Origin of the sequence: Terrisporobacter petrolearius, assembly GCF_020748185.1 — a bacterium.
GTDB classification, from domain to species: domain Bacteria; phylum Bacillota; class Clostridia; order Peptostreptococcales; family Peptostreptococcaceae; genus Terrisporobacter; species Terrisporobacter petrolearius.
This window is the reverse complement of sequence record NZ_JAHZMO010000027.1, coordinates 1-43668: the sequence shown is the minus strand read 5'-3', so window position 1 is coordinate 43668 and position 43668 is coordinate 1. Positions and strand designations below refer to the sequence as shown.

Below are 43668 nucleotides of genomic sequence, written 5' to 3'. Positions count from 1 at the left end.
AAGGTGTACTTGACATGCAATTAAATTGGAATTACATTCAAATTAAGGCATGGATACATAATTTTCATATCCATGCCTTAATAAACTTATCATAGAAAGCTATTTACAGAAAAAACTTCACAGTCTCAAAAAAGTAGATAAGTTTGCAAAACACAAACTTATCTACTTTTTATTCCTCATCTTCTAACATACATAATAATTTTTCATTTATTATGTTCATATCTACTTGGGTAATATTTTCAATAGCTTTTCTTTTTAATCCTCTTAGACTAATTTGCACCTTTTTATGAAAGCTACTTTCTTTTTCATTATCTTTTATTATATTAAAAAAATCTGGTAAGGAATATATTTTAAATTTTTCTACTTCTCTTTCCTTTGCCATATTTTCTAATAGTGCAATAATAATATCTTGATAATTATCTTCTTTCTTTAAATTTAAGTATTTTGATAAATTAGGCAATATAAATTCAAATAGCATTCTTTTAGGAGGAATATCTTTCAGACCCATACTTATTCCTATATCTATAATCAATTCATCAGGTAATTCTAAAAGTTTGCTAAAAATTAAATCATTATCTATTGGTTCTATATAATATTCCCTTCCTTTTAACTTTCTTATAGCTTTAATGGCATCATAGTAACCCAGTTTAATATTTCTATGAGCTAAATCTTTTGTAAAAATAAAAGTTCCACCTAAATCCATAGACGGCTGAATTTCAACTACATTTGCACCTTCATCAATATGTTTTAATTTTCTACTAGAATTTAATCTTATGGCTATTATTTTGTCATAATTTTTTTTTGATAAAAGATTTACAGGGCAATTATCATAAAGCCCTCCATCTAGGTATGCTTTTCCATCTAAAGGTTCCATTTTTAGACCTGGATATCTGGCACTTGCCATTATGAAATCTTTTATTTTTCCATTTGGAATATCTTCTTTAAAGACTTCTATTGGGCTTAAAGGTCCCAATTCCACTGTAACAAGACCAAAGTCCATATTGCTATTTCTTAGTTTTTCCTCATCAATTAATTCATCTACAACTTTTCTTAAATTGTCTGTATCAATGCCTCTATTAGTGATTATTCTTTTTGCTTCACTAGAAAAATAGGTTATGGTTTTTATATTAAGATTTCGATTTATTACATTGGCCATATACCTATCCTCTATATCAAACAGTTGTTGTGGCGTAACATTACTCCACATTTCAAAACATTTTTCAAAATCCCCTTGAGCGACCATTGCTGCATTAAAGGCTCCAATAGAAGTTCCTACTATTCCATCTATCTGATACCCCTCTTCTAATAATGCCCTAATCGCTCCAACATGGAATGCACCCCTTGCACCTCCACCTTCTAATGCTACTCCTAACATACGCTCTCATCTCCCCAATTAAGAGTATTTTACTTCTTTATTTATATTATATCAACTTGTTAGATTTGTAAGTAATTTAAAATAAAAAAAGAAGCTATTAAATAGCTTCTTTTTTATTTTCTAAATCAAATAATATTAATTTATTTTCTTTTAATGTTTCTTTAACATTTATAACTCTTTGGTTTGATGATCCTCTTAGTGTAAGAGATATATTTTTTCTTTCTTCTTCAAACTTGCCATCTACTAAAACATCTGCATATTTTAAAATTTCTTTTTGAAATTCATTAAAGTTTTCAACAGTATAGCCTGTCCATAAATATATTTTCTTTTCAGGATATTTATTTTTAAATTTCTTACATACATAAATAACCCCATCAATATTTTCAGGACAAAGAGGTTCCCCTCCTAATATGGATAAATCTCTCTTTATATTATGTTTATCAATGTTATCCATAATATAACTTAGTTTCTCCTCTGTAAATTCTTCACCATCTGTAAAACTCCAAGTTTCACTATTAAAACAGCCTTTGCACTTGTGAGGGCATCCTTGAGTCCAAAGAGACATAGTAATTCCAAATCCATTTGCTATATCATTATCTTTAATTCTATTTATTCTCATATTATTATGCTCCTTTTAGTATCTGCATTTTATAAATTTAAAAGTTAACCTTATTTGTTCTTCTTTTCATAAGGCATCATACAGCACATAGACCCTTCTGGACATGGTCCAAATTGACAACTTGCGCCAAGAGTTTTTCCAAGTAAAGGACTTACTTTTTCTACTTCTGCTACCATAGTCCATGCTAATTCATTTATTTCTTCTTGTGCTCTTCTGCAACATCTATGATGACAGAAGTTTATTAAGCTTCTTAAGTTCATTGTGCAGATTATTTTTGTTTCACAAGCATTTGGGAATATATATCTAGCGTTTTCAATTGATTTCTTCTCTAAAGTTGAACATAGCTTCTTATATGATGTTCTTAATGTGTCTACAAACTTTTCACAAGATTTATTTTCGTTTTTCCATACTTCAAATTCATCTTTATCTATATTACATTTTTTTAATTGAATATCTACTAATTTACCATACTGATCTGTATTATAAACATAATCATATATTAATTTATCAACTATATCATCATATAGCCTTTGGCTATCTTCCATATGATTTTTATAGCTTTGCTCAAGTATAGGGTTGTTTTTTATATCTTGTGGGATTACATATTCAAACTGAGTTTCTTTAACATATCTTTGAGATTGTTGACTATAAGATGCGATTCTATGTCTAACTAATTGATGTGTTAAACTTCTTGAAACTCCTTCTATTGCAAAAGTAAAGCTAGTATGTTCTAACACACTACCATGACCAATAGAAGTAATCATATTTACAAATCTTTCAATACTTTCAGGTGTTTGCTTTTCCATTAAATTATCAATATTTGACGGTGAATAACAAAGTTTTCCTGCTGTAGCTACAACAAGTTCAGGATTCATTGTATGAGATATAAGTTTTACTTTTAATTTTGTTTCCATTATTTACTCTCCCCTTTTTCAGCAATTTCTATTGTTTGTTCAATTAATTCTATAACAGTCATTTGACCTACTCCATTTGGTACAGGAGTCAAATGACATTGTTTTTCATTTACTATAAGGTCGTAATCTTCTTTAGACACATCACCACACATTTTGCCTTCTTCATTAAAGTTAATTGATACATCTATTATTGTAGTATTATTAGAAAAATCTTGTGCACTTAAGAAGTTAGCTCTTCCTACTGCTGTAACAACTATATCTGACGATGCAATTTTTTCCTTTAAATTTTTAGTTTTACTGTGAGCTATAGTCACTGTGGCATTTTCTTGTAAAAACAACTGCGATAATGGCTTTCCAACTATGTTAGAACGATTTATTATAAGAACATCCTTACCTTCCATATCTATTTTAAATTCTTTTAATAAAGTCATTATACCTCTAGGAGTGCATGCCACATTCCCCTCCAAATTAAGAGATAATTTACCCATATTTCCTATTGTAAATCCATCTACATCTTTTTCACATTCTATAAGATTTGTAAGATAATCTTCATTTAAATGTTTTGATATAGGTAATTGTAATAAAACTCCTGTAACATCTTTATCTTTATTTAAATCTATAATAATCTTTTCTACTTCATCTTGACTAATATTTTCATCTAAGTGAATTATTTTTGAACTTATTCCAACGTCTTCACATTTTTTAACTTTATTTGACACATACTTTCCACTGGCGAAGTCTTCTCCTACTCTAATGATTACTAGAGAAGGTTTTTTACTTAATTTATTTACTCTCTCTTTTAATTGTGCTACTTTTTTTGTTACTAATTGTCTCGCATCTAGTAATGTCATTTTCTTTCCATCCTTTTACTATTTTTATGTATAATAGAAAAGGTGCATATGCACCTTTTCGTTTATAAATGTAAGACTCTTTCTCCGATTTCTTGCGTACGGCCTTTACCCCACATATTTGAACCTATATAACCACAGGTTCTTCTCATAACTTGCATCTCATCTTTATTTCTATTTCCACAGTTTGGACAATACCACTCTAAATTTTCATCTAATTTTATTTCTCCAGTATAATCACATACGAAGCAAACATCCGGCTTAGTATTTATTTCAGCGTATTGTATATTATGATATATATAGTTGATTATTTGTTCTACAGCTGGTAAGTTTCTACTCATATCTGGAACTTCTACATAACTTATACATCCACCTGAACTTATATCATGGAATTGACTTTCAAATTTTAATTTAGAAAATGCATCTATTTCTTCAGAAACATGAACATGATATGAATTTGTATAATACATTCTATCAGTTACGTTTTTTATTTCTCCAAATTTTTGTTTGTCTATTCTACAGAATCTTGAAGTTAAACTTTCTCCTGGAGTTCCATAAAGACCAAATCCAAGGCCTGTTTCTTTTTTCCACTCACTACATTTATCGTTTAAATAATTCATTACTTCAAGGGCAAATTTTTCGCCTTCTTCAGTTGTGTGAGATATATCAAGCATCGCTTGCGTCATTTCATATATACCAACATATCCTAAGGAAAGCGTTGAATATCCTCCTTCTAATAAAGAATCTATTTTTTCACCTTTTTCTAGTCTAGATATTCCACCATGCTGCCAGTGTATTGGTGATATATCAGATGTTGTACCCTTTAATAAATTATGTCTAATCATTAGTGCTTCTTTACAAAGATCTAATCTTTCGTCTAATATACTCCAAAACTTTTCCATATTTTTTTCTGCCGTTAATGCAACTTGTACTAAGTTTAAAGATATAACCCCTTGGTTGAATCTTCCGTACCATTTATAATTTCCGTTTTCATCTCTCCAGTTACTTAGGTGTGATCTACAACCCATTGGAGGGAATGTTTCTCCATCATAATTTTTTCTCATCATTTTTGCACTTTGATAATCTGGTACTAATCTTTTTGTATTACATTTTGCAGCAAGCTTTGTTATATAGTCATATTTACCACCTTCTAGACAGTTATGTTCATCCAGTAAATAAACTAATTTTGGGAACTCTTCACCTATTACTTGACCTTTATAGTTTTTCATTCCCTCTAATCTTTGTACTATCATTTCTTCGCAAATTAACGCCATTTCTCTTTCATACTCATGACCTTCTTCTATCTCCAAGTATATTGTACAAAATGGTGATTGACCATTACTTGTATGAAGAGTTGATAACTGATATCTAATAGTTTGAATACCAGATTTTAATTCTTCCATCATTCTCTCTTCAGCTAATTCTTTAGCCATATCAGGAGAGTATTTTTGTTTATATTTATTTAAATATTTATTGTATGATACCCTTAAAAATGGTGCTATATGTTTTATAGTTATTGTATTTCCTCCATATTGAGCACTTGCTATTTGAGCTATAATTTGAGTAACTATAGTACATGCCGTTCCAAAAGATTTTGGAGATTCTACTAATTTGTTGTTAATAACAGTTCCATTTGTTAACATATCCTCCAAGTTGATTAACATACAGTTGTGTATTGGTTGCATGGCATAGTCCATATCATGATAGTGAAGAACACCTTCATCATGGGCATGAACTATATGAGCAGGTATTAGTTTTCTTCTAGACATATCTTTTGATACTTCTCCTGCTACTAAATCTCTTTGAGTAGATGCTAATATACCATTTTTATTTGAATTTTCATTTAAAACATCTTCATTACTTCTATCTAATAAACCTAGGATGCTATCGTCTGTTGTATTTATTGTCCTTTTAAATGATTGTACCGCTCTATATCCTTCATATGCCTTAGCTGTTAGCTTTTGTTTATAATCAATTAGCTTTGTATATACCATTTCTTCTATTTTGTATACTGTAGCATTGGCATCACGTTCCATACAAATAGTTTCTATATCTTCAGCTATTTCTTTTGCAATCTCTGGTATATAAACTCCACTACCATATTTCATCGCTTTTAATATAGCATTTTCAATCTTATCTTTATCAAATTTGACAACTTTTCCGTCTCTTTTGATTATATTTAACTCTTTTTTCATAAGCATCTCCTTTTGTACATAGTGATATCTATTTTTATCTACATAGATTAATGTTTTAATTTTTTTATGTAAACCTATTGACTTTTATAGAAGTTTTATACCCAGTGTTCCTAAGATAAAACACTATATATAGTAACCACCTTGTATATTCTATACCACATGTGGTGCTTAATCAAGTGATTTATTTTTAATTTTTCAACTTTATTTTTGTCAATACTATATAATTTTTTTATTTATATTCTCAAATGTAGCCATTCAAGCACATTGATTTTTTTTTATATTTTTTTCCATAAATTTACAAAATTTCATAAATTCGTATTGATTTAAAATCAAACAATACTAATAATATTTTTTCATAAAAAAAGAAATATAAAATGAATTTTCCCATTTTACATTTCTTTTAATTAACTTTATTTAAATAATATTTCTATTTTTTCTATACTTGCTTCTAATTTTATGCATTGTACTTTCGCTTTTTCAAACATATATTTAGAAGCTTTTGTCGAGTCTGTTTCAGCATATTTATCATCTAAATAATATACTTTCTTTATACCAGATTGAATAATATTTCTAGCACAATCATGACAAGGGAATAGATTAACATAAATGCTACATCCTTCTAAAGATTTTCCCCTGGCATTTAGTATTGCATTTTGTTCTGCATGAACTACATATGGATATTTTGTTTCAAGAAACTCTCCTTCTCTTTTCCATGGAAAATCTTCATCACTACAACCATTAACGAATCCATTATATCCAATTGATACTATTCTATTGTTTTTGTCTACTATACAAGCACCTACTTGTGTTGATGGATCTTTACTTCTCATTCCTGATAATAAGGATATTCCCATAAAATATTCATCCCATGATATATAGTCTGTTCTCTTCATTATTTCCTCCTTTATATAAAATCCGATTAATTTTGTATTATTTATTTTTATAATATAACACTTAAACCCTATTATTCAAATATTTTTTCTTATTTTAGCATAAAGTACAAAAATATTATTAATGATTTTTTGGCTTTCCAAAAAGTAATCAGTCGATTTTCTTACTTCGTTGATTTTACAATAACAATCATATACACTAAAAATAGGATGCTTTATTTTCAAACAAATAAATTATCTACATATTTAGGGGAGGGAAAATAAAATTGAAAAAATTAGTTGTTAAGGACAAATCTTTATGTCAAGCTTGTTTAGGTTGTGAACTAGCTTGTTCTGAAGCCTTTTATAAAAAAGAAGGTTTCTCTTGTATATCTATAGGGGTTAATAAAAAAAATGTATTAGATGTAAAAGCTTGTAACCAATGTGGCGTTTGTGCTAAAAAATGTCCAGAAGAAGCAATATCTAAAAATGCTAAAGGTATTTATACAATAAACAAGAAAAAATGTACAGGATGTTTAACTTGTGTAGAAGTCTGTCCAAAAGGAATTATTGTTAAATCAGAAGAAAAAACAGCTCCATCTAAATGTATGGCTTGCGGAATATGCGTTAAAGCATGTCCTCAAGAAATACTTGAAATTGTTGAGATTGCTGATTAATTTAATTTTTATTGTAAATATTAAAGATGTAACTTATACTAGTTACATCTTTTTATTTTACAATTATATTTAAACTACTGTATAAATATAATTGTATAAACTTCCATACCTTAATTCATCGTTCAATATCTGAAAAATTTGATCTCTATAATATAAACTTAGAAGCCCTTCAATTATTTGGACATAAATTTTAACTTCATTTAATTCTCTTATCATTGCATCTGATATTCCCTCTTTAAAACCTGCTGGTGAAATAAACTTTTCTTCTTCTGGCTGTATTTTTATTCCTGTAATTTGAAGGTACATATCTTTAAATATTAGATTATGACGTAATTCGTCATCTCTAATTGATTCTATTATTCCTTGTATCTTTTTTGTTTCCTTATTCGGTAATTGACTTACTGGAATATTATAGATTAGCATCGTAAAAATATAGAATCTTTCTTTTGTGATCCTATGGACTTTTCAATTAACTTTATAGAGTTTTGTAATTGATTTGGATCTGGATGTATCCATTCATAAGCATAACTCATAGCTATTTTCCCCTTAAAGTATTTTAATATATATACTTAAAAGTAGAAATTTGTTACTTTATCCATATTAATACTTTTATTTTTATTAATTTTAAATTTTTCATTACTGGCAAATAATTGGATTTATTGTTTTTTCTTCTTACCATATTATTTTGTATTTTTAGCATACTATTAGTGAGAAGTATCTTAAGGAGGTATTTTATGACTACTAAAAATGTATATAGAAATAAACCTCAATTTGAAACTAATCCAACATTAAACAAGAATTTAACTCCTAATGTTCCTGAGTTTCATTCTAATGCAATGGATAATCAAGGTTTGGTCCCATTATCCAATTGTTCTGATGGATGTTATTGTGGTCATGAAAAAGCACACAAAGAAAATTCTGATCACGAATGTTGTCATAGAAAACATGCTGAAGGTCACAAGGATAAAAAATGTAACTGTGATCATAAATAGCTAAATATTACTTCCCTTCAATACTTTGCTTCAAAAGTTAAATTTAAGAAGTCTATATTTATAATAATAAATTTAGACTTCTTTCTTCTCGTTTACTAATTTATTATATGTGATATACTCATTTATATGAGGTGATTGTATGATTAATAATAAAAAAGAAAAAATTAGGCAAGAATTAATTAAATTAGCTGACGATAAATATAGAAGTTTTCATAGCAATTTATGTCCTGGTGTGGAAAATATTTTAGGCGTTAGACTTCCACTACTTAGAAAAATAGCTAAAAATCTATCTAAGGAAGAAGATTATTATAATTATTTAAATAATAATGATACAAAATATTATGAAGAAATAATGATTGAAGGGTTAATAATCGGATATTTAAAAACCGATAATGAAAATAGATTTAATTATATAAAAAATTTCATACCTAAAATAGATAATTGGGCAATTTGTGATAGTTTTTGTAATAATTTAAAATTTACAAAGAAAAATATAAATGAAGTTTGGAATTTTATTTTACCTTATACTTCATCAGAAAATGAGTTTGATATTAGATTTGCCGTTGTTATGATTCTTAACTTTTACATAATTGAAGATTATATTGATGATGTATTAAATACTTTAAATAATATTCACCACGATGGATATTATGTTAAAATGGCAGTAGCTTGGGCTGTATCATATGCATATATTGATTTTCCAGAAAAAACCTTAGCATTTTTAAAAAATAATAACTTAGATAATTTTACATACAACAAATCTTTGCAAAAAATCATTGAATCCACACGTGTAAGTAAGGAAGATAAAGATTTAATGAGAAGCCTTAAAAAAAATAATGTTAAGTAAAAATAAAAATGCTTGAAATAAATTTTATCTCAAGCATTTTGTTATTAATCATTATATACACTTTTAAGTAATTTAATTTCTTTTGCATATCCATCTAATTCATTTGGTGTTTCAAGTAAAAATGGTAAATGTTTAAGTTTCGGGTGATTTATTATTCTAGTTATTGCTTCTAAACCTATATTTCCTTCACCTATTTTAGCATGTCTATCTTTATGACTTCCGCGAACATTTAAACTATCATTTAAGTGAATTGCTTTTAATCTATCTAAACCTAAAACTCTATCAAATTCTTCTAATACACCATCTAAATCATTGACTATGTCGTAGCCAGCATCGAATACATGACAAGTATCCATACATACACCTATTTTATCGCCTAATTCAACCTTATCTATTATTGCTTTTAATTCTTCAAAGTTTCTTCCTATTTCTGTCCCTTTTCCAGCCATCGTTTCAAGTAATACTGTAGTAGAATGCTTAGGTGTTAAAGTTTGATTTATCATATCTGCAATATATTGAACTCCAACTTCTACACCCTGTTTCACATGACTTCCTGGATGAAAGTTATATAAATTTCCTGGCACCATTTCTAATCTTCTCAAATCATCTGCAAAAGTTTGTATCGCAAATTCTCTTTTACTTTCATCTGCTGCACAAGCATTTAAAGTATATGGTGCATGAGCTAATAATTTGGCAAATTTATTTTCTTTAGCTATTTCTAAAAAAGCTTGTATATCTTTTTCATCTAAGTCTTTAGCCTTTCCTCCTCTCGGATTGCGAGTAAAAAACTGAAAAGTATTTGCATTTATACTTAGAGCTTCGTCTCCCATATTTTTAAATCCTTTTGATACTGATAAATGACATCCTATATTTAACATTTTATTCTCCTTTATTTTACGTCTAAATTTTCTATATTAAGTAATTTTTCTTTCACATTAAGTCCACCAGCATATCCAACTAATTTTCCATTAGAGCCAATCACTCTATGGCATGGAATGATTATTGGTATATGATTTTTATTATTTGCCATTCCTATTGCCCTACATGCTTTTTCATTTCCAACAGCAATAGCAATGTCTTTATAACTTTTAGTTTCTCCATAAGGTATTTTTAAAAGTTCATCCCATACTTTCTTTTGAAATTCTGTTCCTCTAGTCTCTAGTGGCAAATCAAAGTCTCTTCTATTTCCTTCAAAATACTCTTTTAATTGCTTAAAACATTCTTTTATTAAATCTGTTTCCTCTATATTATCATTAGTATCTACTTTTGAAAAAAATATATCTGTTATTGCTTTATTATTTTCTCTAATTCCTATAATACCTATCTCTGTTTCATAAAAAAATATATTATTCATTATCCTTTAATATAAGACTTTTAATAATCTTATATCTCCTCTCTATAAAACTTTGTACTACTTATATTATAGATATTATTTTTACTTTATTATCATTTAATATTAAAATTTTTCTATTATTTTTATTAGTACCCTTTTAATAAAATTTGAAACTTAATATAAAACGTTAAAAATTAAAATCCTACCCATAAAAATAGCTTCTTCTTAATTAAAACAGGCAGTTCATAACTAAGTTATAACCTGCCTGTTTATTTTAAATATTATTCTTCTATGTTAAGCTTTATAGATAATTCATCTAACTGAATATCATCTGCAACACCTGGCGCATTTGTCATTGGGCATATAGCATTTTGATTTTTAGGGAATGCTATTACTTCTCTAATATTGTCAGCTCCAGTAAGTAACATTATTAATCTATCAAATCCAAATGCTAATCCAGCATGTGGTGGTACACCGTACTTAAATGCTTCTAATAAGTATCCAAATTTATCATTAGCTTCTTCATCACTAATTCCTATAGCATCAAACATTTTCTTTTGGATATCACTGTTAGATATTCTAACACTTCCTCCGCCTATTTCATATCCATTTAACACTATATCATAAGCTTTAGCTCTTAAACTAGTTTTGTTATTACCAGTTAAACCTTCAACATCTTCATCTAATGGAGATGTGAATGGATGATGCATTGCTATCATTCTTCCAGTTTCTTCGTCTTTTTCGAATAATGGGAATTCTGTTACCCATAATAAATTGTATTTATTTTTATCCATTAAATCAAGTTTTCTAGCAACTTCTAGTCTAACTTGTCCTAATGCATCGTAAACTACAGCATTTTTGTCAGCTACAAATAGTAATAAGTCTCCAGCTTCTGCTCCCATTCTTTCTAATATAGCTTTCATTTCGTCTTCAGAGAAGAATTTAGCTATTGGAGATTCTATTCCAACTTCAGTTAATTTTATCCAAGCAAGTCCTTTAGCTTTGTAAGTTTTAGCATGCTCTTCTAATTTTTTCATTCCTTTTTTAGAGAACGCTTCTGCGCCTCCTTTTACATTTATACCTCTAACACTACCTTTTTCATCAGAAGCAGCACCTGCAAATACTCCAAATCCACAGTCTTTAACTATATCAGATATATTTACAAATTCTAATCCAAATCTAGTGTCAGGTTTGTCAGATCCAAATCTCTCCATAGCTTCTTTGTAAGTTATTCTTGGAAGTGGTAACTCTACATCAACATTTAAAGTATCTTTAAATATTTCTTGAAGCATTTTTTCCATTATTCCCATTACATCTTCTTCATCAACAAATGACATTTCACAGTCTATTTGAGTGAATTCTGGCTGTCTATCAGCTCTTAAATCTTCATCTCTGAAACATTTTACTATTTGGAAGTATCTATCCATACCACTTACCATTAATAATTGTTTAAATAATTGTGGTGATTGTGGTAAAGCATAGAATTTACCTGGGTTAACTCTACTTGGTACTAAATAATCCCTAGCTCCTTCTGGAGATGGCTTTATTAAGAAAGGAGTTTCTATTTCTATAAAGTTATTGTCTGTTAAATAGTTTCTTACTGTTCTAGCAACTTTACTTCTAAGTATTAAGTTTTGTTGCATAGAAGACTTTCTTAAATCTAAGAATCTATATTTTAATCTTAAATCTTCAGAAACATTGTCATTATCTTTTATATATATTGGTGGAGTTTCTGATTTACTTAAAACTCTAAGTTCAGTTGCTTCTATTTCTATATCTCCTGTTGGCATGTTAGGATTTTTAGATTGTCTTTCTCTAACTATACCCTTAACAGCAACAACATATTCTGAACCTAATTTTTCAGCTTTGTTAAATGCTTCTTCACTTACATTTGTATCAAATATTATTTGACCTATTCCTCTAACATCTCTTAAATCAACGAATACTAATCCACCTAAGTTTCTCTTCTTTTGTACCCATCCATTTAAAACTACTTCTTCACCCACGTTAGCAATTCTTAAATCACCACAATAATGAGTTCTTTTTAATCCTTTTAAGTTCTCCATATTTCCTCCTTCGTCATTTACGCACTAAAAGGTGAAAGAATAAAAAATTCTACCACCTTATGTTTATGTCAATTATAATTATAATCTATTTTTTAACTCATTTACTAACTCACTAAGTTTTACAGTAGTTTGCTCTGATGTTTCCATATTTTTAAGAGTAGCTGCATCATTAGCTAACTCGTCATCACCTATAACTATTGTATATTTAGCATTTATTTTGTCTGAGTATTTAAATTGAGCTTTTAAACTTTTTCCTAAGTGATCTATATCAGCACTTATGTGATTATCTCTTAATGCCTTTATTAGACTAAAACTTTTAGTCTTAGCTGCATCACCGATTGTAGCTATGTATATATCTGTAGCTTTTGGATTTTTTATTTCTATGTTATTATTTTCTAAAGTTAATAATAGTCTTTCTGCTCCAAGCCCAAATCCTATACCACTTATGCCTTTTGGCCCTCCTAGTTGCTCAACAAGGCCGTCATATCTTCCTCCACCACAAACTGTACTTTGTGAACCTATATCATTTGATATTATTTCAAAAGCAGTTTTCTTGTAGTAGTCGAGACCTCTAACTATAGTTTTATCAACTACAAATTTTATATCCATTTCTCTTAAATATTCTTGTAATTTAGCAAAGTGTTCCTTACAATCATCACAAATGTGGTCTACCATAAAAGGTATATCTTTTATGTTGTCTTTACATGTAGGATTTTTACAGTCTATAACTCTCATTGGATTTTTGTCTTTTCGATCTAAACAAGTTTCACATAATACGTCAGATTTAGCATCTAGATATGCTTTTAAAGTTTTGTTATATCCTTCTCTACAAACAGGGCATCCTACTGAGTTTATATTTACTGATAAATCTTTAAGTCCTAATTCATTAAAGAATTGCACTGCTAAAGATATTACTTCTGCATCTATTGATGGTTCATCACTTCCTAGTGCTTCTATTCCAAATTGGTGGAATTGTCTTTGTCTACCTGCTTGTGGTCTTTCGTATCTAAAGCATGGAGTTATGTAAAATAATTTTGTTGGTTGTGTATCAGCATATAATTTATTTTCAATAAATGATCTTATTGTACCAGCAGTTCCTTCAGGTTTTAAACTTATTTGTCTATCCCCCTTATCTGTAAAAGTATACATTTCTTTTTGAACTATATCTGTTGTATCTCCAACACTTCTCGTGAAAACCTCTGTATGTTCAAATATAGGAGTTCTCATTTCTTCGTATCCGTATAATGCACAAATCTCTCTAAATTTTTGCTCTACGTAATGCCATTTATAAACTTCCTTTGGTAATATATCTTTTGTTCCTCTTGGCGCTTTACTTAGCATTTTTCTCTACCTCCTCATACTTTCTTTTTATCATTTCGTCAACTCTGTCTATATATTGTTCAACATTTTTGACGTTTTCTACCCTTTCAATCCTATCTTCATCTGGATATACAAATTTAGTTATAGAACCAGCCCCTAGTGCATAATTACTTTGTTTTTCCTCCATAATTTGCATATTATAAATACATTCATAACCTTCTTTAGAATAACCTATGTTTTCTAAGTTACCTAGCATGTGTTTTTGTCTGTACATATAATAAGGATTTAATCCCATATCTCTTGCATATTCCATAGCTAAATTAATCATTTTTACCATTTCCTCGTACTGAGCAAGTTCATAGTCTTCAAGATTTTCCTTTAGCTTTGATGTTCTCTTTACTGCTAAGGTATGAACAGTTAGACTTTCTGGAGATAGTTCTTTTATTTTATCTAAAGTATTTCTAACCATATCTAAATTTTCATCTACTAGACCTAGTATTATATCCATATTTATGTTATCAAATCCTATTTCCCTAGCTAAGCTAAAACAATCTATTATTTCTTGTACGCTATGATTTCTACCTATTTTTTGTAAGGTTTCATCATTCATACTTTGTGGATTTATACTAATTCTATCAACATTATTTTTCTTTAAAACCTCTAACATTTCTCTATTTATTGTATCAGGTCTTCCTGCCTCTACTGTAAACTCTTTAATTCCACTTAAATCAAATTTTTCAAATAAACCTTTGATTAAAATGTCCATCTCCTTAGGAGTTAAAGTAGTAGGGGTTCCTCCACCAATATATAGTGTCTCAATCCTTTTATTTTGTTCTTTTAATAACCTAGCTACACCTTGGACTTCTTCAAGTAATTTAGCTACATACATAGGCTTTAAACTACCAAATTGCTTAAGAGAATTAGCTGGGAATGAACAATAATAACATCTTGTGGGGCAAAACGGAATACTCACATATAAAGATACTTTATTTTCATCAATTGGGTAAATAAATTTTCTTTCTCTTTTGGCAATATCAAGAGCTAAGTTAATTTTTTCATTACTTATAAAATAGTCTAACATTAATTTTTCTTTTATTTGATTATCACTATAATTATCATCAAGTAACGAGTGAACTATTTTAACAGGCCTTATACCTGTAAGTATTCCCCATGGTGGAGTAATGTTAAACTTTTTTTCTAAAATCTTAAACATACTCCTTTTTATAGTTTCCTTTATAACCTTCTTATTTTCCCTTTCACATAGTCCCTCTAAGTTTCTATGCTCTACATGTTCTAGAATAATTTGATAATTTTCACAATACACTGTTTTTGAAAAAACATTGTTATTATGGAAAAATACCGTATTCTCCACAACCATCATGCAATCTTTGCTGTCAATAAATCTAAATTCAGAAGTAAATAATTTAATTAATTCACTTACTTCATATTTAAAGTCATGATCTTTTAATACAACACCTATCATTTTCTAGCTCCTTCTGAAATCCTTGAAGTGTTAATTTATCTCATAAAAGGATTTGTCATTTTTTCTATTTTTAAATTAGAATTTGGTCCATGACCTGGATAAATAGTAATATCATCATCATGTTTTTCTAATTTTTTAAGTGACTTTTCCATTTTTTTATAGTCTCCACCATAAAAATCTGTTCTTCCTATACTGCCTGCAAATAAAGTATCTCCTGTAAGCATATGTTTATCAATTTTTATACACATACTTCCTGGAGTATGACCAGGTGTATGAATAAACTTTAATTTCATATCCCCAACTTTTAATGTGTCATTATCTTTAACATATATGTCAGCATCTAGTTCTACTGTATTTGATGGAAGAGAAGCACTTAAGTTTTTTTTCTTATCTTTTAATATTTCTTTTTCTTCCTCGTGGGCTACTATTTTAGCATTTGTTGCGTCTTTTAATGTTAGAACATTTGTTATATGATCTCCATGACCATGAGTTAAAACAATATATTCTATAATTAAGTTCATTTTTTTCACATAGTTCATTATGTCAATAAAGTTTGCACCAGGATCTACAACAATACACTTTTTACTGTTTTCATCTCCAACTACATAAGTATTTTCACCCATGTAGCTTTCAATAATCTTTTCTAATATCATAGTTTACCCCCTACCTAGAATTCTTTTCTTGATTCTAATAATATAGTTACAGGTCCATCATTAGTTAAATCAACCATCATATGTGCTCCGAATTTTCCTGTTCCTACACTAATTCCTTGATTTTTCACCTTCTGAACAAATTCTTCATACAGCGGATTTGCCACTTCTGGTCTTGCTGCATCCGAAAAACTCGGCCTTCTTCCTCTTCTAGCATCCCCATAAAGTGTAAATTGAGAAACAGCTAAAACTTCACCATTAACATCTTTTAAAGATAAATTCATTTTTCCTTGTGCATCTTCAAATATTCTTAAATTTGTTATTTTATCTACCATATAATCCACATCTTTTGATGTATCATCATGAGTAACTCCAAGTAAAACCATTAATCCTTGATTTATTTGTCCAACAACTTCTTCATCTACTGTTACTTTAGAAGATGAAACCTTTTGTACAACTGCTCTCATATTTTCCTCCTAATTCCTTACCCTGAAAACATCCTCCACACCAGGTATAGCTTTCAGTTTTTTCATTAAATTTGTTAGTTCAGAAATATCATTTACTTCAATTAATAAATTAATATGAGTTATTCCTTCTTTTGTTTTTCTTGCATTAATTCCATTTATATTTAACTTTTGTATAGCAATCATATGAGTAACATCACTTAGCATACTTTTTCTATCTGTAGCAACTATTTTAATTTCGCCCTCAAATTTAGATTTTTTAGGATTATTCCATTCCACATCTACTAGTCTTTTTTGGAAAAGTTCATCATCCAGTTTGCAATTTGGGCAATCAGCTCGATGTATAGCTACACCTCTTCCCTTAGTTACATATCCCACGATCTCATCTCCAGGAAGTGGATTGCAGCATTTTGCAAATCTAACTAAAATATTGTCTAATCCTCTAACTATAACTCCAGAGCTACTTTTTTTCCTTTTTTCTTTGTATTCTTTGTCAGTTATATTGTATTTTGATAAATCTTCATTTTCTTTTTGTCTATTCTCTTTTTCTTTTTTCTTTTCTTCTTTAAGATAAAAATCTCTTACTTTTGGAACAACTTGGCTAGCCATAATTCCACCATATCCTATAGTAGCAATTAAATCCTCTAAGCTTGGTTGGTTGAATTTTTTCGATATTTGTTCCATGAACTTCTCTACAGAAGAATCTTTTAAAGGAATTCCATATCTTTTAAATTCCTTTTCTAAGATTTCATATCCTCTTTCAATATTTTCTTCTCTTCTTTCCTTCTTAAAAAATTGTCTAATTCTATTTCTTGCATTTGGAGTCTTAACAATTTTTAGCCAGTCTCTACTTGGACCATTTGAATTTGTTGATGTTATAACCTCAACAATTTCTCCATTTTGCAACGTATAGTCAATAGGAACTAATCTTCCATTTATTTTTGCACCTACACATTTGTTTCCAACTTTTGAATGAACCCTGTATGCAAAATCTATTGGTGTAGATTCTGCTGGTAGCTCTATTACATCACCCTTTGGTGTAAATACATAAACTTGACTATTGAATACATCTTCTTTTAGTGAATCTAGGAATTCTTGTGGGTCTTTTACATCCTTTTCCCACTCCATCATTTGTCTTAGCCATTTTAGCTTTTCTTCCATCTTTTCATCATTACTCATTGTGCCTTCTTTATACTTCCAGTGAGCTGCTATACCATATTCTGCAATATTATGCATTTCATGAGTCCTAATTTGAATTTCTACTGGCTCACCTTCTGGTCCAATGACTGTAGTATGAAGAGATTGATACATATTTGCTTTTGGCATTGCTATGTAATCCTTAAATCTTCCTGGCATTGGTACCCACAAAGTATGGACCATACCAAGAACAGCATAACAATCTTTTATTGAATCTACAACTATTCTTACAGCAGTTAAATCAAAAATTTCCTCAAAAGTCTTATGCTTATTTTTCATTTTTCTATAAATACTATAAAAATGTTTTGGTCTTCCATAAACTTCACAATCTATATTAACTTCACTAAATTTTTCTTGTAATAAGTTTACTATTCTGCTTATATACTCTTCTCTTTGGCTTCTCTTCATGGAGACTTTGTCTACCAAATCATAATATCCATCTGGATCTATATATCTTAATGCTAAATCTTCCAATTCCCATTTGATTTTAGATATACCTAATCTATGGGCTATTCCACCATAAATTTCTAGAGTTTCTTTTGCTTTATATTTAGCTTTTTCTTCTGGCATATATTTTAGTGTTCTCATATTATGTAGCCTATCGGCTAACTTTATAAGAATTACTCTAATATCTTTTGCCATAGCTAAAAACATTTTTCTTAAATTTTCAGCTTGAGTTTCTTCCTTTGACTGATATTTTATTTGACCAAGTTTTGTTACTCCATCAACTAAATCTGCAACTTCCTTGCTAAACATTTCTTTTATATCATCATAAGTATAGTCCGTATCTTCAATTACATCATGTAAAAGTCCTGCCGATATAGTTTCTATATCAAGTTGCATTTCTACAAGAATATTTGCAACAGCTATTGGATGAATTATGTAAGGTTCACCTGATTTTCTAAGTACACCATCATGGGCAGATTTTGCCAAATAGTAAGCCTTTTCTACAAGAGTAGTATCCGTATTAGGAGCATATTCTTTTATTTTATCTAATATCTCCTGTAATTCCTTATCATGCATATAACCACCTATTCTCTAAAGTATAAATTTTATTATATATGAAAATAGTTGGTAAAAAACCAACTATTATTATTGTCTAGTATTTTATAAGAGAATTAACATTATATTTTGCTAATTTTGCTCTTCCATCTAAGTCCTCTAATTCTATTAGAAATTGCATTGAAACCACTTCTCCACCTAACTTTTCTATAAGCTTAGCCGCTGCTTCCATAGTTCCACCTGTAGCTAGCAAGTCGTCTACTATTGCAACTTTTTGCCCTGGCTTAATAGCATCCTTATGTATTTCTAATTTATTAGAACCATATTCTAAATCATACTCATAACTTTCAATTTCCCATGGTAACTTTCCTGGTTTTCTAACTGGTATAAAACCAACTCCCATACCATAAGCTACTGGTGTTCCCATTAAAAATCCTCTTGCCTCTGGTCCTACAATTAAGTCTACATCCTTGTCTTTTAAGTCTGCTATTATTTCATCAATTGCAAATTTTAGTGCCTTACCATCCTGTAATAATGTTGTTATGTCTTTAAAGCTTATTCCTTCCTTCGGAAAATCTTCAATTACTCTTACTGTTTGTTTTAAATCCATTTAAAACTCCTCCTAATAGCTTTTTACATACTCTTGTTTCAATTCTTTTAGATTATTAAGTATTACACTTTCATCCAAATTAAGCTTTTTATCAGGTTTTTCTAATAAATATATGGCTATAGTATTCTCTTCATAATTAATTTCAAAATTTAATAAGTTTAATTCTCTAAAAACTTTAAGTATTATAAATGTTTTTAAAGGTAGAAGTTTAAATACTCTTTTTAATTCAGTTAATTTTAGTTGTAATTCTTTACTTACAAGCATTTGCTTATAAATATTGATAAATTCTTCTCTATTTGGAACTATGTTATCCATAATATTTTTCAAATATATTTTATCTTCACTACTATAATACTTAATAACAACTTTACTATTTAAAATGTTCTTATTTAGATACGAATATTCTCCTTTATTATACAAAAAATCATAAAGAATAATACTATTATATCTTTTTAAGTCTATTTTATCAATATTAGGTGAAAATATAAGTTGCACTTTCTTATTTTTTTCATAAATATAATTGTAATTTATATCATAGTCTAAATCTGTCAATGAAACATCTGATAAAGCTCTATAAAATCCATTTAAAGTATTTGTTATAATCAAAGTCCCTTCTTTTATATGCTCAAATATATTTATATTTTTATCTCCATCCGTATTAATATATATATCATCTTCATCATTATAAACATGATACAAACTATCACTATCTGTAGGACTTATCTTTTCAAATAATTTAAGAGATAAATTATTTGAAATTGCTGATTTAGGATGAGACAATCTTATATCCTTTAATAAAAGTTGTACTTTTCTATCATTATTAAAATTATTTTCGTCTACTTGAAATAATACATCTATCTTATCTCCTTCTTGGAAATCGTCAGATAAATAAGCCATATTAAATCCTACACATTCATAGGATTTTTCATTTTCACATATTAACTTTAGATGTTGTTTGTTTTTACCCATTTTATAAAAGTTGGTTAATAATAAGTCTCTCATAATAAATCTTGGAGATGGATTACTTAACCCAAAAGGTTCTAGCTTATGCAGGTTGTCTACTAAGCCTAATGTTGCACTTTCTTCTTCAAGCTCATATTCAACTTTTATATTTTCAATTAAATCATCTTTGCTCAAATTGTAATCTGCTATTTCATTTACTCTTTTTCTTAATTCTTCTATATTCTCTGCATTTAATGCCAATCCTGCTGCTTGCTCATGACCACCAAATTTATTCATTAGATCTTTGCAACTTACTAAGGCATCAAATATGCTAAACCCTTTAATAGATCTAGCTGAGCCTGTTGCCTCACCATCTTCTATAGTTAGCAATATTGTAGGCTTATAATATTTCTCTGTTAGCTTAGAAGCAACTATTCCTATTATTCCATGTTGCCAGCCTTCTTTTGCTAATACAAGCACTTTGTCACCTTTATAGTTTTCACTGCTTGATATAACATCTTCTGCTTCTTTATACATCTTACTTTCTATCATTTGTCTTTCAATATTTTTTGCTTCTAAAATATTAGCTATTTCTTTTGCTTCATCTTCCAAATCAGTAGTAAATAACTGAACCCCTAAGTATGAGTGACCTAATCTTCCCGATGCATTAATTCTAGGTCCTACTGAATAACCTATATGTGATGATCCTATTTTGCTAGTTTCAATACCACATACTTTAATTAGTTCTCTTAAACCTAAATTTTTGCCCTCTTTCATTAGTTTTAAACCATTTTTTACAATTATTCTATTTTCGTCTATTAAAGGCACAATATCACATATTGTTGCTAAGGTTACTACTTCTAAATAATCAAACATTGACGTTTTAAATTCCTCTTCATCTGTCAATGCTTGAATCATTTTAAATGCTACTCCACATCCACACAGCATATCAAAGGGATAGTTACAATCTTCTTGTTTTGGATTTACAATTGCATAAGCATCTGGTATATCACTTTGACATTCATGGTGGTCTGTTATTATAACATCTATACCAAGTTCATTAGCTAATCCCACTTCATTAACTGATGTTATACCACAGTCCACAGTTATTATAAGATCACATCCATCATTATTTATCTTCCTTATTGCATCCTCGTTGATTCCATATCCTTCTTCTAATCTATTTGGAATATAATATTTAACTGGATAATCTATAGATTTGAAATAAATATATAAAATTGATGTGGATGATACTCCATCTACATCGTAATCACCATAGATATAAATTCTTTCTTTATTTTCAATTGCTTTCTTTATTCTTTCAGTTGCTTTTTTCATATCTTTCATTAAGAAAGGATCTCTTAAATATTCTAAAGATGGGTTCATAAAAATTTCTGCATCTTTTTCGTCATTTATACCTCTATTATTTAATATTTGGCTAATTTCCGGGGAAATATTTATTTTCTTGCTTAACTCTGTTTCTTTAACTTTTCCTTTATGTTTTAATGTCCATTTTTTATTATATATCAAAAGTTCTCACCTCATATTTTCTTTGTCCTACATTTAAATATTATAATATTATTAACTTATATGCTATAATCTAGTACTAAAAAAATTTTTATTGCATTAAAAAGGAGCAATTTGTAAATTGCTCCTTCTTAAATTTGTATAATTTTTATTTGAATTACAAATTACTTGTGTTTTTTTCCCATTTCTACGTAATGTAGGGCAGATTGTTTTAAACTTTCTTTTTCTTCATCAGTTAATTCTCTTGCAACCTTTGCTGGTGAACCTAATAATAAAACTCCTGGCGGGAATTTCTTGCCGGTTACTAAGCTACCTGCTCCTACCATAGTAAGTTCTCCAATTTCTGCATTATCTAAAACTGTTGACCCCATTCCAATTAGGCTATAATCACCTATTTTGCATCCATGAATAACAGCAGCATGTCCAATAGTTACATTTTTTCCTATTATAGTTGGCTCATCATACCCACAATGTACTATAGTTCCATCTTGTACGTTAGAATTTTCTCCCACTATAATTTGGCTATCATCGCCTCTTAAAACTGCTTTGTACCAAATACTTGCGTTCTTTTCAACAATAACATCACCGATAATATCTGCGGTTTCTGCCACAAAAACAGAATCATCAATAGTGGGTTTTATCCCTTCAAACCCTTTTATCATTTTTATTCTCCTTCCAGCATTAGTTTTGCTTGAATCATTATAGAACATTCTGTTCTTTTCTTTTGCATTTCGCAACCAAGCTCATATGGCTTTCTTATATCATTATTAAAGTTAATTGCGTTGGCATGACATCCACCTGAACAGTAGAATTTATTCCAACATTTTTTACAATCTTCTTTAGAGTAAACATGAGCATCTCTGAACATATTGCTTATTTCTTTAGGTATAACTATCTCTTCATCCATTATATTGGCTAATCTAAAATCATCATTTCCAACAAACTGGTGACATGGGTATATATCTCCGTTTGGTGTTACTGATAAATACTCATTTCCAGCACCACATCCAGTAATTCTTTTTATTACACATGGTCCTTGATTTAAATCTATTACAAAATGGAAGAAAGTAAAATCATCTCCATTTAATTTTCTTCTTGCATACTCTTTTGCCAGCTTTTCATATTCATCGAATACTTTTTTCATGTCTTCTTCTCTTAGTGCATAAGGGTTGCTTTCATCTCCAACAACTGGTTCAATTGATGTTAATTCAAATCCTTCATCAGCGAAATGAAGTACGTCTTCAGAGAAATCTAAGTTATCTCTAGTGAATGTTCCTCTTATATAATAGTATTTGTCCTTAGATCTTTTTTCCACTAACTTTTTAAATTTAGGCATGATAACATCGTAACTTCCTTTATCATTAAGTGTTGGTCTCATGTTATCATTTATTTCTTTTCTTCCATCTAAACTTAATACTGCATTGTGCATATGTTCATTTATATAGTCAATTTTATAATCATCTAGTAATATTCCGTTAGTAGTTATAGTAAATCTTATGTTTTTATTATTTTCTTTTTCAACTTTTCTACCATAAGTTACTAGTTGCTTAACTACTTCAAAGTTCATTAGTGGCTCTCCACCAAAGAAATCTATTTCTAAATTTTTTCTATTTCCTGAGTTAGCTATAAGATAATCGATTGCTTTTTTACCTATTTCAAAGCTCATCATTTCTTTTTCTCCACCAAAATCACCTTGTGAAGCAAAACAGTATTTACATTTTAAGTTACAGTCATGTGAAACATGTAGGCATAATGCTTTAACTACTTTTTTTCTATTTACAAAGCTTGGGTGAGTTTCATATGTATCTTCAGTGAATAAAAGCCCCTCTTCTTTTAAAGACTTTATTTCCTCATAAGCTTCTTCTATTTGCTCTTTAGTATAATCTTTATTTAAAGATTCTACTATTTCTTCCATAGATTTTTCTTCAAATAAATCTACAAGGTTATATGCAACATCATCTAGTACATGAACACTACCTCCATTCACATCTAAAACAATATTGTATCCATCCATGGAAAATTTATGTATCATACTCATAATATGTCCTCCTAATTTTTAATACTCTTATTATATACCCTAAACAAAATACGTGTAAATTTTTTGTAAAAACAATTTATATGCAAACAAAGTGAGGGTATTATTTGTAATACCCTCACTTTTAAAATAATTTTGTTTAATTATCTTTCACACTCTTGGTTTGCAACTGTACAAGAAGTTTTACAAGCAGATTGACAAGATGTTTGACATTCTCCACATCCACCTTTAGCTGCACTTTCTTTTAATGTAGCATTTGATAAAGTTTTTATATGTTTTTTAGCCATTTTTACTACCTCCTGTTTCTAATTAACTGCTACTAATTATATCATAATTCTGTATATTTTGGAACTTATTTGAAGTTTACTCCTAATACCCCGCCTATTCCTCCAGCTATTGAAACAAGTATTGCTTTATAAATAACTGTAATATCAAATATGTAATTTTCTTTAGCTAAATAAAACATTGTTATAAGTAATATTATATAAACTACACCAACTATAAAACCATATATAAGTCCCTTTTCCTGTATATGTTTACAAGCATAAAATCCACCAAAAGCTGCAGAAACTGTGGTAATAAATGATGTTACTATTGAAACTGATTCCGCCGAAACATTAGTATAAGTTAACAATAGATTGTAAACTAATAATACTATTAACGTAATTATGTAAGCATATCCTAAACCTTTTAATATATGTATTGTTTTTGCCATAAAAAAAACCTCCCCTCAAAATATATATATTCCTTAGGGAGATTTAAAATTACTATTTATTTATCTTCTTCTTTTTTCTCAATAGAAGCTATAGCCCATTTTTTAAATGGCATTTTAGTTCTATTTGGTCCTACTTCTAAAACAACAAATTCATCTTCAACTTTAGCTATTGTTGCTAACATTCCACCTATTGTAGTAACCATTTGTCCTACTTCTAAACTTGATCTTAATTGATCCAATTGTTTTTCTTTTTTTCTTTGAGGTCTTATAAATAAGAAATAGAAAATTGCAAATAACGCAACCATGTAAACAATAGACATTATCATTTGAGTATTCATATGCTTCACTCCTTCATATGTTTATTACTTCATAAAAACAAAAGTATAATAAACATTATAACTCAATTTTCTTATAATTTATACCCATATTTGGAGAAAAATTCATCTTTAAAATCTAATAATCTATCTTCCATTATTGCTTGTCTTATATCTTCCATTAATTTAAGTAAAAATCTTAAGTTATGTGTAGATATAAGTCTAGCCGCAAGTATTTCATTTGCTTTCACTAAATGTCTTATATACGCTTTTGTGTAATTCTTACAGCAATAGCAGTCACACTCTGGGTCAAGTGGAGTAAAATCTCTTGCATATTTAGCATTTCTTACTACAACTTTGCCTTGACTAGTCATTGCAGTACCATTTCTAGCTATACGAGTAGGAAGTACACAGTCAAACATATCTATTCCTCTTATTACACCTTCTAATAAATCATCTGGTGAACCAACACCCATTAGGTATCTTGGTTTATCTTTTGGCATTAGAGGTACTGTATAGTCAAGTACTTCATACATTAGTGGCTTTGGCTCTCCAACACTAAGTCCACCTACTGCATATCCCGGTAAATCTAGCTCTAATATTTCCTTAGCTGATTGTTCTCTTAAATCTTTGTACATACCACCTTGAATTATTCCGAATAGTGCTTGGTTTTCAGTATTTTTATGAGCTTCTTTGCATCTTCTTAACCATCTAGTAGTTCTTTCTAATGAGTTTTTAACATATTCTCTATCTGCAGGATATGGAGCACATTCATCAAATGCCATCATTATATCTGAACCTAAGGCATTTTGTATTTCCATGGCTTTTTCTGGAGATATAAAATGTTTAGACCCATCTATATGAGATCTAAAGTGAACTCCTTCTTCAGTTATTTTTCTAAGTGGTCCTAAAGAGAACACTTGAAATCCACCACTATCTGTTAATATTGGTTTATCCCAGTTCATAAACTTATGAAGCCCACCTGCTTCTTTTACTAAATCGTGACCCGGTCTCATATATAAGTGATATGTATTACTTAATATTATTTGAGATCCTATTTCTTTTAATTCTTCTGGTGTCATTGCCTTTACTGTTGCCTGCGTTCCAACAGGCATAAATATTGGTGTTTCTATAACTCCATGAGGAGTGTGTAATCTACCAAGTCTTGCACCACTTTGTTTACAAGTTTTTATAAGTTCATATCTTATTGCACTCATATTTATTCTCCTTAATCTGTCTGAATATAGTCTAAAATATTAAACTACTAATTATTATTTATTTCTTCTGTGTCTAAAATTTCTTTTTCTTTACTATTATTATTTTTTAAATTATATAACCTACTAAGGTTCATTGCTCTTTCTTCTGGGGACATTAAATATTTTCTAATAGCAAATATTGCACCTATGGAAAGTATTCCTAATAGCAAATCTCCCATTCCTGAACTTTTGGGAAGTAAAATAAGCTTTCTAGCTATTGCATATAATAACACTTCCAAAAGCACTCCTGGTGTATGTAAAGATAGCATTACTACCAATTCAACACCTATAACTAACAATAATGCTTCCGCCAAAAAGCTATTTAACTGGCTATATTGAACTGGAGTTGAAAAATCTACTATATAAGCTTGATATACACTTCTTACTAAATCCATCATGCCCAATAATACAAGAATTAATATTACTATTGCTAAGGCTGTTTCAAAATTTTTCGAAATATTCAACAACCTTTTGTCATGCTTTTTTATCATACACTCTCCCCTTTTTACATACATTATATTTATTTTATAAACATTGCATCTCCAAAACTAAAGAATCTATAATTATTTTCTACTGCACAGTTATATGCATTTAATACATTCTCTTTTCCAGCAAGTGCACTTACTAGCATTATTAATGTTGACTCTGGTAGATGGAAGTTTGTAATTAAGTTATCTACAACTTTGAATTTATATCCTGGATAAATAAATATTTTTGTCCATCCTGATGCTGCTTTCATTTTTCCATTTTCATCAGCTACAGACTCTATAGTTCTAGTACTAGTTGTACCCACTGTTATTACTTTATTACCATTTTCTTTTGCTCTATTAATCTTATTCGCTGCTTCCTGTGTAACCATATAGTACTCAGAATGCATGTCATGTTCTAAAACATCATCTACTTTTACTGGTCTAAATGTTCCAAGACCCACATGTAAAGTTACAAAAGCTAAATCTACACCTTTATCTTTAATTTTTTGTAGTAATTCATCAGTAAAGTGTAAACCTGCTGTAGGTGCTGCTGCTGAACCATTATGCTTAGAGTAAACAGTTTGATATCTTTCTCTTTCTTCTAATCTTTCTGTTATATATGGTGGTAATGGCATATTTCCAAGTTCATCTAAAACCTCTTCAAAAATACCTTCATACTCAAATTTTACTATTCTAGCTCCATCATCGCCCATTCCAACAACTTCCGCTATAAGTTTCCCTTCTCCAAATGAGAACCTAGTTCCTATTTTAGCTCTTTTACCTGGTTTGACTAAAGTCTCCCAAGTATCATCCTCATTTCTCTTTAAAAGTAAAAACTCTATTTTTCCACCAGTTCCTTCTTTGGAACCAATTAATCTTGCAGGAATAACTCTTGTATCATTTAATACAAGACAATCTCCTGGATTTAAATAATCTATTATGTCTTTAAAAATTTTATGACTTACTTCACCAGTTTCTTTATCTAATACCATTAATTTAGAACTAGACCTATCTAAAATAGGTACTTGAGCAATTAATTCTTCTGGTAAATCAAAATAAAAATCGCTTGTTTTCAATGTTAAACCTTCTTTCAATAATATATTACCTTAAACATACAACTACCATAATAACAAAAAATTTAATTTTTTTCTACTATGGGAATTTATACTTTTATTTGTAATAATATTATTATTCTACTTTTCAGGATAATTTATATTCAAATGTTTATAAGCATTTGGCATAGCTATTCTTCCTCTTGGACTTCTATTAATAAATCCTAGTTGAAGTAAATATGGTTCATAGACATCTTCTATTGTGTTTCTGTCTTCTCCAATGGAAGCAGCTAAAGTGTCTAAGCCTACAGGCCCACCTTTAAATTTATTTATTATTGTTAATAATAATTTTTCATCCACATAGTCTAATCCTAAGCTATCTACACCAATCATTTCTAGAGCTTGGTCTGCAACTTCTGATGTTATATTTCCATCAGCTCTAACCTGAGCATAATCTCTGACTCTTTTTAGCAGTCTATTTGCTATTCTTGGTGTTCCTCTTGATCGTCTAGCAATCTCCACTGCTCCTCTATGTTCAATTTCTGCACCTAGTATATTAGCTGACCTAATTACTATTTGAGTTAATTCATCAACAGTGTAATAATCAAGCTTACATATAACACCAAATCTATCTCTAAGTGGGTTTGTAAGCATACCTGCTCTCGTTGTTGCTCCAATAAGGGTAAATTTAGGTAAATCAAGTCGTATACTCCTAGCTGATGGTCCCTTACCTATTATTATATCTATACAATAATCCTCCATCGCAGGATACAATACCTCTTCCACACTTCTATTTATTCTGTGTATTTCGTCTATAAACAGTGCATCATTTTCATTTAAATTTGTTAATATAGCCGCCAAATCCCCAGCTCTTTCTATGGCTGGACCTGATGTTATTCTTAGGTTAACTCCCATTTCACTAGCAATTATACTAGCCAAAGTAGTTTTTCCAAGACCAGGTGGTCCATATAAAAGGACATGGTCTAATGGTTCATTTCTGCTCTTTGCCGCTTCAATAAATATGGATAATTGCTCTTTGGCTTTTTCTTGTCCTAAATAATCAGCCAATAACTTAGGTCTTAAGTTATTTTCTATATCCACATCATCATTTTGCATACTAGATGTAATTATTCTGTCTTCATCTTCAAATCCGTACAATTAACTTCCCCCTCTCTTTATTATCTTAAAGATTTACTCATTAAGTAGCTTAATGATTTTTTAATAATATCCTCTGTATTTAGTCCGTCTTTTTTACATTTTTGCACTGCATCTTTTGACTCTTGTAAAGAATATCCAAGGGCTACCAAGGCATCTACTGCTTCATCTTGAGAAATTGCTACTGGCTGATTAGTTAATAAAGTTGCTTCAAATTCCACGTTATTTTTGTCTATTTTATCCTTAAGCTCTAGGACTATTCTTTCTGCTGTTTTCTTACCCACCCCTGGAGCTTTTGATAGTTTGCCTATATCCTCGCTTAATATGTACGCTCCAATTTGTTTTGGCGAAGCAAAAGATAATATACCAAGACCAACTTTAGGACCTATTTTAGAAATAGATGTTAGCAATTCAAACATCCTCAATTCTTCTTTATCATAAAATCCACAAAGACTCATATTATCTTCTTTTACTATAAGCTTTGTATAAATTTTGCATTCTTGTCCTAATTGTACCTTCATTATAGTATTGGCCGAGGCGTTGATTTTATATCCTATACCATTATTCTCAATTACAATATGATCTAAACTAATTTCTTCTATTATTCCTTTTATATAGCTATACATGATTTTCTCCTTATTTCATACCTATGTTTTTTAATGTCTTTTCAAGCTTATTTGCATGAGCATGACATATTGCTACAGCTAAAGCATCTGCAACATCATCAGGTTTTGGTATTTCTTTTAAATTTAGCACTGATGTAACCATTTGTTGAACCTGCGATTTTCCTGCTCTTCCATATCCAACCACACCTTGCTTAACTTGCAAAGGTGTGTATTCATAAATTGGTTTGTCATTATGAGAGCACCCTAACAAGATTACTCCTCTGGCTTGTGCTACCGTAATTGCTGTTTTTACGTTTTTGTTGAAGAATAATTCCTCTACTCCAACTTCATCTATATTATAGTTTTTTATAAGAAGGTCTATACCTTTATAAATTTTCTCTAACCTTTTTGTTGTGTCCATAGTTGATGGAGTTGTTATCGCACCATAATCAATAACTCTAAATTTATTATTTTTATATTCGATTATTCCATAACCTACTATGGCTATTCCTGGATCTATTCCTAATATTATCATGAAACTAAAGACCTCCTATTAAGCTTTATACAAAACTTATGTTCTTTAATATTATACCATAGGATTGCAAAATTAGAGTAGTGTGATACATTATAAAAATCCACATTCTCCTTCAACCTATACTAAAATACCTTATAAAAGTTTCAAAAAACAAAATACCCTTATATAAAATTTTATATAAGGGTATTTGATATTATTATGAAAATGCATTAAGTATTAGCTTTCAAAATTTTCCAATCTTGTATATGCCTCGTCTTCACTATTTACTAATATTCCTGATGACAATTCATTTTGTACAGATTTTGGAAGAGAGTCTACTGAAATGTTTGTTTTTTCTAAATCAGTTTTTGTTCCATCTTTATCATATTTATATACATGTACAAATCCATCTTTTTCTTCAATAGAATATTTATTTGCTTTTGAAGGCTCTTTTGCCTGTGAGTTAGATAAAATAATTTCGTACTGATTCATACTTGCTATTTCTTTATTTGGATATTTGTCTTTAAAATAAGACACTATTTCATCTTTACTTTTATTTAATAAGTCCTTAGGTATAGTTCCAATCATTTTTGGACTCTCATAAGTTCCACTACTTGTTATTTGACCTTGTACCCAAATTTCACAATCTGAATTAAGATTAAAAACCTCTTTAGATTCTGTTTTTGACTGAAGAACTTGTCTAGTTTGATGAGTATCCTTAATTTGTACACCTATACCTATTCCACATGATAAAACAATTACTCCTAATAATACTAATGTTGGCACTTTCCAAGAAAATTCTTTTTTCTTTTCGAACATAAAATAACCTCCTTACTTACGTTATTTTCTATGATATATTTCCTTCATATTTTAGAAAAAAATAGTAACTTTTATTAAGGTATTTTTGTCTCATTTGCCTAGTTTTATACATATTATAAAGTAATATTTTATTTTAAATACATGGAGGTGATTTTATTGAGTGAAAATATTAAAAATTTAGTTGATAGATTAGACTTTATAGAGTTTAAACAAAATATAATTTTTTTTAAACCTCCCCAACATAGTACACAACTTTTCTATGAGCTTACATTGGAAGACTTTTTAAAAATCAGAGATTTTACTATAGAATATTCATTAAAAATAGAAAATGAAGAGCTTGTTTCTTTAGGCGATTTTGAAAAGAAATTAATTGATATTTGGCCACCGGCAAAGTCTTATCCTTTATCAGCTTCTTTAATTTCTCGAATATTAATGGGGAAAAATTTATATTCTAGATTAACATCTTAAATATTGTTCTTAAAGCCATCTCTTAACATAAGTCTTGGCTTTTATTTTTATAAATTAAAAAAGTATACAATGTAAATTATTCAAATTTAATTTTTTATCATCATATTTTTCGTGAATTTAGTCCATACTAATTATTGATTAATTAAAAAGGAGGTTTTTATTATGGCATTAGTAGGTTGTAATGTTAATAATTGCGCATACAATACCAACGGTAATTGTTACGCAAATAAAATATCCGTAAATGGCAAAAAAGCAAGAACTAGTAATAACACTTGCTGTAGTTCTTTTGTAAACGAATCTGGTTATAGTGATTTTAGTAATAGCGCCCTAGACAATACTCAATGTAGTTCTGTAAATTGTACTGTAAAAACATGTGTAAATAATGCAGGTGTGATTTGCGCATTAAGAGATGTTGCTATAACATCTAATGCAGATAGCGCAAATGCTTTATCACAAACATATTGTGGAAGCTTTAGATGTAAGTAATTACAATAATCTTTACATAAAAAAAGATTGGAACCTACGTTCCAATCTTTTTAATCTTCTAGCAAATCTTTATACAAATCTTTATCTTCTCTATTTAAATACACATATCTAGTAACTATTTTCTCTTCATCGTCATATTTATCTAATACTTTTATAGCATGATCATCCGTTGCTACGGTAACAACCTCACTTTCATGCTCATCAAACATATTATTAATAACCTGTCTAAGTTGTCTCATACTTCCATCAAATAATTCTACAGAGTCTATACTTATATATTGTTCATTTATACCACCTTCAAATGTAGTCATTAAAAAATATACTTTTTTACAGTGGTTACAAGATGCTATTATTTTTTCTTCTCTTAGTATGTATGCTCCTGCCATACTTTTTTCTGGCTTAATTCTAAGCTCTGATTCATTAACTTCTTTAAATAAAATTTTTAACTTTTCTTCTTCATTACAACTACATATCTTTCTTTTCAAATCTGCTTTTGTTAAATACTTTGTAACAGTAACCATATTAATTATCTCCTATACTTTTTTCAGAAAAATAAAGGCATTACGCCTTTATTAATAACTTTATCTACATATACAAGGCGTTACTACTTTTCCATAAATACATACTCTAATGTTTTTAAATCTCCTTCTCTATCATCTTTAATTAGCTTTGTCAAAAAATTTTCTGATTTTATGATTGATACAACGTCATAAGAATTATAGTTTTTTGTTATATTTTCTTTTACTTGAGGATATTTTTCTTCTATAAAATTTACTTTTCCTACTTCGTAGTTATCTCCATTTATATCTGATAAATGCTTTAAATTAAATCTATATGTACTTCCACATTTAGAGCAAACAGCTATAATGTCACTGTTAATTTCTTTAGTAGACTCCTTTTTATTTTCAACCATACTGGAATGGCAATATAATATTCTATATTTTTTACATTCTGAACATTTACATATCTTCTTATCTAAATCATTATTATAAATATATTTTGGTGTGTATAACATACGTTTTACCCCTTTCTATTTCCATGATTTTGTTTTTATTCTAAACCTATGTATATGTAGCTCTTTATCGATATAAAAAATCCACTTCTCCTGAGCCACATGTCAGCAAAACACTTTATATTGCCAACGACATATCTTCACTACTACTTCAGATAAATCTGCTACTCAAAATTTAATTTTTATGTCATTTCCTCTTTATACTATTGTATCATCATATTTTATAATTTTAGGAATATTTTGTAATTTTTTTATTGTTTTTATTCACAAAAAAAGCTAGATATTTTCCATATCTAACTTTTACATTATAAATTTATTACTATTTACTTTTATCATTATCAAATTCCTCTTTTTTGATTTTATTATGACAATAAATACATTCTTCCTTTACGTCTTGCCAACATATCTTGTGATAAATATTATTACAGTTTTCACATACAGTTAGATCTTCTTCACTCATTATTTTTCCACCACAAACACAACATCGATTATTTAGAACCTCTTTCATATAATCCCACCCTTCCTAATTAAATTATAATATTATTATTAAATATATATTAATATTTCTTTTATTTTAAACATAAAAATATACCTTAGATCAAAAATTATAATCTAAGGTATATTAGCTAATAGTAATACTATAAAAATCTATCTATTTCAATTTTCGATTATCCTTAAAAATCTATATACATATCTTTTATCTAAATCACATAACTTATAATTTTTTTTAGATGCTATTTTTGTTGCTTTGCTTTTATCTAAGACTACCTTATCAAATATTTCTAACTCTAAATATGTATCATCAATACCACTTGTGGCATCTGTAAGATCTATTGTTTTTTTATTTTTTAAGCTTATTTTATAATAAAAGTCACCCTTATTACCAAATAGCAATTTTCTTTTCCCTAAAAAGCCAGTATTAATATTAGTAATATCATCATATGCATACTTCACGCCCATAGGATTATAAAAATTATAATCTATGATTTTATCTTTAGTTATAACAGTTATACCTGTGATACACATATATAATAAAACTAAATTTAATGTTACAACCTTGATAATATTTCTTTTTATAAAGTTTATTAGATTACATGCCCATTCTTTTTCATCTGAATCTATTTTTCTTATTTTGTATAAAATAGCAATTATCATAATTAGTACTTCTATTTCAAATAATAATATTCCATAATTATATGGTGGTTTAAATACATACATTAAATAATCATTTGGAACAAATATTTTAAACTGCAACCAATCAATACCTGCAAATATTAATAGAGTTAAAACTAATGCTAAAATAATACCTAATATATATCCAAGTGTTCCACTTATTTTTTTATCTTTTTGCTGTAAGTAAGATTTCCAAATTAACGTAAGTATTACAGTTACTACTATAGATAAACTACCTTTAAGTCCAATTGAGCTATAGTTTTTTTCCTCAATATCCATATAAAATCCCAGTATTGGTGCCATCAAAGTTATTGTAATTAATATTTGAAAAATTAAACTACGTTGTGCAATTGCATCTAAGTCCCATATAAGTTCTGCATATCCTCTATACATTCTACATCTTCTATATATTCATTTATATTTATGTCTTTCTTTCTACTTATATCTTTTAATAGATTCTTAATAACATCTTCCTTACCTTCTATATTAACTTTATCATTTTCCAACTCTTTTATTTTTTCTTCTAATATACATTTTAGAGATACTTTTTCATTCTTAAGTTCCTTTATTTTATAAATTGGAATATCTAATTTTAATAATAGTTTTATATATTTTAACTGTTCAATATTTTCTTCATCATATTGCCTATCTGAATTACAATTTCTTTTTACAATAATCAATCCTTCACTTTCATAAAAATGAATAGTATCCTCTGATAAGCCTGTGGCTAACTCCACATCTTTAATCTCCATATGCTCCCCCCTTAAATATTGTATTGGATATTTTTGTATAAATAACTTATCTTTATTAAAATATCAGTTATCTTTACAAATTTCAATTATAAAAATAAAAATACCTCCAATTAATCAATATAGATTTCTCTATACATCATAATTAGAGGTGTTTTTATTTTACTTAACACTCTAAACGTATTTCATTATATTTTTATACGAAATATTCGATGTTTGTCATAACAATCACGATTTTTAAAATCATTTCCCAATTTGAAATCTACGTAGTTGTTGGTATTACTTAATTCCAAAAACTACTCTGTTATTTCCCAGTTATGGAATACATTTTGTACATCATCGTCATCTTCAAGTAAGTCTATTAATTTTTCCATAGATTTAACTTGACCTTCTTCTGATAGTACAGTTGTAGTTTGAGGCACTAATTTTACATCAGCAGATACAAATTCATATCCTTTTTCTACTAAAAAATAACTTTGTATTCCGTAATTCTTTATCGACACTTAATTTTCTTATTATTAATGTAAAAACCTTAATCATTTACCTAAAGATTATACTAAATATATTCCATAGTCAAGTCATTATAATAATGTTTTTGTAGACTTTAAAAGTGTACCTGTAGACTTTACTCCCAATAATTATCGTAAAAAGTTATAAAAAGAAGCTAAAATTAGACTATTATATTTTTTTATTGAAATATAGAAGTAAAACACTTATTATATTTCGTCATATGTACTAATTCCTCTTATTATATGATTTACATATCTATTTCTATTTAGATCCTCTGTTCTATTAACTTCATTTTGACAATCCTCATATATCTTATTCTTTTGTCCAGTAAACTCCATTATTACATACTGGCTCATCCTCTGTTTAATCATTTGAATTATTGCATATTTTTGTAACCCTCTAGCTGTAAACGGATCTTTATATAATTTATCTTTATTAATTTCTAAATAATCCATTTTTATTGATTTTAAAATATCATTCATAAAGCTACTTGTTATTTTATTATTATCACCTGTAACAAACAATAACTCACAATTCAAGTTCTTAAAATCTTTTTTTCGTTCTAAATAATCATCAATCTCTTGAGCCAAACTATATGGTAATTCTATATAAATACTATTTTCCATAACCCCTTTGTAGTCAATTCTTAAAATTCTTTTCTCAGATAAATAATCTGAACTCCTTATATTCGCTAACTTATTTAGGCTAAATCCATATAGTAGAAATAATTTTATAATTATACTTACTTGATTTTGTTTAATATCTACAGATTTATCTCTTTTAGTATGTTGTATGTCTTTTAAATATTTAATAATAAACTTGTACTGTTCTAGATTAATCGCTGGATGTGTTTCTTTCTTCTTTAACTCTATTCCCTTGTTTATTAAGATATTTTGAATTTCACTATTAAGCGATGTAAAAGGCTTGTATTTCATTAGATTCGAATTAGGATATTTATTAAATAACAATTCATCAAATAATCTATTTATCGATACTAAATAGTCATCTATAGATGATAAGCTTTTTACATTTTCATTATTCGTAACATAGTATATAGTTGCATTTATAATATCACTTTTAGTAAATTCATCCCTAAATATATCTCCTATATCGATACTATTATTTTTATTTTCAATGATATATGGTACTAAATAATCCCTCAATTTAGGTATATATTGGTTATATTCTTCTTGTGTAAGTTTTTCACCAAATTCATAAATAATATTTAATAGTTTTTCTCTCATAAATCTCACCTCACTTAAATTAAATTAATAACTTTATTATACTATATTAAAAGTTTGAATAAAATTCCATTTTTATTTAGTACTCTTACCGATTTAAAGCGAATTGTAGGCTTTCTAATTTTACACTTGAGTAATTTATCCTTTGTCGTGTAGAAGTATAAGTACTTAGTTAATCTATTGCTTATAATTTCAGTAAAAAATATAAAATACCCCCTCCACATGACCGTTTAAATTCGATTCTAATGAAAATAAAAAGACTAGATTAATTCTAGCCTTCTAATAGTTCTAAATATTTGTATACTGTTGTTCTACTCATGTTACAAATTTTTGCTATATCACTTTTACTTATTTTTTTATCTCTATATAATTTGTAAGTATTCATAAACTTAGTATTTCCTTTTACTTCTTCAACTGTTGTTTTACTTCTACCTATTTGTTTTCCTTTATCTTTTGCATTATCCATTCCACTTTTAACTCGTTCACTTATCATGTTACGTTCTAACTCTGCAAATACTCCTGATATTTGAATAAATGCTTTTGTCATTGGATCAAGTTCCCCATTAGTACAATCTACTGTTAAGCTATTTTTAATTACAAGTTTAAGCTTTTTTTCCTTAACTAAATCAATAATATCTATTAGTTGCTTTGTACTTCTGCTTATTCTACTAACTTCAGTTACAACTATTGTGTCACCTTGTTGTACTGTATCTAGTAATCTATTTAGTTCAACTCTATTTATTTTAGTACCACTTTGATATTCTTTATATATTGTTTCCTTTGTTGCTCCTAGTTCTATTAGTTCTCTTATCTGTCTATTTATATCTTGTTTACTTTCATTTGTACTACATCTCGCATAACCATATATTTTGTTCATATCTATTTACCCCTTTCATGTACAATTCTTAATTATAGAATAGCATACTTTCCCCCATTTGTACACAAAAAGGTTATTTGTTTTCATGAACACTTCTGTATTGAATAAACGTTGAAATTATCCTAAAATCGAATTATATTTCAATCACTTCATAATGTACACGATAACAAGTGTTTTCATGTACATTTTTATTTAACTTTATAAACTAGTGTAATATTGTGTAATTATCTCACCATTTATATATATTCCAAAACTATTTCTTAGCGATATTAACATCTCCTAATATAATTATTTGTTTCGTAGGTTCTACAACTTTATCCTCCCCCACTGCAACTTGAGCAATTGATATACAAGTAGCCATTATCCCAATAATCCCTACAACTAAACTTGCAATTGCTATAATTTTCTCCCATTTTGTCATACTTTTCACCTCCTTTTTTAAGTCTCAACTTATGATAGATTATTTTTATTTTTTTATAACACTTTTAGTGTCCTATCTCTACATCACTACATATACCTCCCTTTTCACGCTCATTGTAATAACTTTTTTATTTCTCTCACCATTTTTTTGCATAACAAAAGCCACTAAGCAAATGCCTAATGGCTGTATTTTTAATCATTATTTTTCTAACACTTCTTAAATTCCACATAAATTAATTAACTTTATTTATACTTTTGTAAAAATTCTTTCAAAGCCATACTTATTAGATCCTTACTACTAAAATTACTTTTACTAGTAAACTTTTTCCACTCTTCCCACACAAAATAATTAACTCTTATACTCTTTGGTTTATCATTACCCTTATGCTTATCGTCAATTAGGTCTATAACTATTCCATTATTGTTTGTATTACTTTCCTTGTTACGTTTGTAATACATTAATATTTCTTTTAGTAGTTCTATATTTTCACCGATAAAATTCAAGTTTTCCTTATCTACATTATCAATAATATCTGTATTACGCTCCGTATTACAAAGTGTATTACTATTGAAATCACTTGTGTTTACAACTTCATTTGTATTATTAGTATTTATATATTGCTTCAGCTTCTGGTCAAATTTATATCCTAAGCTTTTAACTTCCTTTTGAAATTTTTTCTCTGTATATCCTATAATTTCTCTAATTTCCTTAACTGTTTTCCCTTGTTTTAGTAACTCATTTATATAATTTATATCCATATATTTAAAATCTCCTCTTATGTAGTACTTCCATAATACAAGTGTAATACTAAATCATTTCACTTTAAATACTTATTTTAAATAAAGGATTTTTTCATATAAGAAAAGAATTGTAAATTTATAAGTTAAATTTTAGAAAAGGAGTATTTATTATGAAAGTTTGTAGAAAAATATTGTATTTGTTTTTAGTATCACTTGTCAGTATCTCATTATTAGCTGGTTGTCAAAGTAATCAAAGTAATTCTAACTCAAGCGATACCAATAATACAACTGAAAAAAGTAGTAACAATGAAAGTTCAAATAATAAATTTAAAGAGTATAACGTTTTATCATTTTCAGAATTAAAACTTGATAAAAATTCTAGATATGACGGAGATGATTCTTATTATTTAAAAGTTAAGGTTACAAATAACTCTAATAAAACAGTAAGAATTATTACACCTAGTTTTTTTGTTTATGATAAAAATGGAGATATGATAGTTTCAGCAGAAGGACAAGAAATGGGATCGCTTGAAGGTAATAAATCTTTAAATATAGAAACTACAGTAAGTAAAGATAAAAATATGGACAATATAAAGATAAATAATTACTCATATTACATAGGTGGTAATCATTATACAGTTGACCTAATTAGCAAGTATGCAGAAGTATACACAGATTAAAAATAATCCCTAAGTATCTATATTTTATGACCGTCTGTAAGCGATTTATAGACGGTTTAATTTTTAAATAGTAAACCCTAATTTCTCATTTTTAAGTAATAATCCCCTAATTAGTCGCCATTAAATAAATTACTATAACATTGGAATTTCAACATTTATACACCTTTTAATATTTAATTTATCTATTAGTCGTTTTATCCTAATCGCTCATATTTTAAAAGTTCAACAGAATATTACTAAGTTATTATTTTCTCTTAGCAAATACCCCTGTAACTTTCTTACCATCATAATTATAAGTAATATTATATATAGTATCGTATCCATTATACCAAGCCCAAAATTTCATAATATTAATAGTATTCCACTTCCCACCATACATAGAATAAGTCTCTACTTTAGGCTTTACACACGTATCAAGGTTAATTGCTTTTTTATATGTAGATGGATATGTTTGAACTTGATTCATATTGATATATGCATCATCAAATTTATCTTTCAATCTTCTTAAAGAATTATCAAAACAGTTCTTACAAATTCTAGTTTTTTCCCTCATCGACTTACTTTCACTATAGATAAAGCTATCATATACTTCATCTAAATCAGTAGAAGTACACGCATTCCCCAAAATTTCACCCACTAGTTCTTTCTCATTCCAATATTCTAGCATTTCTTTAGGAATAGATTTTGTAATATCATCAATTGAAATTTCTCTACTTTTTTCTTTACCACACTTTTCACAGATCCTTTTATCTAGTGCAGCTCCTACAATCCCTATCCCAATACATAACAAATCTTCCATATTAATAAACTCCTTATATTTTTATAGTAAAATAATGATACCATATTTTTAATTGTAAAACTTTTTAGCTTCATATACTAACTTTTAAATGGTTCTTTTTCATAATATACATGTTTCCTAAATAGTCAACTTTTGTATTAATAACCAATAACTCATATACCAAAATTCACAAACAGAACCAAAGTCTTTATAAGCTGATACAAAATATATTTGTTGCTTTGGTGATGTTTTTGAATGCGGTAGCAATAACACTTTTGCATCTAAAAGTACAAACATAGTTAGTAGCTTGTGTTATTTAAGAGTTTATATATTTAATTGATGAAAAAGGTTAATCTTGTTGGAAATTAATCGACCATAGGTTTAATTGTAATAAAACTGGCTGACTAATAATAATAACTAATGAAATTAGAAAAAGTTAGCTTATCGTTGAAATATCAACACTCATTGGCATTTTAAAGTGACCGTAGAATTACGGTGGGAAATACAATTTGACCGTAGAATTACGGTAAATGTCATTTTTAAGGAAATTATAGGAAAAAAGTTACCATGAAGATAATATAAATTTGGGAAATAATTGAATTAAAATATAAAAAAGCTAATATGGTGTTAACACATATCAGCTCTAATTTTTATTTATATATTACTTTTTTAATTTTTTTCGACTTAACTTCTGTATTCTCTCTAAATGATAATCCCTCAATAGCTTTATTGAAGTCGTCAAGTTCTTTTCCCCTCCAAGTTATTCTTGGATTCATAACAAAATAATCATATGTTGTAGCTTCGCTCTCACCGTAACTTACAATATGCTTAAATATGTAATAATCTTTATTTGCTATATTTACTTTTAATTTAAGTAATTGTTTTTCTAGTTTTTTGTCATTACCTTTATTTCCATTTACTCCTAATAATTCACATACTCCTTTCAATCCTATAAATTCCATATCTGAAAAATTAGTTTCTTCTGTATTGTATGTAAGTATGTTTCTTGAATAATTTAAAAATGGTATTAATTTAAAAACGTAACCTAAATGTTTATGTTGCCTGCTCGAAGAACCTCTATATAATTCCCTCGTTGTATTTATGAAAATTCTAGTATATTCATTGTTTAGTTTAACTTCATCAACGCATTTGTTACTCATTGAACCTCGCTCAAAGTATTTATTGTTTATATAGAATTTATTATCTAATTCAAGTAATATACTTCTTTCCCTCAATTCCGTGATGAATTCATTAAATGTACTTTTACTTAAATTCATCACGTCCCTAATATCTGCTTTTGTCATTGCTATAACTTCTTTGTGTTGTCCATATTTTACTAATAAATTAGCTTTTTTGTTATTATAATTAATGTAAGTAGCTAAATATATTAATCTCGATACAGTAGAAGGATCTAAGCCAATGTCATTAAATAATAACTCATTCTTAACATAGTACATATGAATATAACCTCCTAGTAATTGAGTTTCTTTTCTTAATTCGTCATTTTGATTAATAAAATATTTTTCTTTATCTGAATAAACTCTTTTGTTAACTAATTCCTCATTTTTTCCTATAACTCTTTCATCTACGTTTCCGTTTTCATCTATAATTGCAACTCTTTTGTATGTACTCATATTTTCTCCTTTTCAGTTTATAGTTTTTGAAAAGGGATCAACTTTTTACATGGATTAATATTAGAATTGAATATATTAATCCATGTATGATATAATATAAATATAATATTGAATATAAAAGTAATAAAATTTAAGGATATAAATACTTGAATTACCGTTCAAATATTTAATAAATTACCTAAAATAACATTTTTTAGTTGATGCCTTTTATTTTTTAGAATTTAAACACTCTGGGTCGCCAAACTTTGAGTGTTTTTTACTGTTCATTTCTCTTTTATTATATCATCTTGTTGCAATTGTTTAATATATTGTTTCAAATATCCATGAATTTTTTCTAATTCTGTTGGTATATTAAGAGTTTTATTTATTGTGTTTGTTGTTGTATCAACATCAAACTTTAATTCAATAGTACTACTAAATTCATCAGGTCTATTATCTTTTCCAAGAGCTAATACTTTTGTGTTATCTTGTTCAATTTTCATATATCCGTCTTTTGTAGATAATACCTTATATTGCTTATTAAAATTTGATATTAACATATATTGTTCTATTACCTTAGATTCTAATAATTGATGTTCATATACTTTCAATTCCTCAATATAATTTAAATCTACTTCTATTGTTTCATAATGGTTAAATACTAATTGATCTATATCATTTTCACTTAGTTTCAATTCAGTTCTATAAAATATAATTAAATTATTGATGAAAATACGTGTCTTATTGTTGTTGTAGTGGTCACCATTTTCAGTTTCTAAATCTTGTTGCTTAATCATCTGGTATTTGAATTTACAGTCTCTATTTTCTAAACTTTCGCTTGTACTACCTATGTACCAATAATTCATTTTTTTTAAATCATATTTTGCTAATACCTCTAAATCATATTCTAATAAGTTCCAATTTCTCACATATACATATGCTTTTTCCATGTAATACCCCCATTTTTTTATATTTGTAATTTTTATTTTCAACTATCCCCCTTTCAAAATATGATATCTATATAAACATATAACAAATCGTTATATGGAAAATTTTTCATATTTTAAACCTGTTTATATAGTATCATATTAGAATAATAAATTCAAGTGTAACCATTGAAATAACTGGTTTGTGTGGATTAATACATAGTTAATCCACATTGATATTAAAGTAAATTTCATGTATACATTAAAGGTCTACACGTAGACTTTACTCCCTACAACTACCGTAAAAAAGTTGTATTTTAAAGCTTATTTCATTCTGTTAATTTTTTTGATGAAAATATAGAAGTAAAACACTTACTTTTCAACTGATTTAAACTGAATTGTAGACTTTAAAATTTCATTCCCTTTGTGTTATATCCTCTAAAAATAAGGAGGTTTATAGAAAAAATAGTAATGGCTGCTTAATCATTTATAACTTAGCTATATACCTATTATTTATAATCTTTCTAGTTCCAATCGGAAAGTTGAGAATGGAACTTCTAACCGATTCAAATTGTTAAGTAACTCTTATACAACACTTCTGCAACTGTTGTTGATCTGTTCTATAACTCAAATTTTATAATACTCCCTCTTAACATAAAATTATCTTTTTATTATGTCAATCATATAATTATGACCTCGTATAAGCGATTTAGAGACGTTGTAATTTCTCTCATGTATGTTTTATCATTTGCTATTTATATTTAATCTTGCCCAACTTCATAATCCCAAATATTATTGTAAATATTGATTATTACATTATATTTTGACCTCTTAGAATTGATTTAGAGACGCTGTGTAGAAATAGAAGTACTACGCTACTTTTCACTCTAGCAATTAATATTAATTTATAGAACACCCCCCCTATACATACTGTTCATGTTGATTCTAAGTAAATAAAAAAAGACTAGATATTTCTAGCCTTCCAATAATTCTAAATATTTGTATACTGTTGTTCTACTCATGTTACAAATTTTTGCTATATCACTTTTACTTATTTTTTTATCTCTATATAATTTGTAAGTATTCATAAACTTAGTATTTCCTTTTACTTCTTCAACTGTTGTTCTAC

The 43668-nt window shown here is 28.0% G+C and carries 48 protein-coding genes and 1 pseudogene; 6 read left to right on the top strand and 43 right to left on the bottom strand.

The window, feature by feature from the left end:
- Positions 1 to 169: 169 nt before the first annotated feature.
- The 6 genes from K0040_RS14050 to K0040_RS14025 all read right to left on the bottom strand — a co-directional run bounded on the left by K0040_RS14050 (position 170) and on the right by K0040_RS14025 (position 6844).
- Complete coding sequence (locus tag K0040_RS14050; protein WP_228109402.1) at positions 170 to 1375, bottom strand: patatin-like phospholipase family protein; 1206 nt, start codon at positions 1373 to 1375, stop codon at positions 170 to 172.
- 97 nt (positions 1376 to 1472) lie between these two features.
- Positions 1473 to 1994 (bottom strand): anaerobic ribonucleoside-triphosphate reductase activating protein, encoded by a 522-nt coding sequence (nrdG, locus tag K0040_RS14045; RefSeq protein WP_228109401.1) that lies wholly within the window; start codon positions 1992 to 1994, stop codon positions 1473 to 1475.
- A 50-nt stretch (positions 1995 to 2044) separates the two neighbouring features.
- On the bottom strand, positions 2045 to 2908 hold the full coding sequence (gene thyX, locus K0040_RS14040) for an FAD-dependent thymidylate synthase (protein WP_228109400.1): 864 nt from the start codon (positions 2906 to 2908) through the stop codon (positions 2045 to 2047).
- Positions 2908 to 3759, bottom strand: coding sequence for a bifunctional 5,10-methylenetetrahydrofolate dehydrogenase/5,10-methenyltetrahydrofolate cyclohydrolase (locus K0040_RS14035; RefSeq protein WP_228109399.1), 852 nt, complete (start codon positions 3757 to 3759; stop codon positions 2908 to 2910). Before K0040_RS14035 ends, thyX begins: the two co-directional genes overlap by 1 nt.
- A 62-nt stretch (positions 3760 to 3821) precedes the next feature.
- A complete protein-coding gene (gene nrdD, locus K0040_RS14030; protein ID WP_228109398.1) occupies positions 3822 to 5951 on the bottom strand; it encodes an anaerobic ribonucleoside-triphosphate reductase in 2130 nt (709 codons plus the stop codon).
- 410 nt (positions 5952 to 6361) lie between these two features.
- A complete protein-coding gene (locus tag K0040_RS14025) occupies positions 6362 to 6844 on the bottom strand; it encodes a deoxycytidylate deaminase (RefSeq protein WP_228109397.1) in 483 nt (160 codons plus the stop codon).
- A gap of 263 nt (positions 6845 to 7107) precedes the next feature.
- On the opposite strand from K0040_RS14025, the gene K0040_RS14020 reads away from it, so the two are divergent.
- Positions 7108 to 7497, top strand: a complete 390-nt coding sequence (locus K0040_RS14020; protein ID WP_228109396.1) for a 4Fe-4S binding protein — start codon at positions 7108 to 7110, stop codon at positions 7495 to 7497.
- Between the two features lie 69 nt (positions 7498 to 7566).
- Here the strand turns inward: K0040_RS14020 and K0040_RS14015 are convergent, their stop codons facing one another.
- The gene (locus K0040_RS14015) at positions 7567 to 7920 is read right to left on the bottom strand and encodes a ferritin-like domain-containing protein (protein ID WP_228109395.1); all 354 of its coding nucleotides are present in this window, start codon (positions 7918 to 7920) and stop codon (positions 7567 to 7569) included.
- A 311-nt stretch (positions 7921 to 8231) separates the two neighbouring features.
- Here K0040_RS14015 and K0040_RS14010 point away from each other — a divergent pair, with 311 nt between their 5' ends.
- Entirely contained in the window at positions 8232 to 8489 is a 258-nt protein-coding gene (locus K0040_RS14010; RefSeq protein ID WP_228109394.1) for a hypothetical protein, read from the top strand.
- Between the two features lie 139 nt (positions 8490 to 8628).
- On the top strand, positions 8629 to 9336 hold the full coding sequence (locus tag K0040_RS14005; RefSeq protein WP_228109393.1) for a DNA alkylation repair protein: 708 nt from the start codon (positions 8629 to 8631) through the stop codon (positions 9334 to 9336).
- Between the two features lie 44 nt (positions 9337 to 9380).
- On the opposite strand, the gene K0040_RS14000 is transcribed toward K0040_RS14005, so the two are convergent.
- The 22 genes from K0040_RS14000 to K0040_RS13895 form a co-directional block, all read right to left on the bottom strand.
- Positions 9381 to 10214 (bottom strand): deoxyribonuclease IV, encoded by an 834-nt coding sequence (locus tag K0040_RS14000; protein WP_228109392.1) that lies wholly within the window; start codon positions 10212 to 10214, stop codon positions 9381 to 9383.
- Between the two features lie 11 nt (positions 10215 to 10225).
- Positions 10226 to 10690, bottom strand: a complete 465-nt coding sequence (locus K0040_RS13995) for a methylated-DNA--[protein]-cysteine S-methyltransferase (protein WP_228109391.1) — start codon at positions 10688 to 10690, stop codon at positions 10226 to 10228.
- Between the two features lie 260 nt (positions 10691 to 10950).
- Complete coding sequence (aspS, locus tag K0040_RS13990) at positions 10951 to 12735, bottom strand: aspartate--tRNA ligase (RefSeq protein ID WP_228109390.1); 1785 nt, start codon at positions 12733 to 12735, stop codon at positions 10951 to 10953.
- A gap of 78 nt (positions 12736 to 12813) precedes the next feature.
- Positions 12814 to 14076 (bottom strand): histidine--tRNA ligase, encoded by a 1263-nt coding sequence (gene hisS, locus K0040_RS13985; protein ID WP_228109389.1) that lies wholly within the window; start codon positions 14074 to 14076, stop codon positions 12814 to 12816.
- On the bottom strand, positions 14066 to 15538 hold the full coding sequence (gene hemZ / locus K0040_RS13980; RefSeq protein WP_228109388.1) for a coproporphyrinogen dehydrogenase HemZ: 1473 nt from the start codon (positions 15536 to 15538) through the stop codon (positions 14066 to 14068). The genes hisS and hemZ overlap by 11 nt, the downstream gene beginning before the upstream one ends.
- A 35-nt stretch (positions 15539 to 15573) precedes the next feature.
- Complete coding sequence (locus tag K0040_RS13975) at positions 15574 to 16191, bottom strand: MBL fold metallo-hydrolase (RefSeq protein WP_228109387.1); 618 nt, start codon at positions 16189 to 16191, stop codon at positions 15574 to 15576.
- A gap of 14 nt (positions 16192 to 16205) precedes the next feature.
- Positions 16206 to 16655: a D-aminoacyl-tRNA deacylase gene (gene dtd / locus K0040_RS13970; protein ID WP_228109386.1), complete on the bottom strand. Its 450-nt coding sequence runs from the start codon at positions 16653 to 16655 to the stop codon at positions 16206 to 16208.
- Positions 16656 to 16664: 9 nt separating this feature from the next.
- Positions 16665 to 18872 (bottom strand): RelA/SpoT family protein, encoded by a 2208-nt coding sequence (locus K0040_RS13965; protein ID WP_228109385.1) that lies wholly within the window; start codon positions 18870 to 18872, stop codon positions 16665 to 16667.
- Positions 18873 to 18948: 76 nt separating this feature from the next.
- Positions 18949 to 19461 (bottom strand): adenine phosphoribosyltransferase, encoded by a 513-nt coding sequence (locus tag K0040_RS13960; RefSeq protein ID WP_206925535.1) that lies wholly within the window; start codon positions 19459 to 19461, stop codon positions 18949 to 18951.
- A 12-nt stretch (positions 19462 to 19473) separates the two neighbouring features.
- On the bottom strand, positions 19474 to 21933 hold the full coding sequence (gene recJ, locus K0040_RS13955; RefSeq protein ID WP_228109384.1) for a single-stranded-DNA-specific exonuclease RecJ: 2460 nt from the start codon (positions 21931 to 21933) through the stop codon (positions 19474 to 19476).
- A 161-nt stretch (positions 21934 to 22094) separates the two neighbouring features.
- A complete protein-coding gene (locus K0040_RS13950; RefSeq protein WP_228109383.1) occupies positions 22095 to 22592 on the bottom strand; it encodes a gamma carbonic anhydrase family protein in 498 nt (165 codons plus the stop codon).
- Between the two features lie 2 nt (positions 22593 to 22594).
- Positions 22595 to 23968, bottom strand: a complete 1374-nt coding sequence (gene scfB / locus K0040_RS13945; protein WP_228109382.1) for a thioether cross-link-forming SCIFF peptide maturase — start codon at positions 23966 to 23968, stop codon at positions 22595 to 22597.
- Positions 23969 to 24108: 140 nt separating this feature from the next.
- Positions 24109 to 24252: a six-cysteine ranthipeptide SCIFF gene (gene scfA / locus K0040_RS13940; RefSeq protein ID WP_018592136.1), complete on the bottom strand. Its 144-nt coding sequence runs from the start codon at positions 24250 to 24252 to the stop codon at positions 24109 to 24111.
- 65 nt (positions 24253 to 24317) lie between these two features.
- Positions 24318 to 24680 carry a TIGR04086 family membrane protein gene (locus K0040_RS13935; protein WP_228109381.1) on the bottom strand — a complete coding sequence of 121 codons (363 nt, stop codon included), beginning with the start codon at positions 24678 to 24680 and terminating at the stop codon, positions 24318 to 24320.
- A gap of 56 nt (positions 24681 to 24736) precedes the next feature.
- Positions 24737 to 25018: a preprotein translocase subunit YajC gene (yajC, locus tag K0040_RS13930; protein ID WP_228109380.1), complete on the bottom strand. Its 282-nt coding sequence runs from the start codon at positions 25016 to 25018 to the stop codon at positions 24737 to 24739.
- Between the two features lie 71 nt (positions 25019 to 25089).
- Positions 25090 to 26211, bottom strand: coding sequence for a tRNA guanosine(34) transglycosylase Tgt (tgt, locus tag K0040_RS13925; RefSeq protein ID WP_228109379.1), 1122 nt, complete (start codon positions 26209 to 26211; stop codon positions 25090 to 25092).
- A gap of 47 nt (positions 26212 to 26258) precedes the next feature.
- Positions 26259 to 26741, bottom strand: a complete 483-nt coding sequence (locus K0040_RS13920; RefSeq protein ID WP_228109378.1) for a phosphate-starvation-inducible PsiE family protein — start codon at positions 26739 to 26741, stop codon at positions 26259 to 26261.
- 29 nt (positions 26742 to 26770) lie between these two features.
- On the bottom strand, positions 26771 to 27796 hold the full coding sequence (gene queA, locus K0040_RS13915) for a tRNA preQ1(34) S-adenosylmethionine ribosyltransferase-isomerase QueA (protein WP_228109377.1): 1026 nt from the start codon (positions 27794 to 27796) through the stop codon (positions 26771 to 26773).
- 117 nt (positions 27797 to 27913) lie between these two features.
- A complete protein-coding gene (ruvB, locus tag K0040_RS13910; protein WP_228109376.1) occupies positions 27914 to 28930 on the bottom strand; it encodes a Holliday junction branch migration DNA helicase RuvB in 1017 nt (338 codons plus the stop codon).
- A 20-nt stretch (positions 28931 to 28950) separates the two neighbouring features.
- Positions 28951 to 29553: a Holliday junction branch migration protein RuvA gene (gene ruvA, locus K0040_RS13905; protein ID WP_228109375.1), complete on the bottom strand. Its 603-nt coding sequence runs from the start codon at positions 29551 to 29553 to the stop codon at positions 28951 to 28953.
- A 10-nt stretch (positions 29554 to 29563) separates the two neighbouring features.
- Entirely contained in the window at positions 29564 to 30067 is a 504-nt protein-coding gene (ruvC, locus tag K0040_RS13900) for a crossover junction endodeoxyribonuclease RuvC (protein WP_228109374.1), read from the bottom strand.
- A 216-nt stretch (positions 30068 to 30283) separates the two neighbouring features.
- A complete protein-coding gene (locus tag K0040_RS13895; protein WP_228109373.1) occupies positions 30284 to 30865 on the bottom strand; it encodes a hypothetical protein in 582 nt (193 codons plus the stop codon).
- A 156-nt stretch (positions 30866 to 31021) separates the two neighbouring features.
- Here K0040_RS13895 and K0040_RS13890 point away from each other — a divergent pair, with 156 nt between their 5' ends.
- Positions 31022 to 31333: a hypothetical protein gene (locus K0040_RS13890; protein WP_228109372.1), complete on the top strand. Its 312-nt coding sequence runs from the start codon at positions 31022 to 31024 to the stop codon at positions 31331 to 31333.
- A 162-nt stretch (positions 31334 to 31495) separates the two neighbouring features.
- Complete coding sequence (locus K0040_RS13885) at positions 31496 to 31819, top strand: DUF1540 domain-containing protein (RefSeq protein WP_228109371.1); 324 nt, start codon at positions 31496 to 31498, stop codon at positions 31817 to 31819.
- Positions 31820 to 31869: 50 nt separating this feature from the next.
- Here the strand turns inward: K0040_RS13885 and K0040_RS13880 are convergent, their stop codons facing one another.
- From K0040_RS13880 to K0040_RS13835, 10 genes and pseudogenes are all read right to left on the bottom strand, one after another.
- A complete protein-coding gene (locus K0040_RS13880) occupies positions 31870 to 32340 on the bottom strand; it encodes a hypothetical protein (protein WP_228109370.1) in 471 nt (156 codons plus the stop codon).
- 83 nt (positions 32341 to 32423) lie between these two features.
- Entirely contained in the window at positions 32424 to 32834 is a 411-nt protein-coding gene (locus K0040_RS13875) for a hypothetical protein (RefSeq protein ID WP_228109369.1), read from the bottom strand.
- Positions 32835 to 33150: 316 nt separating this feature from the next.
- The gene (locus tag K0040_RS13870) at positions 33151 to 33339 is read right to left on the bottom strand and encodes an RING finger protein (RefSeq protein WP_228109368.1); all 189 of its coding nucleotides are present in this window, start codon (positions 33337 to 33339) and stop codon (positions 33151 to 33153) included.
- Between the two features lie 149 nt (positions 33340 to 33488).
- Positions 33489 to 34397: a MerR family transcriptional regulator gene (locus tag K0040_RS13865; protein WP_228109367.1), complete on the bottom strand. Its 909-nt coding sequence runs from the start codon at positions 34395 to 34397 to the stop codon at positions 33489 to 33491.
- Positions 34361 to 34756: a MerR family transcriptional regulator gene (locus K0040_RS13860; RefSeq protein ID WP_228109366.1), complete on the bottom strand. Its 396-nt coding sequence runs from the start codon at positions 34754 to 34756 to the stop codon at positions 34361 to 34363. The genes K0040_RS13865 and K0040_RS13860 overlap by 37 nt, the downstream gene beginning before the upstream one ends.
- Positions 34757 to 35049: 293 nt before the next feature.
- A pseudogene (locus K0040_RS13855) lies at positions 35050 to 35220 on the bottom strand (YebC/PmpR family DNA-binding transcriptional regulator); the annotation flags it as partial.
- A 249-nt stretch (positions 35221 to 35469) separates the two neighbouring features.
- Complete coding sequence (locus tag K0040_RS13850) at positions 35470 to 36507, bottom strand: site-specific integrase (RefSeq protein ID WP_228109365.1); 1038 nt, start codon at positions 36505 to 36507, stop codon at positions 35470 to 35472.
- A 268-nt stretch (positions 36508 to 36775) separates the two neighbouring features.
- Positions 36776 to 37381 (bottom strand): recombinase family protein, encoded by a 606-nt coding sequence (locus tag K0040_RS13845; RefSeq protein ID WP_228109364.1) that lies wholly within the window; start codon positions 37379 to 37381, stop codon positions 36776 to 36778.
- 253 nt (positions 37382 to 37634) lie between these two features.
- Positions 37635 to 37802 carry a hypothetical protein gene (locus tag K0040_RS13840; protein WP_228109363.1) on the bottom strand — a complete coding sequence of 56 codons (168 nt, stop codon included), beginning with the start codon at positions 37800 to 37802 and terminating at the stop codon, positions 37635 to 37637.
- Between the two features lie 242 nt (positions 37803 to 38044).
- On the bottom strand, positions 38045 to 38560 hold the full coding sequence (locus K0040_RS13835; RefSeq protein WP_228109362.1) for a hypothetical protein: 516 nt from the start codon (positions 38558 to 38560) through the stop codon (positions 38045 to 38047).
- A 152-nt stretch (positions 38561 to 38712) separates the two neighbouring features.
- Between K0040_RS13835 and K0040_RS13830 the strand changes: the two genes are divergently transcribed.
- Positions 38713 to 39222: a hypothetical protein gene (locus K0040_RS13830; RefSeq protein WP_228109361.1), complete on the top strand. Its 510-nt coding sequence runs from the start codon at positions 38713 to 38715 to the stop codon at positions 39220 to 39222.
- A 244-nt stretch (positions 39223 to 39466) separates the two neighbouring features.
- Here the strand turns inward: K0040_RS13830 and K0040_RS13825 are convergent, their stop codons facing one another.
- From K0040_RS13825 to K0040_RS21505, 4 genes are all read right to left on the bottom strand, one after another.
- Positions 39467 to 40021 carry a hypothetical protein gene (locus tag K0040_RS13825; RefSeq protein ID WP_228109360.1) on the bottom strand — a complete coding sequence of 185 codons (555 nt, stop codon included), beginning with the start codon at positions 40019 to 40021 and terminating at the stop codon, positions 39467 to 39469.
- Between the two features lie 629 nt (positions 40022 to 40650).
- Positions 40651 to 41634 (bottom strand): hypothetical protein, encoded by a 984-nt coding sequence (locus K0040_RS13820; RefSeq protein ID WP_228109359.1) that lies wholly within the window; start codon positions 41632 to 41634, stop codon positions 40651 to 40653.
- A gap of 263 nt (positions 41635 to 41897) precedes the next feature.
- A complete protein-coding gene (locus K0040_RS13815) occupies positions 41898 to 42563 on the bottom strand; it encodes a hypothetical protein (RefSeq protein ID WP_228109358.1) in 666 nt (221 codons plus the stop codon).
- 950 nt (positions 42564 to 43513) lie between these two features.
- Positions 43514 to 43627 carry a helix-turn-helix domain-containing protein gene (locus K0040_RS21505; protein ID WP_369123731.1) on the bottom strand — a complete coding sequence of 38 codons (114 nt, stop codon included), beginning with the start codon at positions 43625 to 43627 and terminating at the stop codon, positions 43514 to 43516.
- Between the last annotated feature and the right edge of the window lie 41 nt (positions 43628 to 43668).

Coding starts and splice junctions, on each gene's coding strand:
- K0040_RS14050 (WP_228109402.1), bottom strand. CDS start 1,375: ATGTTAGGAGTAGCATTAGAAGGTGGAGGTGCAAGGGGTGCATTCCAT.
- nrdG (WP_228109401.1), bottom strand. CDS start 1,994: ATGAGAATAAATAGAATTAAAGATAATGATATAGCAAATGGATTTGGA.
- thyX (WP_228109400.1), bottom strand. CDS start 2,908: ATGGAAACAAAATTAAAAGTAAAACTTATATCTCATACAATGAATCCT.
- K0040_RS14035 (WP_228109399.1), bottom strand. CDS start 3,759: ATGACATTACTAGATGCGAGACAATTAGTAACAAAAAAAGTAGCACAA.
- nrdD (WP_228109398.1), bottom strand. CDS start 5,951: ATGAAAAAAGAGTTAAATATAATCAAAAGAGACGGAAAAGTTGTCAAA.
- K0040_RS14025 (WP_228109397.1), bottom strand. CDS start 6,844: ATGAAGAGAACAGACTATATATCATGGGATGAATATTTTATGGGAATA.
- K0040_RS14015 (WP_228109395.1), bottom strand. CDS start 7,920: ATGCTAATCTATAATATTCCAGTAAGTCAATTACCGAATAAGGAAACA.
- K0040_RS14010 (WP_228109394.1), top strand. CDS start 8,232: ATGACTACTAAAAATGTATATAGAAATAAACCTCAATTTGAAACTAAT.
- K0040_RS14005 (WP_228109393.1), top strand. CDS start 8,629: ATGATTAATAATAAAAAAGAAAAAATTAGGCAAGAATTAATTAAATTA.
- K0040_RS14000 (WP_228109392.1), bottom strand. CDS start 10,214: ATGTTAAATATAGGATGTCATTTATCAGTATCAAAAGGATTTAAAAAT.
- K0040_RS13995 (WP_228109391.1), bottom strand. CDS start 10,690: ATGAATAATATATTTTTTTATGAAACAGAGATAGGTATTATAGGAATT.
- aspS (WP_228109390.1), bottom strand. CDS start 12,735: ATGGAGAACTTAAAAGGATTAAAAAGAACTCATTATTGTGGTGATTTA.
- hisS (WP_228109389.1), bottom strand. CDS start 14,076: ATGCTAAGTAAAGCGCCAAGAGGAACAAAAGATATATTACCAAAGGAA.
- hemZ (WP_228109388.1), bottom strand. CDS start 15,538: ATGATAGGTGTTGTATTAAAAGATCATGACTTTAAATATGAAGTAAGT.
- K0040_RS13975 (WP_228109387.1), bottom strand. CDS start 16,191: ATGATATTAGAAAAGATTATTGAAAGCTACATGGGTGAAAATACTTAT.
- dtd (WP_228109386.1), bottom strand. CDS start 16,655: ATGAGAGCAGTTGTACAAAAGGTTTCATCTTCTAAAGTAACAGTAGAT.
- K0040_RS13965 (WP_228109385.1), bottom strand. CDS start 18,872: ATGCATGATAAGGAATTACAGGAGATATTAGATAAAATAAAAGAATAT.
- K0040_RS13960 (WP_206925535.1), bottom strand. CDS start 19,461: ATGGATTTAAAACAAACAGTAAGAGTAATTGAAGATTTTCCGAAGGAA.
- K0040_RS13950 (WP_228109383.1), bottom strand. CDS start 22,592: ATGATAAAAGGGTTTGAAGGGATAAAACCCACTATTGATGATTCTGTT.
- scfB (WP_228109382.1), bottom strand. CDS start 23,968: ATGAGTATGATACATAAATTTTCCATGGATGGATACAATATTGTTTTA.
- scfA (WP_018592136.1), bottom strand. CDS start 24,252: ATGGCTAAAAAACATATAAAAACTTTATCAAATGCTACATTAAAAGAA.
- K0040_RS13935 (WP_228109381.1), bottom strand. CDS start 24,680: ATGGCAAAAACAATACATATATTAAAAGGTTTAGGATATGCTTACATA.
- yajC (WP_228109380.1), bottom strand. CDS start 25,018: ATGAATACTCAAATGATAATGTCTATTGTTTACATGGTTGCGTTATTT.
- tgt (WP_228109379.1), bottom strand. CDS start 26,211: ATGAGTGCAATAAGATATGAACTTATAAAAACTTGTAAACAAAGTGGT.
- K0040_RS13920 (WP_228109378.1), bottom strand. CDS start 26,741: ATGATAAAAAAGCATGACAAAAGGTTGTTGAATATTTCGAAAAATTTT.
- ruvA (WP_228109375.1), bottom strand. CDS start 29,553: ATGTATAGCTATATAAAAGGAATAATAGAAGAAATTAGTTTAGATCAT.
- ruvC (WP_228109374.1), bottom strand. CDS start 30,067: ATGATAATATTAGGAATAGATCCAGGAATAGCCATAGTAGGTTATGGA.
- K0040_RS13895 (WP_228109373.1), bottom strand. CDS start 30,865: ATGTTCGAAAAGAAAAAAGAATTTTCTTGGAAAGTGCCAACATTAGTA.
- K0040_RS13885 (WP_228109371.1), top strand. CDS start 31,496: ATGGCATTAGTAGGTTGTAATGTTAATAATTGCGCATACAATACCAAC.
- K0040_RS13880 (WP_228109370.1), bottom strand. CDS start 32,340: ATGGTTACTGTTACAAAGTATTTAACAAAAGCAGATTTGAAAAGAAAG.
- K0040_RS13875 (WP_228109369.1), bottom strand. CDS start 32,834: ATGTTATACACACCAAAATATATTTATAATAATGATTTAGATAAGAAG.
- K0040_RS13870 (WP_228109368.1), bottom strand. CDS start 33,339: ATGAAAGAGGTTCTAAATAATCGATGTTGTGTTTGTGGTGGAAAAATA.
- K0040_RS13865 (WP_228109367.1), bottom strand. CDS start 34,397: ATGTATAGAGGATATGCAGAACTTATATGGGACTTAGATGCAATTGCA.
- K0040_RS13860 (WP_228109366.1), bottom strand. CDS start 34,756: ATGGAGATTAAAGATGTGGAGTTAGCCACAGGCTTATCAGAGGATACT.
- K0040_RS13850 (WP_228109365.1), bottom strand. CDS start 36,507: ATGAGAGAAAAACTATTAAATATTATTTATGAATTTGGTGAAAAACTT.
- K0040_RS13845 (WP_228109364.1), bottom strand. CDS start 37,381: ATGAACAAAATATATGGTTATGCGAGATGTAGTACAAATGAAAGTAAA.
- K0040_RS13840 (WP_228109363.1), bottom strand. CDS start 37,802: ATGACAAAATGGGAGAAAATTATAGCAATTGCAAGTTTAGTTGTAGGG.
- K0040_RS13835 (WP_228109362.1), bottom strand. CDS start 38,560: ATGGATATAAATTATATAAATGAGTTACTAAAACAAGGGAAAACAGTT.
- K0040_RS13830 (WP_228109361.1), top strand. CDS start 38,713: ATGAAAGTTTGTAGAAAAATATTGTATTTGTTTTTAGTATCACTTGTC.
- K0040_RS13825 (WP_228109360.1), bottom strand. CDS start 40,021: ATGGAAGATTTGTTATGTATTGGGATAGGGATTGTAGGAGCTGCACTA.
- K0040_RS13820 (WP_228109359.1), bottom strand. CDS start 41,634: ATGAGTACATACAAAAGAGTTGCAATTATAGATGAAAACGGAAACGTA.
- K0040_RS13815 (WP_228109358.1), bottom strand. CDS start 42,563: ATGGAAAAAGCATATGTATATGTGAGAAATTGGAACTTATTAGAATAT.
- K0040_RS21505 (WP_369123731.1), bottom strand. CDS start 43,627: ATGAATACTTACAAATTATATAGAGATAAAAAAATAAGTAAAAGTGAT.